Origin of the sequence: Metapseudomonas phytobenefica (assembly GCF_043392685.1) — a bacterium.
Lineage (GTDB): Bacteria > Pseudomonadota > Gammaproteobacteria > Pseudomonadales > Pseudomonadaceae > Metapseudomonas.
This window is the reverse complement of sequence record NZ_JBHZGM010000033.1, coordinates 1-55,785: the sequence shown is the minus strand read 5'-3', so window position 1 is coordinate 55,785 and position 55,785 is coordinate 1. Positions and strand designations below refer to the sequence as shown.

The following is a 55,785-nucleotide window of genomic DNA, read 5'->3' as shown; positions in this document are numbered from 1 at the left end:
GAGGACATGGCGCCCGCTTCGTTGATGCCTTCCTCGAGGATCTGGCCCTTCTTGTCCTCGCGGTAGAACATCACCTGGTCCTTGTCGACCGGCTCGTAGAGCTGGCCCACGGACGAGTAGATGCCCAACTGGCGGAACATGCCTTCCATACCGAAGGTACGGGCTTCGTCCGGGATGATCGGGACGATACGCTGGCCCAGTTCCTTGTCCTTGACCAGTTGCGCGAGGACGCGCACGAAGGCCATGGTGGTGGAGATTTCACGGTCGCCCGAGCCGTCGAGGATGGCCTTGAGGGTGTCCAGCGGCGGGGTCGGGATGCTGAAGCTGTTGACGCGGCGCTGCGGCACGTAGCCACCCAGGGCGGCGCGGCGCTCGTGCAGGTACTTGTACTCGGCGCTGCCTTCCTGCGGACGGAAGAACGGCAGCTTTTCCAGGTCTGCGTCGTTGACCGGAATGTCGAAGCGGTCGCGGAACTGCTTCAGGCTCTCGACGTCGACCTTCTTGGTGTTGTGGGCGGTGTTCTTCGCTTCGCCCGCACCGGTGCCGTAACCCTTGATGGTCTTGGCCAGGATGACGGTGGGCTGGCCCTTGTGGTTGACCGCCTGGTGGTAGGCCGCATAGACCTTGTAGGGGTCGTGGCCGCCACGGTTGAGCTTCCAGATCTCGTCGTCGGACAGGTCCTTGACCATCTCCTTGAGTTCCGGGGTGTTGAAGAAGTGCTCACGGACGTAGGCACCGTCCTTGGCCTTGTAGTTCTGGTATTCGCCGTCGACCACTTCGTCCATGCGACGCTGCAGGGCGCCGTGGGTGTCCTTGGCGAACAGCGGATCCCAGAAGCGGCCCCAGACCACCTTGTTCACGTTCCACTGGGCGCCACGGAAGACGCCTTCCAGTTCCTGGATGATCTTGCCGTTGCCGCGAACCGGGCCGTCGAGGCGCTGCAGGTTGCAGTTGATGACGAAGATCAGGTTGTCCAGCTTCTCGCGGCCGGCCAGGGAAATGGCACCGAGGGATTCCGGCTCGTCGCACTCGCCGTCACCCATGAAGCACCAGACCTTCTGCTTGCCGGCGGGAATGAAGCCGCGGCTTTCCAGGTACTTCATGAAGCGCGCCTGGTAGATCGCCTGGATCGGGCCGAGGCCCATGGACACGGTGGGGAACTGCCAGAAGTCCGGCATCAGCCAGGGGTGCGGATAGGAGGACAGGCCCTTGCCGTCCACTTCCTGGCGGAAGTTGACCATCTGCTCTTCGCTGATGCGGCCTTCCATGAAGGCGCGGGCGTAGATGCCGGGGGAGGCGTGGCCTTGATAGAAGATCAGGTCGCCGCCGTGTTCTTCGGTGGGCGCCTGGAAGAAATAGTTGAAGCCGATGTCGTAGAGAGTTGCCGAGGAAGCGAAGCTGGAGATGTGACCGCCCAGATCCGGGTCGTTCAGGTTGGTGCGCATCACCATCGCCAGCGCGTTCCAGCGAACCATCGAGCGGATGCGGCGTTCCATGAACAGGTCGCCGGGCATACGCGCTTCGTGGGTCACCGGAATGGTGTTGCGGTACGGGGTGGTGGTGGCGTAGGGCAGTTGCGTGCCGCTGCGGGTAGCCAGCTCACCCATGCGGGTCAGCAGGTAGTGCGCGCGGTCTTCGCCTTCTTTGTCGAGTACGGACTCCAGGGAATCCAGCCATTCCTGGGTTTCGACGGGATCGAGGTCTTGCATGGCTTGCTCCAGGGCGGAAAGGCTTCCAGAATCGGATGCCAGTGGTCACGGCCGGCCTTGTGGGGCGGCCGCGGCGAAATTCTTGTTACCGGGGGTAGAACCGGGCTCGTGTAGTTTTACTACAAATCGACGAAGGTTTCAGCACTCTGGATACAATCTTTCGTAGTAAAACTACAGAATTTGCGGTGCGGTCGGCTGAAATCCCCGTTCTAGAGCCTTTCCGGCACCGCTGCGCCAGCTGCAAAACCAGCCTGGGTCCGCAGCCCAAAAAGGATAGACCATGAGCCTGCCGTCGCTGGCCGCCCTGCCGGCCAACCTTCAGCCCAGTGCCGATCGGGCGCTGTCTGCCTTCCGCATTTCCCTCTCCGAACAGCATCAGGACTTCGAAAACTGGCCCGACGAACGGCAGCAGGCCTTCAGTCGAGTCACAGCCGCCAGCGATTTCGTCGCGGAGCAGGCCCAGCGCGATCCGGCGATGCTGCTGGCGCTGGCTGCTTCCGGTGAACTGGAGCGGTCACTGGCGCCCGACGAGTTGCGCGCCCAGATCGCGGAACTGCTGGACGACTGCATAGAAGAAGATGACCTCGGCCATCGCCTGCGCCGCTATCGCAACCGCCAGCAGCTGCGCATCATCTGGCGCGACCTGACCCGGCAGGCCGATCTCGCGGAAACCTGCCGCGACCTGTCCGATCTGGCAGATGCCTGCATCGACCTCGCCTACCACTGGCTCTATAGCCGCCATTGCACCCAGTTCGGCACCCCCATCGGCCGGCGTTCCGGCCAGCCCCAGCATCTGGTGGTGCTGGGCATGGGCAAGCTGGGCGCCCATGAACTGAACCTGTCCTCGGACATCGACCTGATCTTCGGCTACCCCGAAGGGGGCGAGACCGAAGGCGCCAAGCGAGCCCTGGATAACCAGGAATTCTTCACTCGCCTTGGCCAGCGGCTGATCAAGGCGCTGGACGTCATCACGGTGGACGGCTTCGTCTTCCGCGTGGACATGCGCCTGCGTCCTTACGGCTCTTCGGGGCCGCTGGTGTTCAGCTTCAATGCCCTGGAGCAGTACTACCAGGACCAGGGGCGCGACTGGGAACGCTACGCCATGATCAAGGCGCGGGTGGTGGGCGGCGACCAGGCCGCCGGCGCCCAGTTGCTGCAGATGCTGCGTCCCTTCGTCTATCGCCGCTACCTGGACTTCTCTGCCATCGAGGCGCTGCGTTCGATGAAGCAGCTGATCCAGCAGGAAGTGCGGCGCAAGGGCATGACCGAGAACGTCAAGCTCGGCTCCGGCGGCATTCGCGAGGTGGAGTTCATCGCCCAGGCCTTCCAGCTGATTCACGGTGGCCGTGACCTCAGCCTGCAGCAGCGCCCTCTGCTCTCCGTGCTGGATACCCTCGCAGGCCAGGGGTACCTGCCGCCGCCCGTGGTGGCGGAATTGAAGGAGGGCTACGAATTCCTCCGCTACACCGAACACGCCCTGCAGGCCATCGCCGACCGTCAGACCCAGATGCTGCCGGACGACGACCTGGACCGCGCCCGCGTGGCCTTCATCATGGGCTTCGATGACTGGGCGGCCTTCCTCGAACGCCTGATGTACTGGCGCGGACGTGTCGAATGGCACTTCCAGCAGGTGATCGCCGACCCGGATGAAGAAGAAGGCAGCGACGGCGCAGGTAGCAGCGGTGGCGAATGGCTGCCGCTCTGGGAGGAGGCGCTGGATGAGGAGTCCGCCTGCCGCCAGCTCGGAGAAGCCGGCTTCGTCGAGCCGTCGGTTGCCTGGCGCCGCCTCACCGACCTGCGCCATGGCCCCCAGGTGCGCGCCATGCAGCGCCTCGGCCGTGAGCGGCTGGATGCCTTCATTCCGCGGCTGCTGAATCTCACCGTGGAACACCGCAATCCCGACCTGGTGCTGGAAAGGGTCCTGCCCATGGTGGAAAGGGTGGCGCGGCGCTCCGCCTATCTGGTGCTGCTGACCGAGAATCCCGGCGCCCTGCAGCGCCTGATCGAGCTTTGCGCCGCCAGCCCCTGGGTCGCCGAGCAGATCACCCGCTTCCCGCTGCTGCTGGACGAACTGCTCAATGAGGGGCGACTCTATCGTCCGCCGCTGGCGCCGGAGCTGGCGGCCGAGTTGCGCGAGCGCCTGACGCGCATTCCCGAGGACGACCTGGAACAGCAGATGGAGGCCCTGCGCCATTTCAAGCTGGCCCACAGCCTTCGTGTAGCCGCCTCGGAAATCGCCGGCACCTTGCCCCTGATGAAGGTGAGCGACTACCTGACCTGGCTGGCCGAGGCGATCCTCGACCAGGTGCTGGCGCTGTCCTGGCGCCAGACCGTGGCCAAGTACGGTGCGCCCAAGCGCGTCGATGGCAGTCTGTGCAACCCGGATTTCGTCATCGTCGGCTACGGCAAGGTGGGCGGTCTGGAGTTCGGTCACGGCTCCGACCTGGATCTGGTGTTCATCCACGATGGCGACCCCCAGGCCGAAACCGATGGCGCCAAGCCCATCGATGGCGCGCAGTTCTTCACTCGCCTTGGGCAGCGCATCATCCACCTGCTGACCACCCAGACCACCTCCGGTGCCCTGTATGACGTCGACATGCGCTTGCGTCCGTCCGGCGCAGCGGGGCTGCTGGTCAGTTCACTCGGCGCATTCCAGCGTTATCAGGAGAACGAGGCCTGGACCTGGGAGCACCAGGCGCTGGTGCGTGCGCGGGTGCTGGTGGGATCGCCGCGGGTGACCGCAGCCTTCGAACAGGTGCGCCTGGCGGTGCTCGGCCGCGAGCGCGATCTGCCCAAGCTGCGAGCCGAGGTGAGCGAGATGCGCGCCAAGATGCGCGATAACCTCGGCACTCGCGAAACCGCTGCCGGCACTGCTGCCAATGCCTTCGAGGCCGCGGCGGCCTTCGATCTGAAGCAGGATGCGGGCGGTATCGTCGATATCGAATTTATGGTGCAATATGCGGCCCTGGCCTGGTCGCGACAGCACCCCGAGCTGGTGCGTTACACCGATAACATCCGGATTCTGGATGGCCTGGAGCAGGCGAAACTGCTGTCCGGCGACGACGTACGCCTGCTGCAGGAAGCCTATAAAGCCTATCGTTCAGCGGCTCACCGCCAAGCCCTGCAGAAGCAGCCCGGTGTGGTGAGCGGGGATCAGTTCCATGCAGAGCGCCAAGGCGTGATGCGGATCTGGCGCGAGTTGGGCCTGAACTGACCCGACTGGCTGAACCAATCGAATTCTTGAGGAGCTGGCAATATGTCGATGGCCGATCGTGATGGCGTGATCTGGTATGACGGCGAACTGGTGCCGTGGCGCGAAGCAACCACCCACGTCCTGACCCACACCCTGCATTACGGCATGGGCGTGTTCGAAGGCGTGCGCGCCTACAACACCCCGGGCGGCACCGCCATCTTCCGTCTGCAGGCCCACACCGACCGCCTGTTCGACTCGGCTCACATCTTCAATATGGAGATTCCGTTCTCCAAGGATGAGATCAACGAAGCCCAGCGCGCCGCGGTCCGTGAAAACGGTTTGGACAGCGCCTACCTGCGCCCGATGGTGTTCTTCGGCAGCGAAGGCATGGGTCTGCGCGCCTCCGGCCTGAAGGTCCACGTGATCGTCGCCGCCTGGCACTGGGGCGCCTACATGGGCGAAGAGGCCCTGGTGAACGGCATCAAGGTGCGTACCAGCTCCTTCACCCGCCACCACGTCAACATCTCCATGACCCGCGCCAAGGCCAACGGCAACTACATCAACTCGATGCTGGCCCTGCAGGAAGCCATCTCCGGCGGTGCTGACGAAGCCATGCTGCTGGACCCGGAAGGCTACGTGGCCGAGGGCTCGGGCGAGAACATCTTCCTGGTCAAGGACGGCGTGGTCTACACCCCGGAAGTGACCTCCTGCCTGAACGGCATCACCCGTAGCACCGTCCTGACCCTGGCAGGCGAGCTGGGCATCAAGGTGGTGGAAAAGCGCATCACCCGCGACGAGGTGTACATCGCTGACGAGGCCTTCTTCACCGGTACCGCCGCTGAAGTCACCCCGATCCGCGAAGTGGATGGCCGCAAGATCGGCATCGGCCGCCGTGGTCCGGTGACCGAGAAGCTTCAAAAAGCCTACTTCGACCTGGTGACCGGCAAGACTTCCGCTCACGCCGAGTGGCGTACCCTGGTCAAGTAAACCGACTGAGCTGAACGCGGCAAGCCGCAAGCTGCAAGTGGTACCCACTGCTTGGAGCTTGCGGCTTGTCGCTTGAGGCTTGAAGCTGCCCTTTATGAAAATTCTGATCGTAGGACCCTCCTGGGTCGGCGACATGGTGATGGCGCAGACACTCTTCCAGTGCCTGAAGACCCGCCATCCCGACTGCGAGATCGACGTGCTGGCTCCTGAATGGAGCCGGCCCATCCTCGAACGCATGCCCGAAGTGCGCCAGGCGCTGAGTTTCCCCATCGGCCATGGCGTGCTGGACATCGCCAGCCGGCGCAAGATCGGCAAGTCCCTGGTGGGGCGGTACGATCAGGCGATCCTCCTGCCCAACTCGCTGAAGTCGGCGCTGGTGCCCTGGTTTGCCGATATTCCCAAGCGCACCGGCTGGAAGGGAGAGATGCGCTATGGCCTGCTGAACGACATTCGCGTCCTCGACAAACAGCGCTACCCGCTGATGATCGAGCGCTTCATGGCGCTGGCCTTCGAGCCCGATGCGGATCTGCCCAAGCCCTACCCGCGGCCGTCGCTGCGGATCGACCCGGCCAGCCGTGAAACAGCCCTGGTCAAGTTTGGTCTGGGCCTCGACCGCCCCGTGCTGGCGCTCTGCCCCGGGGCGGAGTTCGGCGAGGCCAAGCGCTGGCCCGCTGAGCACTATGCCAAGGTGGCCGAGCTGAAGATACGCGCCGGCTGGCAGGTCTGGCTGTTCGGTTCGAAGAACGACCATCCCGGCGGCGAAGACATCCGCATGCGGCTGATTCCGGGTTTGCGCGAGGAAGCGGTGAACCTGGCCGGCGAGACCAGCCTGGCCGAAGCCATCGACCTGATGTCCTGCGCCGGCGCCGTGGTGTCCAACGACTCCGGGCTGATGCACGTGGCCGCCGCGCTGGGGCGCCCGCTGGTCGCCGTCTACGGCTCGACCTCACCGCAGTTCACCCCGCCGCTGGCCGAGCAGGTTGAAATCGTCCGCCTTGGCCTGGAATGCAGCCCCTGCTTCGAGCGCACCTGCCGCTTCGGCCACTACAACTGCCTGCGCGAGCTCAAGCCGCGCCCGGTGGTCGACGCCCTGGACCGCCTGGCGCCGGACCCGCTCGAACTGGTGGAGAGTCGCTGAGTGCGGGTATTGCTGATCAAGACCTCTTCCCTGGGCGATGTCATTCATACCCTGCCGGCGCTGACCGATGCGGCGCGGGCGATTCCCGACATCCAGTTCGACTGGGTAGTCGAGGAAGGATTCGCCGAGATTCCCGCCTGGCACCCGGCAGTGGCACATGTGATCCCGGTGGCCATCCGCCGCTGGCGCAAGAACCTCTGGCAAACCCTTCGCAGCGGCGAGTGGCGTCGCTTCAAGCGCCGCCTGCGGGAAGGCCGCTACGACCTGGTGATCGACGCCCAGGGCCTGCTGAAAAGCGCCCTGCTGACGCGCTACACCAAAGCGCCGGTGGTCGGCCTGGATCGCGATTCCGCCCGCGAGCCGCTGGCCAGCCGCTTCTACGACCGCCGCTACCCGGTGGCCTGGGGGCAGCACGCCGTCGAGCGCATACGCCAACTGTTCGCCCAGGCCCTGGATTATCCGCTGCCGGAGGGCGTGGGCAACTACGGCCTGAACCGTGCGCAACTGGCCGACGCCCCGAGCGGTGCGCCCTACCTGCTGTTCCTCCATGGCACCACCTGGGAGACCAAGCACTGGCCGGAGCAATACTGGCGCGAACTTGCCGAACGGGCCTGCGACCACGGCTGGCACGTGCGCCTGCCCTGGGGCAATCCGACCGAGAAGGCGCGCGCCGAACGCATCGCCGAAGGCTTGGAAAAGGCCGCGGTACTCCCCAGGTTATCCCTGGCGGGAATGGCCAAGGTGGTAGCCGGTGCGCGTGCCTGTGTGGCGGTGGACACCGGTCTGGGCCATCTGGCGGCTGCGCTGGACGTGCCGACCCTGTCGCTCTACGGCCCGACCAATCCGGGTTTCACCGGGGCCTATGGGCGCTCGCAGATCCATCTGGGCAGCGACTTTCCCTGTGCGCCGTGCCTGAAGAAGACCTGCGCCTACAAGCCGACGGCGGAGGACCTGCGCCTGTTCGACCTGGACCGCGAACGGCCACTGTGCTTCACCCGGCTGAATCCGCAGCGCGTGGCGACCCAGCTGGAAGCCCTGCTGCTGACCGAGGATATTCACTGATGCAACTGGCATTCGTGCTCTACAAGTACTTCCCCTTCGGCGGCCTGCAACGTGATTTCATGCGAATCGCCCTGGAGTGCCAGCGCCGTGGGCATGCCGTTCGTGTCTACACCATGATCTGGGAAGGTGAAGTTCCAGAAGGCTTCGAAGTCCTGATCGCTCCGGTCAAGGCGCTGTTCAACCACAAGCGCAACGAGAAATTCACCGCCTGGGTCGAGGCCGACCTGGCGCGCCGTCCGGTGGACCGTGTGGTCGGCTTCAACAAGATGCCGGGCCTGGATGTCTACTACGCCGCCGATCCCTGCTTCGAGGACAAGGCGCAGACCCTGCGCAACGGCCTCTATCGCCGCTGGGGCCGTTACAAGCACTTCTCCGACTACGAGCGCGCGGTGTTCGCGCCCGAGTCGAAGACTGAAGTGCTGATGATTTCCGAGGTGCAGCAGCCGCTGTTCGTCAGGCATTACGCGACGCCGTCCAGGCGCTTCCACCTGCTGCCGCCGGGCATCGCTGCGGATCGCCGCGCACCGGCCAACGCTGCTGACATCCGCGCCGAGTTCCGCCATGAGTTCAAGCTGGGCGACGACGACCTGCTGCTGGTGCAGATCGGTTCGGGCTTCAAGACCAAGGGCCTGGACCGCAGCCTCAAGGCCGTGGCCGCGCTGCCCCGCGAGCTGAAGAAACGCACCCGGCTGATCGTCATCGGCCAGGACGATCCCAAGCCATTCCTGCTGCAGATGAAGGCCCTGGGCATCTCCGATCAGGTGGACATCCTCAAGGGGCGCAGCGACATCCCGCGCTTCCTGCTGGGCGCCGACCTGCTGATCCATCCCGCCTACAACGAAAACACCGGCACTGTGCTGCTCGAGGCCCTGGTGGCCGGCCTGCCGGTGCTGGTCACCGACGTCTGCGGTTACGCGCATTACATCGCCGAAGCCGACAGCGGCCGCGTGCTGCCCAGTCCCTTCGAGCAGGACGCACTCAACCAGACACTGGCCGGCATGCTCGCCGACGCCGCCGCCCGCGCGCGCTGGAGCGCCAACGGCCTGGCCTTCGCCGACAGCGCCGACCTCTACAGCATGCCGCAGCACGCGGCGGACGTGATCCTCGCGGAGCGCCCATGAAGCTTGTCCTGAAGCCCCCGTTCGAGCGCCTCTGGGCCGGACGCGACGCCTTTGTCGAGGTAGAAGCGCTCAAAGGCGAGGTCTACCGCGAGCTGGAAGGGCGTCGAACCCTGCGCACCGAGGTGGATGGCGAGGGGTATTTCGTCAAGATCCATCGCGGCATCGGCTGGGGCGAGATCGTCAAGAACCTGCTCACCGCCAAGGCGCCGGTGCTGGGCGCCGGCCAGGAGTGGGCGGCGATCCAGCGCCTGCACGAGGCGGGCGTGCCCACCATGACCGCCGTGGCCTTCGGCGAGCGCGGCTGCAATCCGGCCAGCCAGCACTCCTTCATCATCACCGAAGAGCTGGCGCCCACCATCAGCCTCGAGGATTTCTGCGTCGACTGGCCGCGCAATCCGCCGCCGGTGCGGTTGAAGTGGGCGCTGATCGACGAAGTCGCGCGCATGACCGGCACCATGCACCGTGCCGGGGTCAACCACCGTGACTGCTACATCTGCCACTTCCTGCTGCACACGGACCGGCCGGTAACCGCCGATGACTTCAGGCTGTCGCTGATCGACCTGCATCGTGCGCAGACCCGCGCAGCCACGCCCAGGCGCTGGCGCGACAAGGACCTGGCCGGGCTGTATTTCTCGGCGCTGAACATCGGCCTGACCCGGCGCGACAAGCTGCGCTTCCTCAAGGCCTACTTCCGCCAGCCGCTGCGCCAGGTGCTCAAGGAAGAAATCGGCCTGCTGGCCTGGCTCGAGCAGAAGGCCGCGCGCCTGCTCTCGCGCTATGAGCGCAAATACGCCGGGGGAGGGGAGGCGTGAGCCAATGGAAACTGGCTGAGGGGCTGGACGCAGGGGTTGCCGAGCTGTTCGCCGATCTGGACAAGGTCTTCGCCCTGCAAGGCGACTGGATCACCGGCGATCCATTGTCCGAAGTGCTGCGGGTGGAGCACCGTGGGGTGCGCTACTACGTCAAGCGCTACTGGGGGGCGGGCAAGGGCTTGCGCCGCTGGTTCGGCCGGCCACGGGTCAAGGCCGAATGGCAGAACCTCAGGTACTTCGCCAAATGGGGTATTCCTACCGCCCCCGTGGTGGGCTGGGGGCAGGAGCGTAGTGGCGGCGCCTTCCACCGTGGCGCCCTGATCACCCGGGAGCTCAAGGGTACTGTTGACCTGGCGGAAATGGCCAGGAACGGCGATCCGCGCCTGGCCGATCCGCGCTGGGTCGACAATGTCAGCCGGCAATTGGCGAAGGCCACCCGCTGCCTGCACCAGCACCACTTCGCCCACAACGACCTGAAGTGGCGCAACCTGCTGGTGAATGAGGCGGGCGAGCTGTTCCTGATCGACTGCCCGACCGGCGCCTTCTGGTGGGGGCCGTTCCTGCAATACCGGGTCATCAAGGACCTGGCCTGCCTGGACAAGGTTGCCAAGTACCATCTCAGCCGCAGCCAGCGCCTGCGCTTCTACCTGCAATATCGGGATCAAACGCGCCTGCAGGACGGCGACAAGCGTCGGGTGCGGCAGATCCTCAAGTTTTTCGAGGGACGCGAATGAGCGACTTCATCGCGGCGGAGGATCGCGAAATCCTCGCCCGTCATGGACTGGACAGTTTCGACTCGCTCTGGGCATTGCACCTGGAAGCGGTGGACGAACCCAATACCGGCCGCGGCGGCTGGAGCAGCGTGTTCCGCCTGGATCTGGGCGATGCGGCCTACTACCTCAAGCGTCAGAGCAACTTCCTCAGTCGCAGCGTGCTCAGGCCCTTCGGCGAGCCGACCTTCGCTCGCGAGTTCCGCAATATCCGGCGCTACGAGGCGTTGGGGGTTCCGGCTCTGCAGGCCGCGTTCTTCGGCACCCGGCTGGTCGGCGGGGAGCGTCGCGCGATCCTGGTTTCCCGCGCCCTGGACGGCTGGCGCGAGCTGGCTGCCACGTTTGAGCAGTGGGGCGGGATGAGCGCCGGACAACGCTCGGCGATCATCGAGGCGGTAGCAGGACTCGCCCGGCGCCTCCACGCTGCGGGGCAGGTGCACGGTTGCTTCTATCCCAAACACGTCTTCCTGCGGGAAACCCCGTCCGGTTACGAGGCCTGCCTGATCGACCTGGAGAAGACCCGGCCATTGCTGCTGGGGCGCAGGGACCGGGTCAAGGACCTGGAAACCCTGGTGCGTAGGGCCGACGCCTGGGGCGAGGCCGAAGTGCGCGAGCTGCTGGCCGGCTACCTGCAACGTCCGCAGGATTCGGCGCAGGTCAACGACTGGCTGGCGCGTCTGGCCAGCCGCCGCCGCAGCAAGGAAGGTGCGCGATGACCCTGGCCGAACTTGCCCGCGCGGGGCGTACCCCGCAACTTCCCGTTCAGCTCGACGTGGCTGGCGGACTCGAGCTGCAGAGCCTGCTGCGGGTGCTGCCCGGGCAGCGCTACGTCGGCGTGGCCCTGTGGCAGGGGCGTAAGGTGTTGGCCAAGCTGCTGGTCGGCGGCAAGGCCGAGCGGCACTTCCAGCGCGAGCTTGCCGGCACGCGCGCCCTGTATGGGCAGGGCATCGATTCCCCGGCGTTGCTGGGCGAGGGCTATCAGGCGGGGCTGGGCGGCTGGTTGCTGTTCGAGTACCTGGAATCGGCGGAAAGCCTCTGGGATGCCTGGCGCAAGGTCGAATCTGATGCACCGTTGTCCGACGGCCAGCAGGAAGTGCTGGGCGAGGCCCTTGGCGCCATCGCACGCCTGCATCTGGTGGGCCTCGCCCAGGAAGACCTGCACCTGGACAACCTGCTCCGCCACGGCGGCAAGCTGCAGGTAATCGACGGTGGCGGCATCCGCGCCGAAACGCCCGGAAGCCCGCTGCCGCGCGACAAGGTCATGGCCAACCTGGGGGTTTTCTTCGCCCAGTTGCCGGCGGAGCTGGACCCCTTCCTGGAAGAACTGCTGGTGCAATACCTGCTGGTCAATGGCGAGCACGCCCTGCCGCTGGAGGCGCTGGAAAAGGAAATCGCCCGGATGCGGCGCTGGCGCCTTGGCGACTACATGAAGAAGATCACCCGCGATTGCAGCCTGTTCAGCGTGACTGACGGCGCATTCGGCCTGCGCGCGGTCCGTCGCGAAGCTGAAGCAGGCCTGGAGGGATTGCTGCAGGCGCCGGATGCTGCGCTGGAGCAGGGGCGCTCGCTGAAGGAAGGCGCCACCGCGACGGTGGCCGAGGTTACCCACGGTGGCCGCAAGTTGCTGGTCAAGCGTTACAACATCAAGGGGCTGGTGCACTGGCTGACGCGTTTCTGGCGTCCGAGCCGCGCCTGGCACAGTTGGCGCGAAGGCAATCGCCTCGAGTTCCTCGGCATTGCCACGCCGCGTCCGCTGGCCGTGATCGAACGGCGTTTCCTCTGGCTGCGCAGCCGCTCCTACCTGATTACCGAATATCTCTCCGGGCAAGATATAATCGCGCGTTTTCAACCCTATCTGGACGACCCGGATGGGGCTGGTGCACCACCTGAAGCCGAGCTCCAGGCCCTCGATCGCCTGTTCGCCGCGCTGATCCGCGAGCGCATCAGCCATGGCGATTTCAAGGGCTACAACCTGTTCTGGCAGGACGGCCGCTGGACCCTGATCGACCTCGATGCCGTTTGCCAGCATCGCAGCGAACGCAGCTTCGCCCGGGCCTATGCCCGCGACCGCGCGCGTTTCTTGCGGAACTGGCCGGCCGAATCGACGCTGCACCAGCTACTGGATAAACGATTACCGCAGGTGCCGGGCACCTGCCCTGAAAGAGGCTAACCCCGTGGCATTGACGATTCTCGGCCTTTCCGGCGCCCTCAGCCATGATCCTTCCGCCGCGCTCTACATCGACGGCAAGCTGATCGCGGCCGCCGAAGAAGAGCGCTTCGTGCGCGACAAGCACGCGAAGAATCGCATGCCCTACGAGTCGGCCAAGTTCTGCCTGGAACAGGCCGGCATCAAACCGTCCGACGTCGATGTGGTGGCCATTCCCTTCGCCCCCATCAGCCTGTTCGGCAAGGCCCGCTGGCACTACGCCAAGCGTTACTGGTACGCCCCGGACCGCGCCCTCGACGCCATCCTCATGGGCAACCGTCGCTACAAGCGCTATCGCAAGAAGATCGTCTGGTGCCTGGAGCAACTGGGCTTCGACACCAGGAAGGTGAAGATCGAGCCGGTGGAGCACCACCTGGCTCACGCCTCCAGCGCCTACCACTGCTCCGGCTTCAAGGAGAAGACCGCGATCCTCGGTATCGACGGCAAGGGCGAGTACGCCACCACCTTCTTCGGCTGGGGCGAGAACGGCAAGATCCACAAGATCAAGGAGTTCTACGATCCGGACTCCCTTGGCGGCCTCTATGGCGCGATCACCGAGTACCTGGGCTTCGAGATGCTCGATGGCGAGTTCAAGGTCATGGGCATGGCGCCTTATGGCGATGCCGCCAAGTACGACTTCTCGCGTCTGGCCAAGTTCGAGAACGGCGAGCTGATCATCAATACCGATTACGCCAACGTCATCGGTTTCCGCCGCTACAAGGAAAACGGCAAGGGCTACTACTTCTCGCCCAAGCTGATCGAGTGGCTGGGCCCGAAACGCCAGGGCGACATCGCCGACGATCCCTACATCCACTACGCCGCCAGCATGCAGGCCCTGTTCGAGAAGCTGGCGCTGGAGATGATGGACTACTACCTCGGCGACATCATTCGCGAGACCGGCAAGATCGCCTTCGCCGGCGGCTGCGCACTGAACGTCAAGCTGAACCAGAAGATCATCGCCCGCCCGGAAGTGAAGGAGCTGTTCGTCCAGCCCGCGTCCGGCGATGCCGGCACTGCCGTGGGTGCCGCCGCCTACGTGTCGGTGAAGCGTGGCGTGCCGGTGGAGAAGATGGAGCATGTCTACCTCGGCCCGTCCTTCTCCAACGAAGACGTGATCGCGGCCTGCGCCAAGCACCCGCAGAAACCGGTGTTCAAACGCATCGACAACACCCCGCAGCGCATCGCGAAAATCATGGTCGACGGCAACCCCGTGGCCTGGTTCCAGGGCCGCATGGAGTTCGGTCCGCGCGCCCTCGGCGGCCGTTCCATCATCGGCTGCCCGAGCGTGGCCGGCGTGGCCGACCGCATCAACGAGCAGATCAAGTTCCGCGAACGCTGGCGCCCCTTCTGCCCGTCGATGCTGGACACCGTCGCGCCGCAGATGCTCAAGGTCGATCACCCGTCGCCCTTCATGACCTTCACCTTCGAAGTCAACGAAGAGTGGAAGACCCGCGTGGCCGAAGTGGTGCACGAGGACGGCACTTCCCGCGCCCAGGTGCTGGAGCGCCGCCACAATCCGCGCTGGTACGACCTGATGAAGGAGCTGGAAGTCCTCACCGGCAACGGCGTTTCGCTGAACACCTCGCTCAACCGCCGTGGCGAACCGATGATCTGCTCGCCCACCGACGCGCTGAACATGTTCTACGGCTCGGACCTGCAGTACCTGATCATGGAAGACATCCTCGTCGTCAAGGAAGGCAAGGACTGGTATGACAATGTCGGCTAAGCCGCTGCTTAGCGTCATCATTCCTACCTACAACTACGCGGGCGTGCTCCCGCGCGCGGTCGAGTCGGTGCTGTCCCAGGCCACCCCTGAAGTCGAACTTTGGGTCGTGGACGACGGCTCCACCGACGACACCCCGGCGGTCTTCACCGCCCTGCGCCAGCGTCATGGCGCCGCCTTCCAGGGCGTGCGCCAGGCCAATGCCGGTCCATCGGCGGCCCGCAACAATGGTGTGCAACTGGCCCAGGGGCGCTACGTGCTACTGCTGGATGCCGATGACGAGCTGGTTCCCGGCGTACTTCCGGAACTTTGCGAACGTCTGCGGCAACGGCCCGACGTCGGCCTCTGGCTGGCCGGCCATGTGGCGGTGCAGCCCGATGGCCGCGAGCGCGCGCACCCCGCCAGCGCCGTACCCGGCGACGCGCTCCAGCGCCTCAAGGGCTACCTGCTGGACAAGCGGATTGCCCTCAGCCACGGCGCCTGCGTCTTCCTTCGCGAGTTGCTGCTGGAACGGCCTTATCCGGAACACCTGCGCCACAGCGAGGACATTCCGGTCTTCGCCTACTGCCTGACCCAGCGCCAGGTGGTGGTGCTCGATTCCATGCTGGCGCGCATCCACAAGCATCCCGGCAGCCTGCGGCATAACGCCGACGCCGCACGCAAGGTGGGCTTGGCGCTGGTGGATGAAGTCTTCCGCAAACTCCCCGCCAGCCTGCAATCGCTGAAGCCCGCCTATCGCGCCCAGCGCTGCCTGTCGCTGTTCCGCACCTGCCTGCTCGCTGGCGACCAGGACAGCGCCCGTGGCTACTACCGCGAGGCCTTGCGAACCGACTGGCGAGTGCTTTTCAAGCTGTCGTACAGCCGCAAGGCCCTGCGTTTGTGGCTGAACCCCAAGAAGAACCCGGTATGAGCCAGCGCCGTATCAAGGTTCTGCAACTGCAGAACTACTACAACGTCAATGCGTCGGACCTTGCCGAGCAGATCATCCAGGCCCTGCCGACCGACCGCTATGAAGTGACCACCGCCTTCCTGCGCGGACGGCCCGGCTCCGGCGAGCCGGTGAGCAAGGCCGAGCGTTCGATCTACTTCGGCTACAGCAAGTCGGCGGTCAGCGGCCTGCGCCTGCGCGCCCTGTGGTCGCTCTACAAGCATTGCCGGGTCGAAGGCTACGACGCGGTGATCGCTCATCGCTTCAAGCCGGTGAATATGCTGATGCTGCTGAATCGCTGGCTGGGCATCCGCGCCTGCATTGGCGTCGCCCACGGCTTCGGCGAGTACGACCGCTCGTTCCGCTGCTGGGTCGCCCGCCAATTGCTGACGCCGGCCTGGCGCCTGGTCGGGGTCTCCCGCGCCGTGCGGGACTACCTTGTCGGCGCTGGCGCTGGCTTTACCCCGGCCAATACCCGGCAGATCAACAACGCCATCGACATCGCCCGCGCCGAAAGCTTGCAGCATCCGCGCGACAAGTCGCGGGACATGCTCGGCCTGCCGCCGGATGCCTTCGTGTTCGGTGCCATCGGTCGCCTGGTGCCGGTCAAGGGACATATTCACTTGCTGCGGGCCTTCGCGGAAATCAAGGATGAGCGCCCCGATGCGCTGCTGGCCATTATCGGCGAGGGGCGGGCGCGACCCGAGCTGGAAGCGGCGATCGCCGAGCTTGGGCTCGAGGGCCGGGCTCTGTTGCTGGGGGCCAAGGATGATGCGCTGCAATATGTGCGCGCCTTCGACGCTTTCGTCATGCCCTCCCTGAGTGAAGGCCTGCCTCTGGCGCTGCTGGAAGGCATGAGCGGTCACCTTTCCGTCATCGGCTCGGATATCCCCAGCCTCAAGCCGATCCTCGAAGACTGCGGCGGCCGTATCGCACCGGCTGGCCAGCATGCCGTGTTGGCCGGGCACTTGCGCGATGTGTTGGCGCTGTCCGCCGAGGAGCGAGCCGCCGAGGGCGAGCGCGCCTACCAGTACCTCTGCCGCGCCCATTCGATCGATGATTTCCGCCGCCAGTACCGCGAGTTGCTGGTGGAACTGCTGGAAGGTAAACCCAATGAGTGATTCAAAGGATCTGCCGCTGGTCAGCGTGATCATTTCCTCCTACAACCACGCCGACTACGTCGAAGCCGCCATCGAGAGCGTACTGGCCCAGACCTACCCGAATGTCGAGCTTCTGGTGGTGGACGACGGCTCCCGTGACGACAGCGTTGCGCGCATCCGCAAGCTCCAGGAGAAGCACGGCTTCGATTTCCTCGCCCAGGCAAACAAGGGGCTGTCGCGCACCCTCAACGAGACGATCGCCCGCGCGAAAGGCAGTCTGATCGCGCCGTTCGGTTCGGACGACATCATGCGCCCCGAGCGACTCGCGCTGCAGGTCGCCCGTATGCAGGGCAGGCCGGAAGTGGGCATCTGCGCCGGCAATGTCGAGACCATCGACGAGGCCGGTCGTGTGAGGCCCAAGCAGAAGCTGCGCCCGGCGCGCCGGCTCGACTTCGATGACATCTTCCTCGACCGCAAGCCGGGGGCGCCCGCGCCCACCATGTTGTTCCGCCGTGAAGCCATCGAGGCGGTGGGGGGCTACGATCCGGAGATTCGTCTCGAAGACCTGCTGATGAAGCTGAAGATCACCCGCGCCGGCTACGTGATCGACATCATGGACGAGGTGCTGGCCCAGTACCGGACCCACGAGCACAACACTTACAAGAACCTGCGCTTCATGATCGACAACGTGCTGAAGACCTACGCCATCTTCAGCGATCATCCGGCTTACGGTGAGGTTTGCGCGCGCTTCATCAATTCGATGCTGCTCAAGTGCGCCCGTGATGACAAGCCGCTGGCCCGGGAACTGTTCGGCCAGTTGCCCTGGCGTTACTGGAATCTCAAGACCCTGCGCGCCGTCGGCCGCTACCTCCAGCCCGCACGAAAGCCCCGCGACTGATCAGTCGGGCAGGGGCCCCAGCACCTTCGCCGGCACCCCGCCAGCGATCACGTTGGCCGGGATGTCCCGGTTCACCAGCGAACCATTGGCGATGACGCTGTTGTCGCCGATGGTGACGCCCTTCAGCACCGTGACATTGGCGCCGATGAATACGTTGTTGCCGATGTCCACGTCCTTGCCTTCATGCTGGCCCGAGCTGCGCAGATGGGGTTCCAGCCGATGGAAGTCGGAGTCGTAGGCCGAGAAGCCGTGGCCGATGAGGGTGTTGTCGCCGATGCTGATGCTGTTGCGTTCGGCGATCAGCACCGCGTTGTTGTTGATGTGGCAGCCTTGGCCGATGCGGACCCGCGCCCCAGGTTCCCGCGCCTCGATATGGGCGTAGCCGTTGAGGAAGAAGGGGGAAGGCCAGACGCCGATGCTGGACTTGCCGATGAGGATTTCCCCCTGGCCGCAGAAGAGCGCGGGTTGCTTGAGGCGTCCGCGCATCTCCCGAGGAGTGTTTTCCGAGAGCAGGCGGTAGTGGAGGACGCGGATCCGCTGCACGGCCTTGAACAGATAGAGGCTGAGTCCCTTGCGCCAGCCGTGCTTGCGGATCTTCTTCATGGACGCCGGTTCAGGGGCGGGCCTGGTTGACGGCTTCGATCACGCGGTCCACCTGCTCGGGACTCATGCCCGGGTCCATGGGCAGGCTGAGGACCTCTTCGTGGATCCGCTCGGTGATCGGCAGCTCGATATGGTTGAGCTCCGAGTAGGCCTTCTGCTTATGGGGCGCGATCGGGTAGTGGATCATGGTCTGCACGCCGGCCTTGTCCAGCTGCTTCTGCAGCTGGTCGCGCTGTTGGCTGCGGATCACGAACAGGTGCCAGACGTGCTCTTCCTCGCGCTGCCAGTCCGGCAGGCGGATGGCGGCGTTGTCGATCTCGTCCAGGTAGCGGCGGGCGATCCGGCGGCGTTGCGCGGTCTGCTCGTCCAGGTGCTTGAGCTTCACCCGCAGCATGGCTGCCTGGATCTCGTCCAGGCGGCTGTTGAGGCCCTGGTAGAGGTTGCGGTACTTCACGTGGGAGCCGTAATTGCGCAGCGCCTGGAGCGTTTCCGCCAGCTCATCGTCGGAGGTAGTGACGGCGCCGGCGTCGCCGAGGGCGCCGAGGTTCTTGCCGGGATAGAAGCTGAAGCCCGCGGCGTTGCCCCAGTTGCCGGCCTTGCGCCCGTCCAGGCTGGCGCCGTGGCCTTGGGCGGCATCCTCGAGCACCAGCAGGTCGTGCTGTTCGGCGATCTTCATCAGCTCTGGCATATCCGCCAGGCGGCCGTAGAGGTGCACCGGCAGGATCGCGCGGGTGCGTCTGGTGAGCGCGGCGCGCACCGAGCGGGGCGACAGGTTGAAGCTGGTGTCGTCGGGCTCCACCAGTACCGGGACCAGGCCGTTCTCGGTGATCGCCAGCAAGGTCGCGATGTAGGTGTTGGCCGGGACTATGATCTCGTCCCCTTCGCGCAGGCGGTCGAGCTCGATCCAGGCGCGCAGGGTCAGGGTCAGGGCGTCGAGGCCGTTGGCCACGCCGATGCAGTGGCGGGAGCCGCAGTAGGCTGCGTACTCCTGCTCGAAGGCGCGCAGTTCACTGCCGGAGATGTACCAGCCGGAGTCGATGACGCGGGCGCAGGCCTCCAGCAATTCGTCGCGGAGTTCGGCGTTGATGCCCTTAAGGTCGAGGAATGGAATCATGATCGTCCAGGAAGCGCAGGATGCGCGCAGGATTGCCGACAACTACTGCACGGGCGGGGACATCCCTGGTCACCACCGCACCGGCGCCCACCATGGCGTATTCGCCGATGGTCACGCCCGGCAGCACCGTTGCATTGGCGCCGATGGAGGCGCCGCGTTCGAGGCGGATTTGCAGGAAGCGTTCTGGGTAGACCTTCGAGCGCGGCATGGGGTCATTGGCGAATGTGGCATTGGGGCCGATGAACACGTCGTCGGCGACCCGCATGCCATCCCAGAGGAAGACCCCCGATTTGAGGGTGACCCGGTCGCCGATCTCCACATCGTTCTCGATGAGGGTGTGCGCACAGATGTTGCAATTGGCGCCGATGCGGGCGCCCGCCAGGATCACCGCGTACTGCCAGACGCGGGTGCCGTGGCCGATGCTGGTGCTGTGCACCTCCGCCAGTTCATGGACCTGCGGCATTTTCCACCTCGGCGAGGAACTGCTCGTAGTCGCGGATGTAGTCCGCTTCGTCATAGTGCTCGCTGGCCAGCACCATCAGCACGCAGTCGGGGGAGAACTCGAACATTTCGTGCCAGACCATGCGTTCGATGCGCAGCCCCTGGTGCGGCGAGGAGAGGCGCAGGGTTTCCTTGCGTCGGCCGTCGTCCAGCAGGATGCTGCAGCTGCCGTTCAGGCAGATGGCGATCTGCTCCAGTTCGTGGTGGGCGTGGAAACCGCGCCGGAGATCGCCGCTCAGGCCATAGAGGTAATAGACGCGGCGTATTTCGAAAGGCACGTCCAGGCCGCCCTCGACGACTGCCAGTGTTCCTCTGGGGTCGGAAAAGGTGCGGAAGTCGATCAGCTTGATCAGGCTCATGATGTCTTCGACGAATCTTGGGGGGAGTTGCGGCGTTGCACGCCAATGGCGCTTTCCAGGGTTTTCGCGGCAACGGTCCCGGCGCTTTCGGCGTAGCCACGGAGCAGGTCGGCCACGTGGCGGTGCGCCAGCCACTGGGCATCCTGCTGGTAGCGGAGCATGTGGCGTACGTTGCGCTTGCGTTTCCAGCGAGGTAATGGGCGACCGCTTATATGCATATCAGACAGATCGATCAGTCCGAATCGGCCATCCGGTAATTGCAATACATTGCCCAGATGCAGCGAGCGAAAATATACGCCTTTGCTGTGTAAATCGCCCAGAAATCTCCCGAATTTTTCCACCGAACTCGCCCGCTGCTGCTCGGGAACCTGTTGCCAATGGTTGCGCAAGGTTTCGCCGGGTAATGGCTGATAGAGCACACCGCTGAGTTGGCGTTCAGGAATGCTCAGCACCTCGATCACATCAGGGGCCCGTATTTCCAGGCGATTCAGGCGTTCCGCGTTGCGCGCGAAGGTTGTGGCCGGAGGCTGCCAGAGTGCGGACGAAAGCAGTCGCTTGCGCCGATAGAGCTTGAGGAAGTTGCCGTCGGACAGGCGCGCGACTTTCAGTCCAAGACCGTCTTCTTCGATGGTCTGGGCGCCGAGCAGAAGTGCATCGAGCTGCGCCTCGTTCAGAGTCTTCATCGCTTATCCAGGGCTCGTTGACTGATGGACAAGGCGGCGACCAGCGCAAGCGGGATCCAGATCAGGAACCAGCTTTCGTTCGGCCGCGAGAGGAAACTGCTGCCTTCCGTGAGGCCTGCGCCGATGCCGTAGACGAGCATTGCCGATGCGACTGTGAAGCCCTTGTGCTGGCGCTGGCTGAAACAACGCCAGATGCCGAAGCCGTACATCATCAGCCAGAGCAGCAGCCCGACCAGCCCCAGCTCCAGCAATACGGCGAGTTCGACGTTGTGTGGGTCGCTCATGCTTATGCCGAGACCCTTCGCATGGAAAGTGAAGCGGCTGTCAAAGCCATGGCCGAACCAGGGATGTTGCATCGCCTGGCTGAACGCATCGCTCCAGAGTTGTGGACGGAACGATACTCCACGTTTCAACAGCAGCTCCGGGAATGCGAAGAAGCTGGCAGCCATGAGGACCACGCCCGCCGCCATGAGGTAGACCGCCCGGCGCGGCGTCATGATCAGCATCCAGACGCTCACCAGGGCGAGCGCCAGCAAGGGTGTGCGGGAGCCCGTTGCCATCAGTGCGATCAGGAGCGGCACGCAGAGCAGGATCGGAATCCAGTCACGCTGGATGTCCCGGGTCAGCCAGACGGCTATCCAGTAAGCGCAGAACATGCCGAATACGTGAGAGGTCAGCAGCGGGTTGCGCAGCGCCCCGATACCGATCAGGCGCCAGCCCGGCGGAGGCTTCATGAGATAGAAAGCCAGACTGACCAGCGCGGCCACGGTCGCCAGCGCAGCGCCCGCCTTCAGCGCCTTGAGCAGCAATTCCCGGTCTTCCAGGGCGATCAGGGTGCAGCTGGCAAAGAGCATGAAAACGTACAGCGGGCGTTTGGCCAGTCCCCCCGGATCATCTTCGGTTCCCGACCAGGTCAGGCTGAGCAGGAGCCAGGCGGAAAGGGCCAGGAAGGCCAGCAGCATCGGCTCGCGGACCAGATCGCCCAGCCGGCGCGGGTTGTACACCAGCGCCAGCAATGCGGGGAAAGCCATCAGGCCGTAGAAGACCTTGGTGTAGAGACTGCTGTTGGCCAGCCAGAACAGTCCGGTGAGCAAGGCCAGGTAACCCAGCACCAACCAGCGACGTACGACGAATTGGGAAATGGAAGGCGCTGCGAGCCTGGAAAGCATGGGGATGGATTGCACTGTCTGGACCGGTAATACGCTGCAAAAGGCTGGCATCTTAGCATCCGCGGCGAGGGGGCGGCTGCGCTGTGATAAGCTTTGCAACCTTTCGCCAACGTCGACGCGTGAGCGCATGTCCGATCAGCATCCTGAAGTTTCCCGGCCCTCCAGCCTCAAGATCTACTTTCGTCTGCTGGGCTACGTCCGCCCCTATATCTGGATGTTCCTGGTCAGCATCATCGGTTACATCATCTTCGCCTCCACCCAGCCGATGCTGGCGGGCATCCTCAAATATTTCGTGGATGGCCTGAGCAATCCGGACGCCGTGCTGTTCCCGGGCGTTCCCTACCTGCAGGACATGAAATTGCTGCAGGCGGTTCCATTGCTGATCATCCTGATCGCCGCGTGGCAGGGGCTGGGGTCGTATCTGGGCAACTACTTCCTGGCCAAGGTTTCCCTCGGACTGGTGCACGACCTGCGCCTGGCCCTGTTCGACAGTCTGCTCACCCTGCCGAACCGCTATTTCGACAACCACAACTCGGGACATCTGATCTCGCGCATCACCTTCAACGTGACCATGGTCACCGGCGCGGCGACCGATGCCATCAAGGTGGTGATCCGCGAAGGGCTCACCGTGGTCTTCCTGTTCGGCTACCTGCTGTGGATGAACTGGAAGCTGACCCTGGTGATGGTCGCCATCCTGCCGCTGATCGCCCTGATGGTGAGCAGCGCCAGCAAGAAATTCCGCAAACAGAGCAAGAAGATCCAGGTGGCGATGGGCGACGTGACCCATGTGGCCTCCGAAACCATCCAGGGCTATCGCGTGGTACGCAGCTTTGGCGGCGAGCCGTACGAATCCGGCCGCTTCAGGAAAGCCAGCGAAGAAAACACCCGCAAGCAGCTGCGGATGACCAAGACCTCCGCCGTCTACACCCCGATGCTGCAACTGGTGATCTACGCCGGCATGGCAGCCCTGATGTTCCTCGTGCTTTTCCTGCGTGGTGATGCGAGTGCTGGCGATCTGGTGGCGTACATCACTGCCGCCGGCTTGCTGCCGAAACCGATCCGCCAGCTCTCCGAAGTCAGTTCCACCGTGCAGCGCGGCGTCGCCGGTGCAGAAAGCATCTTCGAGCAACTCGACGAAGAGACCGAGGTGGATCGTGGCACCGTGGAGCGTGAGCGGGTCGGTGGCCGCCTGGAAGTCCGCAACCTCAGCTTCCAGTATCCCGGCACCGACAAGCCGGTCCTGCAGGACATCAGCTTCGAGGCTGCCCCCGGCCAGATGGTCGCCCTGGTGGGGCGTTCGGGCAGTGGCAAGTCAACCCTGGCCAACCTCATTCCGCGTTTCTACCACCATGAGCAGGGGCAGATCCTGCTGGATGGCGTCGATATCGAGGAATACCGCCTGCGCAACCTGCGTCGCCATATCGCCCTGGTGACCCAGCAGGTGACCCTGTTCAATGACTCGGTGGCCAACAACATCGCCTACGGCGATCTCGCCGGTGCGCCGCGCGAGGACGTCGAGCGGGCTGCCGAGGCGGCCTACGCCAAGGAGTTCGTCGACAAGCTGCCGCAAGGTTTCGACACCGAGGTCGGCGAAAACGGCGTGCTGCTCTCCGGCGGCCAGCGCCAGCGCCTGGCGATCGCCCGCGCGTTGCTGAAAAATGCGCCGGTGCTGGTGCTGGACGAGGCCACCTCGGCCCTGGATACCGAGTCCGAACGGCACATCCAGGCTGCGCTGGACCGCGTGATGGATGGCCGTACCACACTGGTCATCGCCCACCGCCTTTCCACCATCGAGAAGGCGGACCTGATCCTGGTCATGGATCAGGGGCGCATCGTCGAGCGCGGCAGCCATGCCGAGCTACTGGCCATGAACGGCTACTACGCCCGTCTGCATGCCAATCAGTTCGCCGAGGAGACCCAGCCGGAGGCGAGCTGAGCCGGCGGCAACCAGATAACAGGGAAGGGCCGGGCGGTTGCCTGGCAGGGTAAGGTTTTGCTTAACAGATTCAGGTTTTACCGGGAGCGTGGATGGGAGCCGGTCGATGCCGGCACCTATCGACGCGTGTGGGACCGCTTTGGCGGCAGTGTCATCACCCACCCGCAGGTCGTCGAGCGCTTGTCGGCGCTGGCCGGAATTCCGCTGCGCTACCTCGGATTCCGGGTGGGCGATGAACTCAGGGCCGCGATTCCCACCTGGGGGCGGAGCCTGGCGCTTTCCCGGCGCGAGCTGAAGCGCAGGGGAATGCGCAACCTCTTCGACCTGGGCAATGCCGAAGTCATCCTGCCCGCTGCGCCAGGCTCCGGCATCAGGTTGCGCCATCAAGCAGCCTACCTCTCCGAGCTTAACCGCTCCGCGTTCAGCGGCCTGCGTGCCCAGGGCGAGCAACTGGCCATGGCGCGGGCGCCCGAAGAGCTGTCGAAGAAGTTCCGCTACAACCAGCGCCGAGAGCTTCGCCTCTTCGAGGAGGCCGGCGGCGTGGTGCAACCCGTGGCGGACTTCGCCCCCGCCGAGCTGGCCGCCATCTATAGCGAATTGTTCGAACGGCGCTGGGGCTTCGAGGTGCCGGGCAAGGCCAACCTGACCGAGGTGTTCGGCCTGTTGCGCGAGTTTCTCGGGGGGTGCCTGCTCCTGCTCGATGGTGTCCCCGTCGCCGTTCAGGTGCTGTACAGGGTCGAGTCGCCAGACTGGATCAGTTACGAGTACGTCAATGGCGGCGTCGATCCTCGAGCGCATCACCTCAGTCCGGGAAGCGTCCTGAGCTTCATCAACACCCAGGCAGCCTGGGCAGACGCGCGGGCCGGGGGCAAGGCACTGCGTTACTCCTTCGGGCGGGCGGACCGCGAATACAAGGATCGCTGGTGCAACCGGATCGCTGCATATCGGGTGTAAGTGAATGGAAACACGCAAGCAGCAATTGCTGCGCCGACACCGGCGCAGCAAGCGCATATTCATGGTCGTGGCATTGCTGGTTCTGGCGGCGCTGGACTGGTTCGGCAATTGGAACAGCCTGCCGGTGTTGCTGGTGCTGGCCTGGATCGCCCACGAGGCCTGGTTCGCCGACCACCTCTTCTATTCGCCCAGGCAGGACTATCGCTACGACTTCCCCGGTTCCGTGCCCGGTGTTCCGGGTGTTATCCACAATCGGGCGCTGCAGCTGGAGCCAAGCCAGCTGCCGGCCCGCGCCGACACCCTGGTGCTCGCCATTGAAATCCGCAGCTCCTGGCTGGGGCGCTGGCTGGACCCCCACGTACTGATTGACGATGGCCGATTTGTGGATCGCCAGGACTTCGAGCGTGGCGTGCGGGGCCTGCGTTACCTCAATCTGTCCGGTCTGTTGCCGGCCTTGCGCGAGGGGCGGCTGCGTCTGCGCGGTCGTTTCTGTCATCTGCGGCCCGAGGTGCGGCTGTATGCCTTCGACAACCCGGACTATGCGGCGCGGCGCGTGATGATCGTCGCTCCCCACGCCGATGACGCCGAGCTGGCGGCCTTCGGCTTTTACAGCCGCTGTGCCGAGGTCAGTATCGTCACGCTCACCCAGGGCGAGATCGAGGCGCACAACTACCGTCGGATGGGCCTCGACAAGGCCTCCGCGGCGCGCCTGAAAGGGCGTCTGCGCAGCTGGAGCAGCCTGGCGGTACCCCTGTGGGGCGGCGTGCCGGCCAATCGCTGCGTGCAGCTGGGGTACTACTGCTTGCAGCTGGCGGCGATGGCGGCGGAGCCGGGAAAGGCCTTCGCCTCCCGGGAGTCGGGTGATTGCGATATCCGCAGCGTGCGACGCTTCAATCCGCTGGCACTGCCGGGTGACCGGGACGGGGTGCCGAGCTGGAGCAACCTGGTGGGCGATCTGTCCGCCCTGCTCAAGCACTTCCGCCCTGAAGTGCTGGTGGTGCCGCACCCCGAGCTGGACCCACATCCGGACCACATTCACGCCAGCCGCGCCCTGGGCGAGGCCATCGCGCGCAGCGGCTGGAAGCCCGAGGTGCAGTTGCTCTACGCCAATCACCTCTACGACAACGACCGCTGGCCCATGGGGCCGGCCGGCAACGGCATCGCCCTGCCGCCGCGCCTGGAACCGCTGCCGGCGGATGGCTTGTGGAGCCCGGTGCTGGGGGCCGGCGCGCGCATGGACAAGGCCCAGGCCCTGGCCATGCAGCACGATCTGCAGACACCCCTGCCGCTCAGGAAGCGTCTGCGTCGGGTGATCCAGTGGCTGCTCGCCGGGCGGCGCTGGCCGGAGGTCGGCCAGGATGACTTCTTCCGCAAGGCGGTGCGCCGCCACGAGCTGTTCTGGGTGCGCCCTGCGTCGGATCGGGTGGGTCAGTCCGACTGACCTGCTATGGTATGATCCGCGCCGATTTTGACGTCCGGAGACTCCATGAAGCTGTCCATGCCCCGATTCGATCAGGCCCCCGTTCTGGTGGTGGGCGACGTCATGCTTGACCGCTACTGGCATGGCGGCACTTCGCGCATTTCGCCCGAAGCGCCGGTGCCCGTGGTCAAGGTGGAGCAGATCGAGGACCGTCCCGGTGGCGCCGCCAACGTCGCGCTGAACATCGCCGCCCTCGGGGCGCCGGCCATGCTGGTGGGGATCACCGGCATCGACGAAGCCGCCGACAGCCTGACCGACAGCCTCAACGCCGCGGGCGTGGATGTGCATTTCCAGCGCCTTGCCGAGCAGCCGACCATCGTCAAGCTGCGCGTCATGAGCCGCCACCAGCAATTGCTGCGCATGGACTTCGAAGAAGCCTTCGAGACCAATGCCGAGGCGCTGGCCGCTGAAGTCGAGCGCCTGCTGCCCCAGGCCCGGGTGCTGGTGCTGTCCGACTACGGCAAGGGCGCGCTGAAGAACCACCAGGCGCTGATCCAGGCCGCTCGCCGCCGCGGCGTTCCGGTGTTGGCCGACCCCAAGGGCAAGGATTTCAGCATCTATCGCGGTGCCAGCCTGATCACGCCGAACCTTAGCGAATTCGAAGCCATCGTCGGCCGTTGTGCCGACGAGGCCGATCTGGTCACCAAGGGCGCCGGCCTTATGCAGGAGCTGGAACTGGGCTCCCTGCTGGTTACCCGTGGCGAACACGGCATGACCCTGCTGCGTCCCGGCCATCCCCCGCTGCACCTGCCTGCCCGCGCCCGTGAAGTGTTCGATGTCACCGGCGCCGGCGACACCGTGATTTCCACCCTGGCCGCCGCCCTGGCTGCAGGCGAAGAACTGCCGCAGGCCGTGGCCCTGGCCAACCTCGCCGCCGGCATCGTGGTCGGCAAGCTCGGTACCGCGGCCATCAGCGCCCCGGAACTGCGCCGTGCCGTACAGCGCGAGCAGGGCTCCGAGCGCGGTGTGCTGAGCCTCGACCAGCTGCTGCTGGCCATCGAGGATGCCCGCGCCCATGGCGAGAAGATCGTCTTCACCAACGGCTGCTTCGATATCCTCCATGCTGGCCACGTGACCTACCTGGAACAGGCCCGTGCCCAGGGCGACCGCCTGGTGCTGGCAGTCAATGACGACGCCTCGGTAAGCCGTCTCAAGGGGCCTGGCCGCCCGATCAACAGCGTTGACCGCCGCATGGCCGTCCTGGCGGGCCTCGGTGCCGTGGACTGGGTGGTGAGCTTCGCTGAGGACACTCCGGAGCGCTTGCTGAGCCAGGTCAAACCCGACGTGCTGGTCAAGGGCGGCGACTACGGCATCGACCAGGTGGTCGGCGCCGACATCGTCCGTGCCTATGGCGGTGAAGTGCGGGTGCTGGGGCTGGTGGAGAACAGCTCCACCACTGCCATCGTCAACAAGATCCTGGATAGATCCTGAGCCCGCCCCAATGTTCGAGAAGCTTTATCTCTACCTGCGCAATCTCGCCTACAAGAACCGTTTCAAGATCAAGTCTGGCAACCGCCTGGAGCTCCCCGTCAGCGCCCAGCGGCAGATGAAGAAGATCACGGTCAAGCTTGGTGGGCGAAACAATCGCCTGGTGGTGGGGGAGGGCGTCCAGCTTACCCATTGCGAGATCCGCCTCGATGGCCACGACAACCTGATCGAGATCGGTCCGCGCGTGCGCTTCAGCTCGGGCAAGATCTACCTGCGCAACACCAGCGGCCAGCACATCCGCATCGGCGAAGATACTACGGTGGAAGGCGCCTACCTGCTGGTGGACGAAGCCTCCAGCATCGATATCGGCCGCGACTGCATGCTGTCCACCGATATCCTGATCCGTACCGGCGACAAGCATTCCATCCTCGATGCGCAGACCGGCCAGCGACTGAATCCGTCCCGCGATGTACGCATCGGCGACCGTGTGTGGATCGGCCGCGACGTACAGGTCCTCAAGGGCACCGTGCTGCACTCGGAGTCCGTGGTGGGCGCCTGTTCAGTGGTCAGTCGTGCCTTCGACGAAGGCAACTGCGTGGTGGCCGGAGTACCCGCGCGCGTGGTCAAGCAGGGGATTCGCTGGGACCGCGCGTTGCTCTGATCCCGCACGACTGACGGCGCTACCAGTCGCTCACCTCATCCCCGCTCATAGGTGCCCTTGCCGGCGGCTAGTGCCATCCCGGTTACCTTGTCCTGCCGGGCAGGGTCAGGTAGCCCGGCGCGGGGTCAGAGCGTGGTCGCTGCTGGCAGGTTCCCTGGGTAGCGGCACTGCTCGCCCGACCGCTGGCGCTGTGCGAGTTGCTCCCGGGCGATTGCCGCGAGTTTGTCGTACTGTCCGGCATTCGCCGCACGGTAGCGGTCGCGGGCTTCGCGAATAAGCCCGAGATGCCGGTCCAGACCATCGCTCGAGAGGGCGACGCCGAACTGGCCGTCCTCGCCCCGCAGGCCGCTGAAGAGCTGTTCGAGTACCAGGTCACCCAGGCGCTCGTGGTAGTGGGAGGAATCCAGGTACCAGCGCATTTCCACACGGGCCGCGGTGGGTACGGGCTCTTCGCTGTAGCGGTGGTAGCCGCTGAAATCCACGACCTGGAGCAGGGCCTTGTCCGGGGCCTCGAGGTTGACCGCCTCGGTGGCGGCCACCACGTCACGCTTCCATTGTTCGAAGGCGGGCCAGAGCTGGGTGGCGTCCAGGGTTTCCAGCAGTCGAGCATGGATCGGCGAGATGAAGATCTTCAGCTCCACCCCGGCGTCGCGCGCCATGCGCAGCATGTCCTGGTAGCGCTCAAGGGTGCTGTCGCCGCTGCGCCCGTAGCCGAAGCGATTGTCCCGGCAGGCTGTCCAGGTGCTGTGGGAGAAGCCTTCCTCGAAGCGCACGAAGGCGCCTTCGTAGCCATCCTCCATCAGCTTGAGCAGCTCGCGGGCGTTGCTGCGCTGGCCGTCTGGATGGAACTCATCGTCGATGGGCTTCTGCTTGCGCAGGGTGCGGATGCTCGCGCGGCTCATTGCCGGACTGAACAGAGTCAGGCGCAGTTGCTCGAGGCGACGCTCGGCCAGGCTGATGGGGCCATCCTGCGGGCCGGCGAGCAGCTGCGGATAGCTGTAGCTGCCCGGTTTGCCGGCGCCGAACATGAAGAAGTCGATGCCCAGCACCACACTGCGCGGCCGGGCGGTGCGGATGGCATGAGCGAGGCTGTCGCGCAGCTCGCCGATGCTGGCGCCGCTGAGGGCTCCGTTGAAGCTGGCGCCGGGGTGGGCCGCCGCCCAGCTGGGGTTGCCGGGGCGCAGACCGAGTTCGGCGCGGGACGAGCCCAGCACCAGGCGCTGGGGTTCGGTCCACTCGACCTGGATCGGCTTGGCGATCCGGGTGTAGTCGCTGTAGGTGTTCTTGAACGCGTTGACCCCCTGGATGCGCGCCAGGCCGAACAGGTTCAGTGGGTCGGCGAAGAGCACCAGCAGTGTATTGCCGGCCAGCAGGAGCGCGCTGAGCAACAGCAGTGTACGGGTATAGGAGCGCATCCGGACCTCAGAACTGGAAATAGATGAATTCGCTGACCTGGCTCATGTAGAGCACGCCCATCAGTCCCAGCGAGGCAATGGTCATGGCCCAGCGACGAGTCGGGTTCCAGCGCAGGCGACCCTGGTAGCGCTCGGGGCGCGAGTACTCGTCCAGCGCCGGGCCGATACGGGAGAACACCTGGGCGGTGTTGGGCAGGCAGGTGGCGATCAGCAGCAGGGTGACGACCCAGTTCAGGGTGTCCTTGCCCACTAGGCGGGTGGCGTAGAGGCTCACGTCGACCGACAGGCCCAGGCTGCGGAGTTTTTCGGCGAGGCCCGCGCTATCGGGGTGCAGGCTGATCCCGTTGAACCCTGCCATGCCCTGCAGTACCGCCCAGGCCGCGTCGAAGCTGGTGGCGCGGAAGAACACCCAGGCCACCATCACGCTGAGGAAGGTCAAGAGGTAGGCCAGCGGGGTGAAGCCGATGCGCCACGCGGCGAAGCGTTGCAACGGCGCGGTCAGGCGCTCCCAGGACCGGTGGATGACCAGGTAGGCACCATGCAGGCCGCCCCAGACCACGAAGGTCCAGGCGGCGCCATGCCAGAGGCCTCCCAGCAACATGGTGATCATCAGGTTGAGCAGGCGCCGGGCTTCTCCGCTGCGGTTGCCGCCCAGGGGGATGTACAGGTAGTCCCGCAGGAAGCGCGACAGGGTGATATGCCAGCGCCGCCAGAACTCGGAGATGTTGCGGGCGCGGTAGGGGGAGAAGAAGTTCAGCGGCAGGACCACGCCGAACATCCGGGCCAGGCCGATGGCCATGTCCGAATAGCCGGAGAAGTCGAAATACAGCTGCAGGCTGTAGGCCAGTGAGCCACCCCAGGCTTCCAGCAGGGTCAGGGTGGCGCCATTGGCGGCGGCGTCGAACACCGGGTTGGCGTGGGCCGCCGCGCCGTCGGCCAGCACGGTCTTCTTGAACAGGCCGACCAGGAAGATGCTGAGACCGATACCCAGGTTGCTCGAGACCTTCTGCAGGTTCTCCAGCCTGACGAACTGCGGGATCAGTTCGCGATGGTGAACGATGGGGCCGGCCAGCAATTGAGGGAAAAAGGTCACGAATAGGCAGAAGTGCAGCAGGTTGTACTCGTGGGTCTTGCCCTTGTAGGCATCCACGAGGAAGGCGATCTTCTGGAAGGTGATGAAGGAAATGCCCAGTGGCAGAACGATGTGCAGCAGGTTGAAGTCGCTGCCGCTGAGGCTGTTGAAGGTACCGATGAAGAAGTCGCAGTACTTGAAGTAACCGAGGACGCCGAGGTTGCCGGCGATGCCGAAGACCAGCAGGGGCTTGCGCCATTCCTGCTGACGGCTGATCAGTCGGCCCAGCAGGAAGTTGCTCAGCATCGAGGCGACGAGCAGCGAGATGTACACCGGGTTCCACCAGCCGTAGAAAAACAGGGAGCAGAGCACCAGCCAGGTCAGTGCCGGTTCCAGCAGGCGGCGGTTGATCAGGGTGTAGTAGCCCAGCAGGCAGATGGGCAGGAAAAGGAATACGAAGATGTAGGAGTTGAACAGCATCAGGGCGTCCATGCGAACCGGGGCGCATGGATTCTAATGATTTTTTTACATTTGATGTCAGGTGGCTAGCAGGCCATTCGGCTGTTTTTCCTGCCGTGAGGGGGCAGCCGGTTGATCCAGTCCCGCCAGCGCACGCGCTCCTCGTGTACCAGCCAGCCATCCTGCTCGGCGAAACTCTCCGAAAGCCAGACGCCACGGGTGCTGGCGGCCTTGAACTCGCCGTTGCGCAGGGTCAGCAGTTCGCCGGTGGGCAGGCCCTGATGCAGCGGTAGCAGGTAGATATCGGGCCGGCGCCGTTCCAGGCAGGCCACCAGCTGGCCGTCCTGCAGGACTTCATCCACGTGGAACAGGCTGATCTGGTGGCAATCCTTCGGCAGCTCCAGACGCAGGTCGTAGACCAGTTGCAGGGAAGCGGTGGGCAGGTGCACATAGGCCTCGGGGCGCTCCAGCAGCGTCAGCTTGCCGTTGCTCACCGGGCGTGCGGCGCCGGACAGCGGGCTGAGACGGAAATGGTGGGTTTCGCGATAGCGCAGTTGCCGCTGGTAGGGGGTTGGCAGCCAGGTGTCGCCGAAACGCCCGGCGAGCCAGCCTTCCGGCGTCTCGATCAGGCATTCCTCGGCGACTTCCTGAATGGCGGTGAGCAACGGCAGGTTCAGCTCGTGGGCGGGTACGTAGCCGGAGATCAGCTTGAGCACGGTATCGCCGCGATCCTGCCGGCGCTGGCGCACCAGCAGCCAGTAGTCGCGCCCCTGCAGCGCCAGGGTCAGCCGCACCGACACGCCGAGGTTCGCCAGTTCCACCGCGAAGCGCTGGTTGTCGTTCACCCGGACGGGGCGGCGTCTTTCCAGCATCTGGGTGAAGTTCAGCGGCAGCCCCAGGCTCTGGTAGCTGAGGGCGTCGGCGCTGGCTTCGACATGCAGCGGGAGGGTCTTGAACGCACTGGGATCCTTGCGGGCGAGGATTCGCGGCATGTCGGCTCCTGGACCAGGGGTCGGCTAGTGGCGATGGGCTCCGATTACGGCGGCGGCCGTCGCGACATTATGGGACAGATGCAGCGGATTGATGGTCCCGATTATCGCGCTGGTCACCCCGGGATGACCGAAGATCAGTTCGAAGCTGGCGCGGACCGGGTCCACGCCGGCGTCGAGGCAGGCATGGCCGCTGGCCAGGCCTTTCTTGACCAGGATGCCCTTGTTCCGCTGCACCGCGAAGTCGAGTACCGGCTTCTCGCCCTGTTCGTTGAGGTTGTAGGTGACCATGGCGCAATCCCCCTGTTCCAGGGCCAGGAGACCGCCGTCCACGGTCTTGCCGGAGAGGCCGAAGGCGCGGATCTTGCCGGCCTGCCTGAGCTCGGCAAGGGTCTCGTAGACACCGCTGTCCCGCAGGATGGCCAGGTCGTTGCCATCGGAGTGCACCAGCACCAGGTCGATGAAGTCGGTTTCCAGGCGTTTCAGGCTGCGTTCGACGGAGAAGCGCGTGTGTTCGGGGCTGAAGTCGAAACGGGAGAGGCCGTCCTCGAACTCTTCGCCCACCTTGCTGACGATCACCCAGTCCTGGCGCTGGCCGCGCAGCAGCGGGCCGAGGCGCTCCTCGCTGCGGCCATAGGCTGGCGCGGTGTCGATCAGGTTGATGCCGAGGTCGCGGGCCAGGGCCAGCAGCTGCCGGGCCTCGGCGTCGTCGGGAATGGTGAAGCCGCTGGGGTACTTCACGCCCTGGTCGCGGCCGAGCTTGACGGTTCCCAGGCCCAGTGGGGAAACCATCAGGCCGGTGCTGCCCAAGGGGCGGTGCAGATCGTGCAACTCGTTCATCCCAGCAGTTCCTCCCAGGCCGGTTGCGCCACCGTCGGACGGGGCAGGGCGGGCAGCGGCGGATTGGCCGAAGGGCGCAGACCGTCGCGTTCGAAGGCGGCCAGCACGCGGTCGGCGAAGTCCGGGGCCAGGGCCAGTTTGGTGGGCCAGCCCACCAGCAAGCGGTCCTGCTCGGCGAGGAAGGCATTGTCCGGACGAACCAGGCCGCTCTGGGCCGGCTCGGCGCGGTCCACCCGCAGGGTCGCCCATTGTGCGGCGGAGAGGTCGATCCAGGGCAGCAACTGGCGCAACTCCTGCTCGGCCGCGGCGATCTGCTCGGCCTCGTTGCGGGCCACGCCGTCGGCCTCGGCCAGGTCGCCCCCCAGGTACCACACCCATTGGCCGTCGGCGGCCGGGTGGCTGGTCACGGTGATGCGCGGCTTCGGCCCGCCACCCAGGCAATGGGCGTACAGCGGTTTCAGGCTGGGCGCCTTGACCATCACCATGTGCAGCGGGCGGCGCTGCATGGCCGGCTGGCTGAGGCCCAGGGCTTCGAGCAAGGCCTGGTTGCCGGCGCCGGCGCTCAGCACGATGCGTTGCGCGCGGACTTCACGGCCATCGATGACCAGCCCGACCAGCTGGCCGTCTTCCCGCAGGGGAGCGACTTCGCGGCCCGCGAGCAGGCTGTCGCCGGCCAGTTCCGCCAGGCGGGCGATCAGGCTGGGGACGTCCAGCACCAGTTCGGCCAAGCGGTAGACCTTGCCCTTGAACTTCGGGTGTTGCAGCGCCGGCGGCAAGGCATCGCCCTTGACCTGGTCGACGCGGCCACGCACCGCCTTGCTGGCGAAGAAGCTGGTGAGATTGCCGGCCAGGGTGCCGGGGGACCAGAGATAGTGGGCGTCGGAGAGCAGGCGCACGCCGCGCAGATCCAGTTCGCCGCTGCCGGCCAGGGCCTCGCGCCAGCGCCGCGGCATGTCGGCAATGGCTTCGGAGGCGCCGGTCAGGGCGCCGTGCAGGGCGTACTTGGCGCCGCCGTGGATGATCCCCTGGGACTTCACGCTCTGCCCGCCGCCGAGGCTGTGGTTCTCCACCAGCAGAGTGGCGAAGCCTTGCTGGCGCAGGCGGGCATTGAGCCACAGGCCGGCGATACCGCCGCCCAGGATGAGTACATCAGTGGAAAGGGATTCGGCCATGGGTTGCAGGCGCCTTGAAAAAAACAGGGGCGCAGTATAGCGCCCCTGTCGTGATGCCGGCCTACAGCAGGTGTCGAGAGCCGCGCGAGCTGGAGCTAGCGCAATATCGCCGACGCGCAGCAGGTTCTCATCAGTGCCCGGTGCTGTTGGAAAAGAGCTGGATGACAACCACCCCCGAGACGATCATCCCCATGCCGAGCACGGCGGGGGCATCCAGTTTCTGCTGATAGAGCACCAGCGCGGCGATGCTTACCAGCACGATGCCGAGCCCGGCCCAGATGGCGTAGGCGATGCCCACGGGAATGCTGCGCACCACCAGGGTCAGCATCCAGAAGGCGATGGTGTAGCCGCCGATCACCAGGATCAGTGGCAGGGGCTTGTTGATGCCGTCGATGGCCTTCATCGAGGTGGTGGCGACGACTTCAGCGGCAATGGCGATGGCGAGATAGATATAGCCGGTCATGGTCGACCCTCCTGTGCAATGGCGCGAATTCTAAGTTTCCGGCTGATGGGATAAAGTCATTTCCCATCTGGTTTTGAGATGGGTTGTTAGCCATGCAATGGAATCTGGAACAGATCCGCCTGTTCGTTGCGGTCGCCGAAGGCCAGTCCTTCTCGGCGGTCGCGCGCAGGCTGCGGCGCGCCCAGTCGGCGGTGAGCAGCGGCATCGCCATGCTCGAAGAGGATCTAGGGGTGCAGCTGTTCGACCGCAGCAGCGGCCGTCAGCCGCGCCTGACGGCGGCGGGCATGGCCCTGCTGGAGGAGGCCCGGGAAGTCCTGCGGCAGTGCCAGCGCCTGGATGGCAAGGCCCTGGGGCTGGCGAAAGGCGAAGAGGCGCGCCTGCGCCTGGCCCAGGATGAAGCCATGCCTTATCAGCCGGTGCTGGCCAGCCTGGAGGCCCTGGGCAAGGCTTTTCCGCTGCTGGAGGTGCAGCTGACCACCAGTGCCCAGGGCGAGGTGGCGCGCAAGCTGCTGGAGCGTCGCGCCGACCTGGGGCTGCTGTTCCACCATGAGCAGATGCCCGACGCCCTGGAGCGCCAGCGCCTGGGCACCATCGAGATGGTCACCGTGTGCGGTTCCAGCCATCCCCTGGCCGCCATGGCCTATGCCGATCGCCGCGAGCTGGCGCGTCACCGCCAGGTCCTCATGTCGCCCCAGGACAGTCGCTATCCCGGTGGCGAGCAGATCGGCCCGCAGGTCTGGCGCGCGGACAGCTTCTACGTGATGGCGGAATTGCTGATGCGCGGCCTGGGCTGGGCCTGGCTGCCGCGCCATGTGGCGCAGTATCCGGCCTATCAGGGGCAGCTGGTGGAACTGCGCAGCGACTGGACGCCCCCCTCGCTGGTGGTGGAGCTGGTCTGCCGCCGTGACGAGGCGCTGGGGCCGGCGGCGCTCTGGCTGGCCGATAGCCTTGCCGAGCATTTGCAGGCCATGGGCTGAGCGCTCGCACAATCCGCTGAACGAGCCCTGAGGTATCATCCGCGTCCAAATCGGCCAGGCTCCGCGCCCATGAATCGCACCCTCTATACCCTGCTGTTCCATCTCGGCCTGCCGCTGGTGGCCCTGCGCCTGGCCTGGCGTGCCTGGCGTGCGCCGGCCTATGCGCGCCGCATCGGCGAACGCTTCGCCTTCGGCCTGCCACCGATCAGGCCCGGCGGCATCTGGGTGCACGCCGTCTCGGTGGGGGAAAGCATCGCCGCTGCGCCCATGGTGCGTGCCCTGCTGGAACGTCATCCCGACTTGCCCATCACCATCACCTGCATGACGCCGACCGGCTCGGAGCGCATCCGCGCCCTGTTCGGCGACCGGGTGCAGCATTGCTACCTGCCCTATGACCTGCCCTGGGCGGCCTCGCGTTTCCTCGACCGGGTGCGGCCGAAGCTGGCGGTGATCATGGAAACCGAACTCTGGCCCAACCACATCCACCAGTGCGCCCGCCGTGGCATTCCGGTGGTGCTGGCCAATGCCCGCCTGTCCGAGCGGTCCGCGCGGGGTTATGCGCGTTTCGGCAAGCTCACAGCCCCCATGCTGGCCGAGCTGAGCTGGATCGCGGTGCAGACGGGGGCGGAAGCCGAACGCTTCCGTGCCCTCGGCGCGCGCCCGGAATGCGTGGGCGTGACTGGCTCGATCAAGTACGACCTGCACATCGACCCTGCGCTGGTGCACCGTGCCGCGGAACTGCGCGCGCAGTGGGCCGCCGCGGCGCGGCCAGTGTGGATTGCCGCCAGCACCCACGCTGGCGAGGACGAGATCATGCTCGCCGCCCACAAGAGCCTGCTGGTGCAACGGCCCGACGCCTTGCTGATCCTGGTGCCGCGCCATCCGGAGCGCTTCGGTCCGGTGTTCGAACTCTGTCGGCGCGAGGGGCTGGCGACCGTGCGCCGCTCGACCGGCGCTCCGGTGACCGCAGCCGATGCGGTTCTGGTGGGCGACACCATGGGCGAGCTGCTGTTCCTCTATGCGCTGGCGGACATCGCCTTCGTGGGCGGCAGCCTGGTCCCTAACGGCGGCCACAACCTGCTGGAACCGGCGGCGCTGGGCAAGCCGGTATTGTCGGGGCCGCACCTGTTCAACTTCCTCGAAATCGCCGCACAGCTACGGGACGCCGGGGCGCTGGCCGAGGTGGCGGATGCCGATGAACTGGCCGCGCAGATCGGCGGGCTCTGGGCCGCGCCAGATTGCGCGGCGGCCATGCGTGATGCAGGGCTGGGCGTGCTCAAGGCCAATCAGGGAGCGCTGGAGCGGCTGCTGGATGGGATAGCGCGGCTGCTGTGATCAACGCCCTGTGCGAATTCATTCGCGAATGAATTCGCACACAGAAGAACGCCGGATGGCTAGAACGTCGGCGGGGTGATGACCCAGAGGATCAGCGTGTCCTTCTCGCCGGGGTTGCCGTAGCGGTGCGGTTCCCGGCTGGCGAAGCTGAAGCTGTCGCCTTCCTGCAGGTGAAAATGGCGCTCGCCGACCCAGAGCTCGAATTCGCCACTGAGCACGTAGCCGGCTTCTTCGCCTTCGTGGCTGTAGCTTTCTTCGCTGTAGGTACCTGGCGGGAAGCGCGAGTGGAGCATCTCCAGCTGGCGCAGCGGTTGCGGGCTGAGCAGTTCGTCAGTGATGCCGTTCTCGTAGTGCAGGCTGGTGCGGGCGTTGCGGCGCACGACGTAACCACGGTCGGCTTCGCGGGTGGGAGCCTCGCTGGCGAAGAACCACTGGATGGTCACGCCCAGGCTTTGCGCGATGTTGAACAGCGCGGGGATGGACGGAAAGGCGAGGTTGCGTTCCAGCTGGCTGATGTAGCCGGCGGTGAGCTTGCTTTGCTCGGCCAGTTCGGTGAGGGTCAGGCCCCGGCGTTTGCGCAGCGCGCGGATTCGCGTGCCGAGGAACTGGCTCTCGGCGTTAGCGTTCGGCGATGGCAGGCTGGGGCTCATAGTTCCCTCCATGGGGGCGCAGGATCGCGGCATTGTAGGGCAGCCGCGAGTCCCCGCGACACTCAGATATCCCAGGCGACCTTCAATCCCTCGTAGATGGCTTCTTCCGCCGTGCGCGGTGCCAGGCAGTCGCCAATGCGGCGGAACTCCACCAGACTTTCCAGCGCGCTGCCCAGGTCGTCCACCGGCTGGTGGCCCTGGCAGAGCACCAGGGTGTCCACGTCTTCGAACAGCATCGGCTCGCCACTGGCGGAATGCATCATGTACACCGTGTTGTCGTCGCAGCCGTAGAGGCGGGCGTAAGGCGTGATCTGGATGCCCAGTTTGTGCAGTTCGCCGGCCATCTGGTCGCGCACGTAGAGCGGCAGGTTCTCCCCGCAGTGGGTGCCGTTCACCGCGAGGCGCACCTGGTGGCCGTTGCGCGCCAGGCGCTCGGCGATGCCGGGGGCGATCCAGTCGCCGCGCCAGTCGGTGACCAGCACCGAGCGGCCCGGCTGCACCTCCTCTCGCAGCACCTGCCAGGCATCCACCACCTGCAGCTCGCCGCCGCGCTCGAACGGCGGCCAGTAGGGCCTGGCGCCCGTGGCGAGGATGACCAGATCGGGGCGCTCGCGCTCCACCAGGGCGCGGTCGACGCGGACATTGCGCAGGACCTGTACGCCCGCCAGCTCCATTTCGCGCTGGAGGTTGGTGGCCGCGCCGCCGAACTCCGCGCGACGCGGCAGCAGCTGCGCCAGCAGCACCTGACCGCCGAGCTGGTTGCCGGCCTCATAGAGGGTCACTTCATGGCCACGCCGGGCCGCCACGGCCGCGGCCTTCATGCCGGCCGGGCCACCGCCCACCACCATCACGCGCTTGCGCACGGTCGCCGGGTTGGCTTGCGCATAGATCAGCTCGCGGCCGGTTTCCGGGTGCTGGATGCAGGAAATGGGGTAGCCGCGATGGAAGTGGCCGATGCACGCCTGGTTGCAGGCGATGCAGGCGCGCACGTCGTCGCTGCGGCCGGCGGCGGCCTTGTTGGGCATCTGCGGGTCGCAGATCAGGGCGCGGGTCATGCCGCAGACGTCGGCCTGGCCGCGGGCGAGGATGGCTTCGGCTTCCTGGGGCTGGTTGATCCGCCCGGTGACGAAAAGCGGGATGTCCAGCCGCGCCTTGAAGCTCCCGGCGGTGGGTGCCAGGTAGGCGGCTTCGATGGCCATGGGCGGGACGATATGGATGGCGCCGCCGAGCGAGGCCGAGGTGCCGGCCACCAGGTGCACGTAGTCGAGTTGCCCTTGCAGGGCGAGCGCGGCTGCCAGGGATTCGTCCTCGGTCAGGCCTTCCGGGTCACGCTCGTCGGCGGAGATGCGCATCCCGACGATGAAGTCGTCGGGGCAGTTGGCGCGCACGGCCAGGATCACTTCGCGGATGAAGCGCAGGCGGGCGTCGAGGTCGCCGTTGTAGCCGTCTTCGCGGCGGTTCACCCGCGGGTTGAGGAACTGCGCGGGCAGGTAGCCGTGGCTGGCGACGATCTCCACGCCGTCCAGTCCGGCCGCGCACAGGCGCCGGGCGGCGGCACCGTAGCCGGCGACGATCTCGTCGATCATCCCCTGGTCCAGAGCGCGCGGCATCACGCGGAAGCGCTCGTTGGGCGAGGCCGAGGCGGACCAGGCCACCGTCAACAGCCCATCGCTGGACTCCATGATTTCCCGGCCCGGATGGAACACTTGGGAAAGCACCACCGTGCCTTCGGCGTGGCAGGCCTCGGCCAGGCGCCGGTAACCCTCGATGCAGGCGTCGTCGGTGGCCATCAGTACGTGGGAGGTGTAGCGGGCGCTGTCGTGTACCCCGGCCACCTGCAGCACGATCAGGCCGACGCCGCCCCTGGCGCGGGCGCGGTGATAGGCGATGAGCTGCTCGTTGACCAAGTTGTCGGCGGGCATCGAGGTGTCGTGGCCGCTGGACATGATCCGGTTCTTCAGGCGTTTGCCACGGATTTCCAGGGGTTCGAAGAGGTGCGGGAAGCTTTTGGCGGGCTGGGCGGCGCTGGACATGGGGGCTCCTGAGGACCTGGCGGTCCCGCTTGTTCTTGTTGCGTCATGAAAATTTACCGTAAGTAAAAAATCAATCAATTTTTTTACTTAGGCGGAGAGGCTTCATGACGCCAGCAGGAACTGAAGTAACCTGGCCGGCGGAGGACGACCGAACGGAAAAGAAAAAGTACGGCCGCGATGCCGCAATGCTGCTCAGTCAGGCACCGCCCACGGGGTATGGCTGTCGTTGCAGGAGCGAGCTTGCTCGCGAAGCTTTGTGGGAAATCACCGATTCGCCAGCAAGCTGGCTCCTACAGTATTTCCCCGCCGCAGAAACCGGGAACGCCGCTTACCCGGCGAGGGATAGGCGGCGTTCTCATGTGAGCGGCATCAGGCAGCGATGCCGGGCTTTTCGTTATGGCGGAACTCAGTATTCCGAGTTGCCTTTGAGGCTCGCTTCTGCGGCCTTGGCCAGGTCCGGCGGGAGGAAGTCCTTGTCCGGGTTGTAGTCGGGCTTGAGGAAGCTGGCCAGGGCTTCCAGGTCGGCCGGGCTCAGGGTGCCGGCCGCCTGCTTCAGGCGCAGGTTGTCGAGGATGTAGTCGTAGCGCGCGTTGTTGTAGTCGCGTACCGAGCTGTACAGCTGGCGCTGGGCATCGAGCACGTCGACGATGTTGCGGGTACCGACCTGGTAGCCGATTTCGGTGGCTTCCAGGGCGCTCTGGTTGGAGATGATCGACTGCCTGCGCGCCTTCACCTGCTCCACGTCGGTGTTCACTGCGCGGTGGAAGTTGCGGGTGTTCTGCACCACGGAGCGGCGCAGGCTTTCGCGCTGTTGTTCGGTCTGGTTCAGGCGCTGGTAGGACTCGCGCACCTGGGAGCTGGTCAGGCCGCCGCTGTAGATGGGGATGTTCAGCTGAAGGCCGATGCTGCGCTGCTCCACGTCGCCACCGAAGGGGGCCTGGCCGGGCAGGGTAGAGCCGGAATTGCTGAAGCCCAGGCTGTCGTTGTCGCCCTTCTGGTAGCTGGCCACCGCGTCCAGGGTCGGCGCATGGCCGGCCTTGCGCTGGCGCAGGGTCTCTTCGGCGGCATTGACGGCGTAGTTGGCGGCCTGCAGGTTGAGGTTCTGCTGGGCGGCGGTGTCGACCCAGGCCTTGGCGTCGTTGGGGGTGGGCACCACGACCGGCAGGGTGTGGAGGATGCCCTCGATCGAGGCGTATTCGCGGTTGGTCAGGGTCACCAGGGCCTGGAAGGCGTCTTCCACGTTGCGCTCGGCGATGATCCGGTTGGCGCGGGCGGTGTCGTAGCCGGCCTGGGCTTCCAGCACGTCGGTCTTGTCCGAGAGGCCGACGTCGAAGCGTTCGTTGGCCTGGTCGAGCTGGCGCTTGAATGCCGCTTCTTCGGCCTTGGTCGAGGCCAGGTTGTCCTGGGCGCGCAGCACGGCGAAATAGGTTTCGGCGGTCTGCAGAATCAGGTTCTGCTGGGTCGCGGAGAAGTCCAGGGCGGCCTGCTCGGTGCTGAACTCGGCAGCCTTCAGCTGGAACCAGCGGTCGGCGCGGAAGATCGGCTGGCTCAGGGTCGCCTGGTAGGCGATGCCGCTGCGGGAAAAGGTGTTGGAGGGGGTGTCCAGCTTGGTCCGGGTGTCGCTGGACGTGGCGCCGCCGTTGATTTGCGGCAGCAGGCCGGAACGGGCCTGGGGCACGGCCTCTCGCTGCGCTTCATAGTTGGCGCGAGCGGCGGCGAGGTCGGCGTTGTTGTCGACAGCGTCCTTGTAGACGGTCACGAGGTCCGTCTTGGCTGACAGGGGGGCATCTTCGGCCCAGGCGGTTCCGGCAACGGCGGATGCCACGGCGATGGCCAGCGAGAGTCTGCGCAGCATGATCAATCCTGGATTCTGGTGTGTCGGGCAAGGCTACGGGGCCGCTGGGAGCGGGTCAAGACGCCCCACCGGCGGCCTGAGTGTAGTTCGCGACAAGCTATGTTTCCTGTGCGCAACAATCGATTTTCGTTGCTGCCGCCGCGTCATTTCCCGACGTAGTGGTCACTATATTCTGACCACCGGGTTGGTTTTCTCCGTCGAGCTTGTTTAGACTGCGCGGGTTCTTGTCGGGGTGCCTCGAATCGGAGGCTGAGATCGGAAAGTTCCGGATCCCGTTGAACCTGATCAGGTTAAGGCCTGCGTAGGGAACAAGATGTGCCTCCCCATCCCGCACTCCGGGAGGCTCCTCTCGGCACCGGTTCCGGTGCACTCTGCCTTCAGGTTCGCTCCGACATCATTCCCAGGAGCCAGCCGATGACTGCAAAACAACAACGAAACCTGAGTGAAAGCGCCCAGGTAGATCAGCAATCCGTCCAGCCTTTCCCCCGCTCGCAGAAAGTCTATGTTCAGGGCTCCCGCCCGGACATCCGCGTGCCCATGCGTGAAATCAGCCTGGATGTGACCCCCACCGCCTTCGGCGGCGAGATCAATGCCCCGGTCACCGTCTATGACACCTCCGGCCCCTACACCGACCCGAACGTCAGCATCGACGTGCGCAAGGGCCTGGCCGATGTACGCTCGCCCTGGATCGACGACCGCAACGACACCGAGCGCCTGCCGGGCCTGACCTCCGAGTTCGGCCAGCGCCGCCTGGCCGATGCCGAGCTGGCCGCCATGCGCTTTGCCCACGTGCGCAACCCGCGCCGCGCCAAGGCCGGCCAGAACGTCACCCAGATGCACTACGCGAAGAAGGGCATCATCACGCCCGAGATGGAATTCGTCGCCATCCGTGAAAACATGAAGCTGGCCGAGGCGCGCGAAGCCGGCCTGCTCAAGGAGCAGCACGCCGGCCACAGCTTCGGCGCTGCCATTCCGAAGGAAATCACCCCTGAGTTCGTGCGTCAGGAAGTGGCCCGCGGCCGCGCCATCATCCCGGCCAACATCAACCACGTGGAGCTGGAGCCGATGATCATCGGCCGCAACTTCCTGGTGAAGATCAACGGCAACATCGGCAACTCGGCACTGGGCTCCTCCATCGAGGAAGAAGTCGCCAAGCTCACCTGGGGCATCCGCTGGGGCTCGGACACCGTGATGGACCTGTCCACCGGCAAGCACATCCATGAAACCCGCGAGTGGATCATCCGCAACTCGCCGGTACCGATCGGCACCGTGCCGGTCTACCAGGCCCTGGAAAAGGTCGGCGGCATCGCCGAAGACCTGACCTGGGAACTGTTCCGCGACACCCTGATCGAGCAGGCCGAACAGGGCGTGGACTACTTCACCATCCACGCCGGCGTGCTGCTGCGCTATGTGCCGCTGACCGCCAAGCGCGTCACCGGCATCGTCTCCCGCGGCGGCTCGATCATGGCCAAGTGGTGCCTGGCCCACCACAAGGAGAATTTCCTCTACACCCACTTCGAGGAAATCTGCGAAATCATGAAGGCCTACGACGTCAGCTTCTCGCTGGGCGACGGCCTGCGTCCGGGCTCCATCGCCGACGCCAACGACGCCGCGCAGTTCGGTGAGCTGGAAACCCTCGGCGAACTGACCAAGATCGCCTGGAAGCACGACGTGCAGACCATGATCGAGGGCCCCGGCCACGTGCCGATGCACCTGATCAAGGAGAACATGGACAAGCAGCTGGAATGCTGCGACGAGGCGCCTTTCTATACCCTTGGCCCGCTGACCACCGACATCGCTCCCGGCTACGACCACATCACCTCCGGCATCGGCGCCGCGATGATCGGCTGGTTCGGTTGCGCCATGCTCTGCTACGTGACCCCGAAGGAGCACCTGGGCCTGCCGAACAAGGATGACGTGAAGACCGGCATCATCACCTACAAGATCGCCGCCCACGCCGCCGACCTGGCCAAGGGCCATCCGGGTGCCCAGATCCGCGACAACGCGCTGTCCAAGGCGCGCTTCGAGTTCCGCTGGGAAGACCAGTTCAACCTCGGCCTGGACCCGGACACCGCGCGTGCCTTCCACGACGAGACCCTGCCGAAGGAGTCGGCCAAGGTGGCGCACTTCTGCTCCATGTGCGGGCCGAAGTTCTGCTCTATGAAAATCACCCAGGAAGTGCGCGACTACGCCAAGGAGAACGGCCTGACCGACGAGCAGAAGGCCATCGAGGCCGGTTTCGCCGAGCAGGCCGGGCGTTTCAAGGAAGAGGGGTCCATGATCTACAAGCAGGTCTGACCGCCTGCCGAAAAACCGTGAACAGGCGCTGACCTGTCACGCCCATGCTGGAAGCCGGGCCTTGCGCCCGGCTTTCCGGTTTGTGGAAAACCCATAGCGACAATCCATCCAGGGCATCTGCCACCGTGAACACTCCAACCAGCTATTCGCCGTCCATTCCGGTCGCCGTCGACCAGCGTGTACTCGGCACGCGTGACCTGTTTTCCCTCTGGTTCTCCCTCGGCCTCGGCCTGATGGTGCTGCAGACCGGCGCGTTGCTGGCGCCGGGCCTCGGCACCAGCGATGCGCTGCTGGCTATCCTGCTCGGTACCTGCGTCGGTGTACTGCTGCTGGGTTCGGTGGCGATGATCGGCAGCGATACCGGCCTTGCCGCCATGGCCTCGCTCAAGCTCAGTCTCGGTTCACTTGGTGCGACCGTGCCGGCGTTCCTCAACCTGCTGCAACTGGTGGGGTGGGGCGCCTTTGAAATCATCGTGATGCGTGACGCCGCCAGCCTGCTGGTCGCCCGAGGCCTGGGCGAAGGCAGCCCGTGGGCCTCGCCGGTGCTCTGGACCCTGGTGTTCGGTGCCCTTGCCACCCTGCTGGCGGTGGCCGGCCCGCTCGCCTTCGTGCGCCGCATCCTGCGCCGCTGGGGCATCTGGCTGCTGCTGGGCGCCTGCGTCTGGCTGACCTGGGACCTGCTGAACCGCACCGACTTCACCGCACTGATGGCGCGTGCCGGCGATGGTTCCATGTCGTTCGCCCTGGGTTTCGACATCGCCATCGCCATGCCGCTGTCCTGGCTGCCGTTGATCGCCGACTACTCGCGCTTCGGCCGTAATGGCGGCGGCGTGTTTATCGGTTCGGCACTGGGCTTCTTCATCGGTTGCCTGTGGCTGATGGGCCTTGGCGTGGCCTACACCCTGGCATTCGCCGAGGGCAGCGACGCCAATGCCCTGTTGCTGGCCCTGGCTGGTGCCGGGATGGGGATCCCGCTGCTGCTGATCCTGCTGGACGAGTCGGAAAAGGCTTTTGCCGACATCCACTCGGCGGCGGTGTCCAGCGGCATCCTGCTACCACTGAAGGTGGAACAGCTGACGCTGGCCATCGGCGTGCTCTGCACCCTGATCGCCTGGTTCGCGCCGCTGGCCGAATACCAGAACTTCCTGCTGCTGATCGGCTCGGTGTTCGCGCCGCTGTTCGGCGTGGTGCTGGTGGATCACTTCATCCTGCGGCGCCGCCGCACGGAACTCGCGCCGCGCGTGGCGCTGCGCTGGGATACGCTGCTGGCCTGGGGCTGCGGCGTGGCGATCTACCACCTGCTGGCCAATCGCTGGCCAGAACTGGGGGCGACTCTGCCGGCCCTGCTGGCGGCCGGCGTATTGCAGCTCCTTCTGGGACGCTTCAGCCGCGTCCGGGGAAGTACTGGGGCTTCAATATTCCGTTGAGTTGCGGATAGGGGATGCGGAGTTCCGGGTGCCCGCTGGAGTAGGGCGCGATGCTGTACACGTCGTACTTCAGCAGCACGGCGCCGTAGCCCAGGCCCACGTTGGCGGTGCGCTCGAAGGGCCAGGTCTTGATGAAGTCGGGGTCCTGGTCGAACTTGTTGGCCACCAGCCAGCGGCGATGGGCCTGTTCGGCGACTTTCCAGAAGGCCTCTTCCTGGCCGGGAAGCAGCATGTCGCCAAGGCTCAGCGGCTTTTCCAGCTTGCGGTCGTAGTTGATGAAGCCGCGCCCCGGCATGCCGTGGGCGCCGCCGGTGAAGAGGTAGCTGGACAGTTCCACCAGCACCAGGTTGTCGTGCTGCTCCAGCACCTTGGCCTGCAGGTAGCTGCTCCAGCCCGGTTCGGCGCTGGCGAGGAAATCCTTCTCGTAGGACTCCAGCGACGCCGGCAGCGGCGAACCGGGGGCGTCCTGCGTCATGCGCAGCAGGCGCTCGTTGATCAGCGCACTGAGCTGCGGTTCGTCAGTGAAGCTGATGGTGTCGATGTTCACCAGGGGACAGGTTTCGCCCTGGCAACCGGGTTTCAGGTGTTCCCAGGCGTGGCGCTGCGGTTCCAGCTTGGCACTGCCGCCGGGCAGCATCTGGCAGGCGCTGAGGAGGGTGCCGAGGCAGGCGGCGGCGAGGAGTCTGGCAAGGTGCATCGGCTTCATCTTCGGGGACGGATTCCGGAAAAAGTGCAGGCTTCGACTGCCGCCGGGGCCATGAGTTCGCGCTCTGCGGGCAGCCTTTCGCCGCGCATCTTCCCAGCCCGCGGCCCATCTGCAAAGAGGCTGCACCCCTCGCGACCAAGGCGTAGGATGCGCGGATCGAAGCCTTCCGCAACAGTGAGATCCCCATGAGCGAAACCTTCAAGCCGGGCCCGGACGCCGTTGAAATCGTCGAGCGAGAAACCTGTTTCCAGGGTTTCTATCGCCTGGACCGCCTGCGCCTGCGCCATCGGCTGTTCTCCGGTGACATGGGGCCGATCATCCAGCGGGAGCTCTTCGTCCGTCATGATGCCGTCTGCGTGCTTCCCTATGATCCGCAGCGGGATGCGGTGGTTCTGATCGAACAGTTCCGCGTGGGCGCCTATGGCAAGAGCGAGAGCCCCTGGTTGCTGGAGCTGGTGGCCGGGCTGATCGACAAGGACGAGGAGCCGGAGGATGTCGCCCGTCGGGAAGCCGTCGAAGAGGCCGATCTCCAGTTGACTTCGCTGTGGCCGATCACCACTTACTATCCATCTCCAGGGGGCTCCAACGAGCGTGTACACCTGTACCTCGGGCGTTGCGACAGCAGCAATGCGGGAGGCGTACACGGGCTGGCGGAGGAGGGCGAAGACATCCGCGTGCATGTGTTGCCGCTGGAAGATGCCCTGGCCCTCATGGGGGAAGGGCGGCTGGACAATGCCGCGACCATGCTGGCCCTGCAGTGGCTGGCGCTGAACTGTACCGAAGTCAGGGGGTTGTGGACGTGAATCTGTTGCGCGATCGCTACCGGGTCGACCTCATCGGGCTGCAGGCAGCCTGCGAGGCGAACTACGCGCGCCTGATGCGTCTGCTCCCGCAGATGCGCGAGGTGCGCGGTTCCCGTCGCGTCGCGATGAGCCAGGGCGAGCACCTGCTCGGCGTGCTGGCCCTGGAAGTGGTCGAAGCCTGCCCCTATACCACCACGCTGCAGGTGCGCCAGGAGCACGGCCTGCCCTGGCTGCCGTCGCCGCAACTGGAGGTGCGCGTCTACCATGACGCGCGCATGGCCGAGGTGGTCGGTGCCGAGAATGCGCGGCGCTTGCGCAGCGTATATGCCTATCCGAATGCCGCCATGCACCAGCCCGACGAGAAGAGCCAGCTCAATCTCTTCCTCGGCGAGTGGCTGAGCCATTGCCTGGCCTGTGGCCACGAGCTAGAGCCGGTCGTCCTCTAGTTCCGTTCGCAACGACCTGCGACGGGGTGGCGCGGCGCAATCGGCAATCCTTAACTGTGAACCATTCCCGCTTCGCGGGTTTACCCGTTGCGCGCGCAGCAACCATAATCGGAACACCTCGCCCAAGGAGAAGGCCTTGCCCAATCCAGTCCTCCCCGCCGCTGACGAGTCAGTGCTGCTGGTGCAGCTATCCGACAGCCACCTGTTCGCCGAAACAGACGGCAAGCTGTTGGGCATGGAAACCCGCGACAGCCTGCGCCGGGTGATCGACCAGGTGCTGCAGGAACAGTCGGGCATCGATCTGGTGCTGGCTACCGGCGACCTTTCTCAGGACGGTTCGGCCGAATCCTACGAATCTTTCCGCGAGCTGGTGGCGAACATCCCCGCGCCCGCCCGCTGGCTTCCCGGCAACCATGACGAAGTCCTGGTGATGCGCGATGTCTGCGCCGGCACTTCGGCCCTGGAACCCATTGTCGACTTCCCCCACTGGCGGGTGGTGCTGCTGGACTCCACCATCGCCGGTGCGGTGCCCGGCCATTTCCCCGCCGAGCAGCTTGCGCTGCTCGAACACGCCCTCGAAGGTGCTGGCGAGCGCCATGTGCTGGTCAGCTTCCACCATCATCCCGTGCCCATCGGCTGTGCCTGGATGGAACCGATCGGCGTACGCAATGCCGAAAGCCTGTTCGCCGTGCTGGAGCGTTATCCGCAGGTGCGGGTGCTGCTCTGGGGCCACGTCCACCAGGAGTTCGACCAGTTCCGCAACGACGTGCGCCTGCTGGCATCGCCGTCCACCTGCGTGCAGTTCGCGCCGGGCAGCGAGGATTTCTGCGTGGGCAACGAAGCACCGGGCTACCGCTGGTTGCGTCTGGGGCGCGACGGCAGCGTTGAAACCGGGGTTTCACGGGTGACTGGAATCGCCTTCGAAGTGGATTACAGCGTCAAGGGTTATTGACCTTCGCGCCGCGGCACGGCAAGAAGTACAACTTTCCCTCGATCTGCCAGGAAGCCGCGTGTCCAGCTTGCAACCCAGCCTTCTCTATATCCACGGTTTCAACAGCTCGCCGTCTTCACACAAGGCGCGCCAGCTTGGCGTGCTCATGCAGCGCCTGGGGCTGGCCGATCGCCTGCGGGTTCCCGCCCTGCACCATCATCCGCGCCTGGCCATCGGCCAGCTCGAGGACGCCATCGCCGAGCTGGGGCGCCCGGTGCTGGTCGGCAGCTCCCTGGGCGGCTACTATGCGACCCACCTGGCCGAGCGCCACGGTCTTTCGGCCGTGCTGATCAACCCCGCGGTAGCCCCGCACCGGTTGTTCGAGGGGCGGCTCGGCCCACAGAAGAACTACTTCAGCGACGAAACCTGGGAACTGACGGCGGAGCATGTGATGGCGCTGGCCGAGCTGGAAGTGCCGCCACCTCGGGACCCGGCCCGCTACCAGGTATGGTTGCAGACGGCCGACGAAACCCTCGACTACCGCCAGGCGGAGCGTTACTACCGCGCTTGCGCCCTGCGCATCGAGGCCGGTGGCGACCACGGTTTCCAGAACTTCCCCGCCCATCTGCCCGCCTTGCTGGCCTTTGCCGGCTTTCCCGCGCAGCTGTGGCGTGACATCGACTTTTCCGACCTCTGACTGAAAGGGAATCCATGGCTACTTACAACGCGGATGCCATCGAAGTCCTCTCCGGCCTCGACCCGGTGCGCAAGCGCCCGGGCATGTACACCGACACCACCCGCCCCAACCACCTGGCCCAGGAGGTCATCGACAACAGCGTGGACGAGGCCCTGGCCGGCCACGCCCGCAGCGTGCAGGTGATCCTCCATGAGGACAATTCCCTGCAGGTGATCGACGACGGCCGTGGCATGCCGGTGGACATCCACCCCGAAGAAGGCGTGCCCGGCGTCGAGCTGATCCTCACCAAGCTGCATGCCGGCGGCAAGTTCTCCAACAAGAACTACCAGTTCTCCGGCGGCCTCCACGGCGTGGGCATCTCGGTGGTGAACGCCCTGTCCACCCGCGTCGAAGTGCGGGTCAAGCGCGACGGCAGCGAATACAGGATGACCTTCGCCGACGGCTACAAGGCCAGCGAGCTGGAAGTCATCGGCAGCGTCGGCAAGCGCAATACCGGCACCAGCGTGCATTTCTGGCCGGACGCCAAGTATTTCGACTCCCACAAATTCTCCGTCAGCCGCCTCAAGCACGTGCTCAAGGCCAAGGCCGTGCTCTGCCCGGGGCTGTCCGTCACCTTCGAGGACAAGGCCAGCGGCGAGCGCGTCGAGTGGCACTTCGAGGATGGTCTGCGCTCCTACCTGGTGGACGCCGTCAGCGAGTTCGAGCGCCTGCCGAACGAGCCCTTCTGCGGCAGCCTGGCCGGTAACCAGGAAGCGGTGGACTGGGCGCTGCTCTGGCTGCCCGAGGGGGGCGACAGCGTCCAGGAAAGCTACGTCAACCTGATTCCCACCGCCCAGGGCGGCACCCATGTGAACGGCCTGCGCCAGGGCCTGCTGGACGCCATGCGTGAGTTCTGCGAGTTCCGCAACCTGCTGCCGCGTGGCGTCAAGCTGGCGCCGGAGGATGTCTGGGAACGCATCGCCTTCGTCCTCTCGATGAAGCTGCAGGAACCGCAGTTCTCGGGGCAGACCAAGGAGCGCCTGTCCTCCCGCGAGGCGGCCGCCTTCGTGTCCGGCGTGGTGAAGGATGCCTTCAGCCTCTGGCTCAATGCCAACCCGGACCTGGGCATGCAGCTGGCCGAACTGGCCATCAGCAACGCCGGCCGCCGTCTCAAGGCGGGCAAGAAGGTCGAGCGCAAGAAAATCACCCAGGGCCCGGCACTGCCCGGCAAGCTGGCCGATTGCGCAGGGCAGGACCCGATGCGCGCGGAGCTGTTCCTGGTGGAGGGTGATTCCGCCGGCGGTTCTGCCAAGCAGGCGCGTGACAAGGAATTCCAGGCGATCATGCCGTTGCGCGGCAAGATTCTGAACACCTGGGAAGTGGACGGCGCCGAAGTGCTGGCCTCCCAGGAAGTGCATGACATCGCCGTCGCCATCGGCGTCGACCCCGGTGCAGAGGACCTCTCCCAGCTGCGCTACGGCAAGATCTGCATCCTCGCCGACGCCGACTCCGACGGCCTGCACATCGCCACCCTGCTGTGCGCGCTGTTCGTCCGCCACTTCCGCTCGCTGGTGGAAGCCGGGCATGTCTACGTCGCCATGCCGCCGCTGTATCGTATCGACCTGGGCAAGGAAATCTTCTACGCCCTGGACGAAGCCGAGCGTGACGGCATCCTCGACCGCCTGGTGGCCGAGAAGAAGCGTGGCAAGCCCCAGGTCACCCGATTCAAGGGCCTGGGCGAAATGAACCCGCCACAGCTGCGCGAAACGACGATGGATCCGAACACCCGCCGTCTGGTTCAGCTGACATTGGAAGAAGCCGACGGCACGGTGGAAATCATGGACATGCTGCTGGCGAAGAAGCGCGCCAGCGACCGCAAGTCCTGGCTGGAATCCAAGGGCAACCTGGCCGAGGTCATGGTGTGAGGGGAGCGCTTATTCTCCTCGCTGCCCTGTTCTGTGCGCCGCTCTGGGCCGCCGACGACCCCGAGCAGCTGCGTCTGGCCGCGGAATACCCGGTGGACGGGATGCGGCAGGGCAATCTCTCCGGTTTGGCGCGCTGTGGGGAAGACCTCCTGGCGGTGTCCGACCGCGTGGACCACCAGCTGTATCGGCTCAAGCCCATCGGCGGCGTGCTCCAGGCGGAGGCCGAGGTGTTCCACGCGCCGCCGCCACCGCCCAGCAGCCTGCCCTGGGGCATCCGTGCGCGCTCCTGGATCATCAGCATGTTGCGGGGCAACGACCTGGATTTCGAAAGCATAAGCTGTGATGAAGCCGGAAACCGCTATCTGGTCAGCGAGGCCAATGCAGCGGTGCTGCAGCTACCGGTGGCCGGCGAGCCCAACTGGCTGCTGCTACCGGACAACCTGATCCGCCAGGCGCGCGCCAGCGGCATGCTGCTGCACTTCAACGCCTTGCTGGAGGGCATCGCCGTCGACCCCAAGGGCGAGCGCCTGTGGCTCGCCGCCGAGCGTGAGCGCCGCGGCTTGATGGTGGTGCACAAGCAGCAATCCACCTGGCGCTGTGCCGGCGGCTGCGTGATCTTCAGTGAAGCCGGCACCCAAACGCCGCCAGCCCCCATCGGCAGCGAGCAGCAGATGCCACGCGACTTCTCCGACCTCGCCTTCTTCGAGGAAAAGCTCTTCACCCTGGAGCGCCTGGCGCACCAGATCTGCCGGCGAAAACCGAGCAGTGGCGAAGTGGAGCGCTGCTGGTCCTTCGCCGAGGAAGCCCTGGCCGATACCCGTCGCTATGGCGTGCCTTTCGGCGTGGCCGAAGCCTTGTGGATAGACGCCGAAGGGGCCTGGGTCGGCCTCGACAACGGTGGCAAGGCCCGCGCCGATGGCGATCGGCGTCCTATCGTCTGGCGCTTCTCTGCGCCGAAAGGCGGCTGGAGCGCGCAATGACCACGCAGACGCCGGGCAAACGCGCGGGAAGAGTCATGCTGGTGCTCGCCTGGGGCATCGGCCTGATCCTGGCCACGCGTTACTTCGGCGTCTGGGAAGACCGCCAGCACAACCCCAATCGCGCGCCCGAGTCGCTGCACGGCGACGGTTACGTCGAAGTGCGTCTGGCCAGCAGCCGCCAGGGGCATTACCGGCTGGACGGCCGCATCGACGGCCAGGCCGTGACCTTCCTGCTCGACACCGGCGCCACCCAGGTGGCGGTGCCGGCGCGGGTCGCCGAGCGCCTTGGCCTGGCGCCCGGCGCCGCGGTCACCCTGAGTACCGCCAACGGCCGCGTCACCGGCCACCGCACCCAGCTGCAGGACCTGCGCCTGGGTGACATACGCCTGACCCAGGTGCCGGCGATCATCGTGCCGGGCATGGACGGCGAAGAGGTGCTGCTCGGCATGAGCGCCCTGAAACAACTCGAATTCACCCAGCGCGACGGCACCCTGGTGCTGCGCCAAGTCACTTCTCCGTGAGGCACGCATGAGCGAATCCCTCGATCTGAGCCTGGAAGGCGTTGAGCGCCGCTCCCTGGCCGATTTCACCGAACAGGCCTACCTCAACTACTCCATGTACGTGATCATGGACCGTGCCCTGCCGCATATCGGCGACGGCCTGAAGCCCGTACAGCGCCGTATCGTCTACGCCATGAGCGAACTGGGCCTGGACGCCGACGCCAAGCACAAGAAGTCGGCGCGTACCGTCGGCGACGTGCTCGGCAAGTTCCATCCCCACGGCGACTCCGCCTGCTACGAGGCCATGGTGCTGATGGCCCAGCCCTTCAGCTACCGCTACACGCTGGTGGATGGCCAGGGCAACTGGGGTGCGCCGGACGATCCCAAATCCTTCGCCGCCATGCGTTACACCGAGGCGCGCCTGTCACGTTACTCGGAAGTCCTGCTCTCCGAACTGGGCCAGGGCACCGTGGATTGGGTGCCGAACTTCGACGGCACCCTGAACGAGCCGGCGACCCTGCCGGCGCGTCTGCCGAACCTGTTGCTCAACGGCACCACCGGCATCGCCGTAGGCATGGCCACCGACGTTCCGCCGCACAACCTGCGGGAAGTGGCCGCCGCCTGCGTGCGCCTGCTGGACGAGCCGAGCGCCACGGTGGAGCAGCTTTGCGAACATATCCTCGGCCCGGACTTCCCCACCGAGGCGGAAGTGATCACCCCGCGCGCCGAACTGGTGAAGATCTACGAAACCGGCCGTGGCTCGGTGCGCATGCGCGCCGTGTACCGCGTGGAAGACGGCGACATCGTGGTCACCGCGCTGCCGCACCAGGTGTCCGGCTCCAAGGTGCTGGAACAGATCGCCGGCCAGATGCAGGCCAAGAAGCTGCCGATGGTGGCGGACCTGCGCGATGAATCGGACCACGAGCACCCCACCCGCATCGTCATCATTCCGCGCTCCAATCGCGTGGATGCCGACGAACTGATGCAGCACCTGTTCGCCACCACGGACCTCGAGTCCAGCTACCGGGTCAACACCAACGTCATCGGTCTGGACGGCAAGCCCCAGGTCAAGGACCTGCGCACCCTGCTCAGCGAGTGGCTGACCTACCGCATCGGCACCGTGCGCCGTCGCCTGCAGTTCCGTCTGGACAAGGTGGAGAAGCGCCTGCACCTGTTGGATGGTTTGCTGATCGCCTTCCTCAATCTGGATGAGGTGATCCACATCATCCGTACCGAGGACCAGCCCAGGCAGGTGCTGATGGAGCGCTTCGCTCTCACCGAGATCCAGGCCGACTACATCCTCGATACCCGCCTGCGCCAGCTGGCGCGCCTGGAAGAGATGAAGATCCGGGGCGAACAGGAGGAACTGCTGAAAGAGCAGAAGAAACTGCAGGCCCTGCTGGGTAGCGACGCCAAGCTGAAGAAGCTGGTGCGCGAGGAGCTGATCAAGGACGCCGAAACCTACGGCGACGACCGCCGTTCTCCCATTGTCACCCGCGCCGAGGCCCGCGCCCTGTCGGAAACCGAGCTGATGCCCACCGAGCCGGTTACCGTGGTGTTGTCCGAGAAGGGCTGGGTGCGTTGTGCCAAGGGCCACGATATCGATGCCACCGGCCTGTCCTACAAGGCCGGCGACGGCTTCAAGGCGGCGGCGCCGGGCCGTTCGAATCAATACGCGGTATTCATCGACTCCACCGGCCGCAGCTATTCGCTGGCGGCCCACTCGCTGCCTTCGGCCCGTGGCCAGGGCGAGCCGCTTACCGGCCGGCTGACACCGCCGCCCGGGGCCAGTTTCGAATGCGTGCTGCTGCCCGAGGATGACGCCACCTATGTCATCGCCTCGGACGCCGGCTATGGCTTCGTGGTCAAGGGCGCCGACATGCAGGCCAAGAACAAGGCCGGCAAGACGCTGCTCAGCCTACCGACCGGCGCCAGGGTGGTGCCGCCACGCCTGGTGCAGAGCGTCGAGGACGACTGGTTGGCGGCGGTGACTACCGAAGGCCGCCTGCTGCTGTTCAAGGTCGCCGACCTGCCGCAGCTGGCCAAGGGCAAGGGTAACAAGATCATCGGTATCCCCGGCGATCGCGTTGCCAGCCGCGAGGAGTACCTCACCGATCTGGCAGTGCTGCCGGTGGGTGCAACCCTCGTCCTGCAGGCTGGCAAACGCACCCTGTCGCTCAGGGCGGATGACCTGGAGCATTACAAGGGCGAGCGCGGACGCCGTGGAAACAAGCTGCCACGCGGTTTCCAGCGAGTTGACGCGCTGCAGGTGGAATCGCTTGCCTGAGGCTGGCGATGGCGAATTGACGTGGGGCTATGGAGTCCTGCGTCACATTGACGGATGATATGTCCCCTTGCCGTCCCCTGATGATGGCAAGGACGAATGAATTCGACTGCAGGCTGCCCACAAGGCGGCCGTGGGTGAGATTAATGAGCGTGCGTTTTCCCCTGGCTTTGATGCTGGCGAGCCTCCTGGGCCTGGCCGGTTGTGTACATAGCCCCCCGATTCCCATGTTTCAGCTGGATGCGGGCACCCCGGAGGTGCCGTCAAAGAAGGCTGGGATGCAAGTACTGCTCGGCCCGGTGACCGTGGCCGACTACCTTCAACGTGAAACCCTCCTGCAACGCCAGGCCGACGGCAGCCTGACCGCAGCCCCGGACGGCCGCTGGGCCGGCAGCCTGGCGGCGGATATCGACCAGGTTCTCCTGCGCCAGCTGTCCTGGCGCCTGGACAGCCAGCGCCTGGTGCTGGCCCCGGGCAACCCCGGCTTCACTCCGGAAGTACAGGTGCTGCTGACCATCAGCCGCCTCGACTCCGGCCCCCAGCGCCCGGCCGTGCTGGAGGCGCAATGGCGCCTGCTGGACCGTGCCGGCCAGCTGCGGGACAGCCGCCTGGTGCGCCTTGAGGAACCCCACGCCGGAACTGCCGCCGACCAGGTGCGGGCTCAGAGCAAGCTGCTGCAGCAACTGGCCGAACAACTGGCCGATGCCGTGAAGCCCCTGGAAGGTCAGCCGGTTGCCGTCGAGGCGCCGCGCAAGCCGGCAGCGGCCAACCCGCCGCCCAAGGCCAAGGCGCCGCAGCCGCCGAAGATCCCCATGGCGGCGCCGGTACGAACCGACGTGGAAGTCTTCCGCTTCTGATCGCTGGATAATGAAAAAGCCCGCTTGATGCGTAATGCTGTTCACATAAGCATTTGAGCTGTTGCCGTGGCTCCCCGAGAATCCGATGCCAGACCTCTGGCATCGGATTTTTTATGTCCTTTCAACAGCAGTTGCTCGACCTGGGCGAGTTGTTCAA

48 protein-coding genes and 1 riboswitch are annotated in these 55,785 nt (G+C 65.5%); of the genes, 31 read left to right on the top strand and 17 right to left on the bottom strand.

Translation table 11 applies throughout. From position 1 onward, the window contains the following. Window positions 1–1,709: pyruvate dehydrogenase (acetyl-transferring), homodimeric type (gene aceE / locus ACFW0B_RS21595; RefSeq protein WP_449151020.1), on the bottom strand; the 1,709-nt coding region annotated here is incomplete at its 3' end. Window positions 1,710–1,989: 280 nt separating this feature from the next. Here aceE and glnE point away from each other — a divergent pair. The 13 genes from glnE (at window position 1,990) to ACFW0B_RS21530 (ending at window position 17,647) form a co-directional block, all read left to right on the top strand. Continuing rightward, window positions 1,990–4,923, top strand: coding sequence for a bifunctional [glutamate--ammonia ligase]-adenylyl-L-tyrosine phosphorylase/[glutamate--ammonia-ligase] adenylyltransferase (gene glnE, locus ACFW0B_RS21590; RefSeq protein WP_449151019.1), 2,934 nt, complete (start codon window positions 1,990–1,992; stop codon window positions 4,921–4,923). A gap of 42 nt (window positions 4,924–4,965) precedes the next feature. Continuing rightward, the gene (locus ACFW0B_RS21585; RefSeq protein WP_449151018.1) at window positions 4,966–5,889 is read left to right on the top strand and encodes a branched-chain amino acid transaminase; all 924 of its coding nucleotides are present in this window, start codon (window positions 4,966–4,968) and stop codon (window positions 5,887–5,889) included. A 94-nt stretch (window positions 5,890–5,983) separates the two neighbouring features. Next, a complete protein-coding gene (gene waaF, locus ACFW0B_RS21580) occupies window positions 5,984–7,027 on the top strand; it encodes a lipopolysaccharide heptosyltransferase II (protein WP_449151017.1) in 1,044 nt (347 codons plus the stop codon). Beyond that, window positions 7,028–8,089: a lipopolysaccharide heptosyltransferase I gene (gene waaC, locus ACFW0B_RS21575; protein WP_449151016.1), complete on the top strand. Its 1,062-nt coding sequence runs from the start codon at window positions 7,028–7,030 to the stop codon at window positions 8,087–8,089. It begins immediately after the preceding gene. Then, window positions 8,089–9,210 (top strand): glycosyltransferase family 4 protein, encoded by a 1,122-nt coding sequence (locus ACFW0B_RS21570; protein WP_449151015.1) that lies wholly within the window; start codon window positions 8,089–8,091, stop codon window positions 9,208–9,210. The genes waaC and ACFW0B_RS21570 overlap by 1 nt, the downstream gene beginning before the upstream one ends. Then, window positions 9,207–10,022 (top strand): lipopolysaccharide core heptose(I) kinase RfaP, encoded by an 816-nt coding sequence (gene rfaP, locus ACFW0B_RS21565; RefSeq protein ID WP_449151014.1) that lies wholly within the window; start codon window positions 9,207–9,209, stop codon window positions 10,020–10,022. The genes ACFW0B_RS21570 and rfaP overlap by 4 nt, the downstream gene beginning before the upstream one ends. Beyond that, window positions 10,019–10,756: a lipopolysaccharide kinase InaA family protein gene (locus ACFW0B_RS21560; RefSeq protein ID WP_449151013.1), complete on the top strand. Its 738-nt coding sequence runs from the start codon at window positions 10,019–10,021 to the stop codon at window positions 10,754–10,756. Before rfaP ends, ACFW0B_RS21560 begins: the two co-directional genes overlap by 4 nt. Next, complete coding sequence (locus ACFW0B_RS21555) at window positions 10,753–11,508, top strand: lipopolysaccharide kinase InaA family protein (protein WP_449151012.1); 756 nt, start codon at window positions 10,753–10,755, stop codon at window positions 11,506–11,508. Before ACFW0B_RS21560 ends, ACFW0B_RS21555 begins: the two co-directional genes overlap by 4 nt. After that, window positions 11,505–12,962 carry a lipopolysaccharide kinase InaA family protein gene (locus tag ACFW0B_RS21550; protein ID WP_449151011.1) on the top strand — a complete coding sequence of 486 codons (1,458 nt, stop codon included), beginning with the start codon at window positions 11,505–11,507 and terminating at the stop codon, window positions 12,960–12,962. The genes ACFW0B_RS21555 and ACFW0B_RS21550 overlap by 4 nt, the downstream gene beginning before the upstream one ends. Window positions 12,963–12,966: 4 nt before the next feature. Then, complete coding sequence (locus ACFW0B_RS21545; protein ID WP_449151010.1) at window positions 12,967–14,724, top strand: carbamoyltransferase family protein; 1,758 nt, start codon at window positions 12,967–12,969, stop codon at window positions 14,722–14,724. Continuing rightward, on the top strand, window positions 14,714–15,631 hold the full coding sequence (locus ACFW0B_RS21540; RefSeq protein ID WP_449151009.1) for a glycosyltransferase family 2 protein: 918 nt from the start codon (window positions 14,714–14,716) through the stop codon (window positions 15,629–15,631). The genes ACFW0B_RS21545 and ACFW0B_RS21540 overlap by 11 nt, the downstream gene beginning before the upstream one ends. After that, window positions 15,628–16,770 (top strand): glycosyltransferase, encoded by a 1,143-nt coding sequence (locus ACFW0B_RS21535; protein WP_449151008.1) that lies wholly within the window; start codon window positions 15,628–15,630, stop codon window positions 16,768–16,770. Before ACFW0B_RS21540 ends, ACFW0B_RS21535 begins: the two co-directional genes overlap by 4 nt. Next, the gene (locus tag ACFW0B_RS21530) at window positions 16,763–17,647 is read left to right on the top strand and encodes a glycosyltransferase (protein ID WP_449151007.1); all 885 of its coding nucleotides are present in this window, start codon (window positions 16,763–16,765) and stop codon (window positions 17,645–17,647) included. Before ACFW0B_RS21535 ends, ACFW0B_RS21530 begins: the two co-directional genes overlap by 8 nt. Here ACFW0B_RS21530 and ACFW0B_RS21525 read toward each other — a convergent pair whose 3' ends face one another. From ACFW0B_RS21525 to ACFW0B_RS21500, 6 genes are read right to left on the bottom strand one after another with little or no spacing between them, the layout of a single operon-like run. After that, entirely contained in the window at window positions 17,648–18,250 is a 603-nt protein-coding gene (locus tag ACFW0B_RS21525) for an acyltransferase (protein WP_449151006.1), read from the bottom strand. It lies immediately after the preceding gene. Between the two features lie 10 nt (window positions 18,251–18,260). Then, window positions 18,261–19,364, bottom strand: a complete 1,104-nt coding sequence (locus tag ACFW0B_RS21520; protein ID WP_449151005.1) for a DegT/DnrJ/EryC1/StrS family aminotransferase — start codon at window positions 19,362–19,364, stop codon at window positions 18,261–18,263. Further along, window positions 19,342–19,827, bottom strand: coding sequence for an acyltransferase (locus tag ACFW0B_RS21515; RefSeq protein ID WP_449151004.1), 486 nt, complete (start codon window positions 19,825–19,827; stop codon window positions 19,342–19,344). Before ACFW0B_RS21515 ends, ACFW0B_RS21520 begins: the two co-directional genes overlap by 23 nt. Continuing rightward, window positions 19,811–20,224 carry a sugar 3,4-ketoisomerase gene (locus ACFW0B_RS21510; protein WP_449151002.1) on the bottom strand — a complete coding sequence of 138 codons (414 nt, stop codon included), beginning with the start codon at window positions 20,222–20,224 and terminating at the stop codon, window positions 19,811–19,813. Before ACFW0B_RS21510 ends, ACFW0B_RS21515 begins: the two co-directional genes overlap by 17 nt. Beyond that, window positions 20,221–20,907 carry a lipopolysaccharide kinase InaA family protein gene (locus ACFW0B_RS21505; protein WP_449151001.1) on the bottom strand — a complete coding sequence of 229 codons (687 nt, stop codon included), beginning with the start codon at window positions 20,905–20,907 and terminating at the stop codon, window positions 20,221–20,223. Before ACFW0B_RS21505 ends, ACFW0B_RS21510 begins: the two co-directional genes overlap by 4 nt. Beyond that, window positions 20,904–22,205 carry an O-antigen ligase family protein gene (locus ACFW0B_RS21500; protein ID WP_449151000.1) on the bottom strand — a complete coding sequence of 434 codons (1,302 nt, stop codon included), beginning with the start codon at window positions 22,203–22,205 and terminating at the stop codon, window positions 20,904–20,906. The genes ACFW0B_RS21505 and ACFW0B_RS21500 overlap by 4 nt, the downstream gene beginning before the upstream one ends. Between ACFW0B_RS21500 and msbA the strand changes: the two genes are divergently transcribed. From msbA to ACFW0B_RS21475, 5 genes are read left to right on the top strand one after another with little or no spacing between them, the layout of a single operon-like run. After that, window positions 22,204–24,012 (top strand): lipid A export permease/ATP-binding protein MsbA, encoded by a 1,809-nt coding sequence (msbA, locus tag ACFW0B_RS21495; RefSeq protein WP_449150998.1) that lies wholly within the window; start codon window positions 22,204–22,206, stop codon window positions 24,010–24,012. The two genes, ACFW0B_RS21500 and msbA, sit on opposite strands and share 2 nt — an antisense overlap. 57 nt (window positions 24,013–24,069) lie before the next feature. Further along, complete coding sequence (locus ACFW0B_RS21490) at window positions 24,070–24,966, top strand: GNAT family N-acetyltransferase (protein ID WP_449150997.1); 897 nt, start codon at window positions 24,070–24,072, stop codon at window positions 24,964–24,966. 4 nt (window positions 24,967–24,970) lie between these two features. After that, a complete protein-coding gene (locus ACFW0B_RS21485; protein WP_449150996.1) occupies window positions 24,971–26,407 on the top strand; it encodes a PIG-L deacetylase family protein in 1,437 nt (478 codons plus the stop codon). A gap of 45 nt (window positions 26,408–26,452) precedes the next feature. Beyond that, on the top strand, window positions 26,453–27,877 hold the full coding sequence (gene hldE / locus ACFW0B_RS21480) for a bifunctional D-glycero-beta-D-manno-heptose-7-phosphate kinase/D-glycero-beta-D-manno-heptose 1-phosphate adenylyltransferase HldE (protein ID WP_449150995.1): 1,425 nt from the start codon (window positions 26,453–26,455) through the stop codon (window positions 27,875–27,877). Window positions 27,878–27,887: 10 nt separating this feature from the next. After that, complete coding sequence (locus ACFW0B_RS21475) at window positions 27,888–28,535, top strand: acyltransferase (RefSeq protein WP_449150994.1); 648 nt, start codon at window positions 27,888–27,890, stop codon at window positions 28,533–28,535. A 125-nt stretch (window positions 28,536–28,660) separates the two neighbouring features. Here ACFW0B_RS21475 and ACFW0B_RS21470 read toward each other — a convergent pair whose 3' ends face one another. From ACFW0B_RS21470 to ACFW0B_RS21445, 6 genes are all read right to left on the bottom strand, one after another. Continuing rightward, on the bottom strand, window positions 28,661–29,950 hold the full coding sequence (locus ACFW0B_RS21470; RefSeq protein WP_449150993.1) for a hypothetical protein: 1,290 nt from the start codon (window positions 29,948–29,950) through the stop codon (window positions 28,661–28,663). A 7-nt stretch (window positions 29,951–29,957) separates the two neighbouring features. Next, entirely contained in the window at window positions 29,958–31,502 is a 1,545-nt protein-coding gene (locus ACFW0B_RS21465) for an MBOAT family O-acyltransferase (RefSeq protein WP_449150992.1), read from the bottom strand. 65 nt (window positions 31,503–31,567) lie between these two features. Continuing rightward, on the bottom strand, window positions 31,568–32,473 hold the full coding sequence (locus tag ACFW0B_RS21460; RefSeq protein WP_449150991.1) for a metal ABC transporter ATPase: 906 nt from the start codon (window positions 32,471–32,473) through the stop codon (window positions 31,568–31,570). A gap of 24 nt (window positions 32,474–32,497) precedes the next feature. After that, window positions 32,498–33,310, bottom strand: a complete 813-nt coding sequence (locus ACFW0B_RS21455) for an aldo/keto reductase (protein WP_449150990.1) — start codon at window positions 33,308–33,310, stop codon at window positions 32,498–32,500. Then, a complete protein-coding gene (locus ACFW0B_RS21450) occupies window positions 33,307–34,482 on the bottom strand; it encodes an NAD(P)/FAD-dependent oxidoreductase (protein WP_449150989.1) in 1,176 nt (391 codons plus the stop codon). The genes ACFW0B_RS21455 and ACFW0B_RS21450 overlap by 4 nt, the downstream gene beginning before the upstream one ends. Window positions 34,483–34,612: 130 nt before the next feature. Beyond that, a complete protein-coding gene (locus ACFW0B_RS21445) occupies window positions 34,613–34,945 on the bottom strand; it encodes a DMT family transporter (RefSeq protein WP_449150988.1) in 333 nt (110 codons plus the stop codon). Window positions 34,946–35,037: 92 nt separating this feature from the next. Here ACFW0B_RS21445 and ACFW0B_RS21440 point away from each other — a divergent pair, with 92 nt between their 5' ends. Next, entirely contained in the window at window positions 35,038–35,922 is an 885-nt protein-coding gene (locus tag ACFW0B_RS21440; protein ID WP_449150987.1) for a LysR family transcriptional regulator, read from the top strand. A gap of 69 nt (window positions 35,923–35,991) precedes the next feature. Next, a complete protein-coding gene (waaA, locus tag ACFW0B_RS21435; protein ID WP_449150986.1) occupies window positions 35,992–37,257 on the top strand; it encodes a lipid IV(A) 3-deoxy-D-manno-octulosonic acid transferase in 1,266 nt (421 codons plus the stop codon). Window positions 37,258–37,316: 59 nt separating this feature from the next. Here waaA and ACFW0B_RS21430 read toward each other — a convergent pair whose 3' ends face one another. The 3 genes from ACFW0B_RS21430 to ACFW0B_RS21420 all read right to left on the bottom strand — a co-directional run bounded on the left by ACFW0B_RS21430 (window position 37,317) and on the right by ACFW0B_RS21420 (window position 41,795). Next, complete coding sequence (locus ACFW0B_RS21430; RefSeq protein ID WP_449150985.1) at window positions 37,317–37,940, bottom strand: cupin domain-containing protein; 624 nt, start codon at window positions 37,938–37,940, stop codon at window positions 37,317–37,319. 29 nt (window positions 37,941–37,969) lie between these two features. Continuing rightward, window positions 37,970–39,940, bottom strand: coding sequence for an oxidoreductase (locus ACFW0B_RS21425; RefSeq protein WP_449150984.1), 1,971 nt, complete (start codon window positions 39,938–39,940; stop codon window positions 37,970–37,972). Between the two features lie 406 nt (window positions 39,941–40,346). Continuing rightward, the gene (locus ACFW0B_RS21420; protein ID WP_449150983.1) at window positions 40,347–41,795 is read right to left on the bottom strand and encodes a TolC family outer membrane protein; all 1,449 of its coding nucleotides are present in this window, start codon (window positions 41,793–41,795) and stop codon (window positions 40,347–40,349) included. Between the two features lie 218 nt (window positions 41,796–42,013). Continuing rightward, window positions 42,014–42,120, top strand: a riboswitch (TPP riboswitch). An 89-nt stretch (window positions 42,121–42,209) separates the two neighbouring features. Between ACFW0B_RS21420 and thiC the strand changes: the two genes are divergently transcribed. Beyond that, the gene (gene thiC, locus ACFW0B_RS21415) at window positions 42,210–44,093 is read left to right on the top strand and encodes a phosphomethylpyrimidine synthase ThiC (protein WP_449150982.1); all 1,884 of its coding nucleotides are present in this window, start codon (window positions 42,210–42,212) and stop codon (window positions 44,091–44,093) included. A gap of 125 nt (window positions 44,094–44,218) precedes the next feature. After that, entirely contained in the window at window positions 44,219–45,520 is a 1,302-nt protein-coding gene (cytX, locus tag ACFW0B_RS21410) for a putative hydroxymethylpyrimidine transporter CytX (protein ID WP_449150981.1), read from the top strand. Here cytX and ACFW0B_RS21405 read toward each other — a convergent pair. Next, on the bottom strand, window positions 45,477–46,217 hold the full coding sequence (locus tag ACFW0B_RS21405; RefSeq protein WP_449150980.1) for a DUF3298 and DUF4163 domain-containing protein: 741 nt from the start codon (window positions 46,215–46,217) through the stop codon (window positions 45,477–45,479). The two genes, cytX and ACFW0B_RS21405, sit on opposite strands and share 44 nt — an antisense overlap. A gap of 194 nt (window positions 46,218–46,411) precedes the next feature. On the opposite strand from ACFW0B_RS21405, the gene ACFW0B_RS21400 reads away from it, so the two are divergent. From ACFW0B_RS21400 to ACFW0B_RS21360, 9 genes are all read left to right on the top strand, one after another. Next, a complete protein-coding gene (locus ACFW0B_RS21400) occupies window positions 46,412–47,029 on the top strand; it encodes an NUDIX domain-containing protein (protein ID WP_449150979.1) in 618 nt (205 codons plus the stop codon). Beyond that, a complete protein-coding gene (locus ACFW0B_RS21395) occupies window positions 47,020–47,475 on the top strand; it encodes a DUF1249 domain-containing protein (RefSeq protein ID WP_449150978.1) in 456 nt (151 codons plus the stop codon). Before ACFW0B_RS21400 ends, ACFW0B_RS21395 begins: the two co-directional genes overlap by 10 nt. A gap of 136 nt (window positions 47,476–47,611) precedes the next feature. Next, entirely contained in the window at window positions 47,612–48,427 is an 816-nt protein-coding gene (cpdA, locus tag ACFW0B_RS21390) for a 3',5'-cyclic-AMP phosphodiesterase (RefSeq protein WP_449150977.1), read from the top strand. 58 nt (window positions 48,428–48,485) lie between these two features. Then, entirely contained in the window at window positions 48,486–49,103 is a 618-nt protein-coding gene (locus tag ACFW0B_RS21385) for a YqiA/YcfP family alpha/beta fold hydrolase (RefSeq protein ID WP_449150976.1), read from the top strand. A gap of 14 nt (window positions 49,104–49,117) precedes the next feature. Beyond that, the gene (parE, locus tag ACFW0B_RS21380; protein WP_449150975.1) at window positions 49,118–51,007 is read left to right on the top strand and encodes a DNA topoisomerase IV subunit B; all 1,890 of its coding nucleotides are present in this window, start codon (window positions 49,118–49,120) and stop codon (window positions 51,005–51,007) included. Next, entirely contained in the window at window positions 51,004–51,987 is a 984-nt protein-coding gene (locus tag ACFW0B_RS21375) for an esterase-like activity of phytase family protein (RefSeq protein ID WP_449150974.1), read from the top strand. The genes parE and ACFW0B_RS21375 overlap by 4 nt, the downstream gene beginning before the upstream one ends. Then, the gene (locus ACFW0B_RS21370) at window positions 51,984–52,508 is read left to right on the top strand and encodes a retropepsin-like aspartic protease family protein (RefSeq protein ID WP_449150973.1); all 525 of its coding nucleotides are present in this window, start codon (window positions 51,984–51,986) and stop codon (window positions 52,506–52,508) included. The genes ACFW0B_RS21375 and ACFW0B_RS21370 overlap by 4 nt, the downstream gene beginning before the upstream one ends. A gap of 7 nt (window positions 52,509–52,515) precedes the next feature. After that, a complete protein-coding gene (gene parC, locus ACFW0B_RS21365) occupies window positions 52,516–54,774 on the top strand; it encodes a DNA topoisomerase IV subunit A (protein WP_449150972.1) in 2,259 nt (752 codons plus the stop codon). 143 nt (window positions 54,775–54,917) lie between these two features. Next, window positions 54,918–55,628: a PqiC family protein gene (locus ACFW0B_RS21360; protein WP_449150971.1), complete on the top strand. Its 711-nt coding sequence runs from the start codon at window positions 54,918–54,920 to the stop codon at window positions 55,626–55,628. Window positions 55,629–55,785: the final 157 nt, after the last annotated feature.

Coding starts and splice junctions, on each gene's coding strand:
- glnE (WP_449151019.1), top strand. CDS start 1,990: ATGAGCCTGCCGTCGCTGGCCGCCCTGCCGGCCAACCTTCAGCCCAGT.
- ACFW0B_RS21585 (WP_449151018.1), top strand. CDS start 4,966: ATGTCGATGGCCGATCGTGATGGCGTGATCTGGTATGACGGCGAACTG.
- waaF (WP_449151017.1), top strand. CDS start 5,984: ATGAAAATTCTGATCGTAGGACCCTCCTGGGTCGGCGACATGGTGATG.
- ACFW0B_RS21570 (WP_449151015.1), top strand. CDS start 8,089: ATGCAACTGGCATTCGTGCTCTACAAGTACTTCCCCTTCGGCGGCCTG.
- rfaP (WP_449151014.1), top strand. CDS start 9,207: ATGAAGCTTGTCCTGAAGCCCCCGTTCGAGCGCCTCTGGGCCGGACGC.
- ACFW0B_RS21555 (WP_449151012.1), top strand. CDS start 10,753: ATGAGCGACTTCATCGCGGCGGAGGATCGCGAAATCCTCGCCCGTCAT.
- ACFW0B_RS21550 (WP_449151011.1), top strand. CDS start 11,505: ATGACCCTGGCCGAACTTGCCCGCGCGGGGCGTACCCCGCAACTTCCC.
- ACFW0B_RS21540 (WP_449151009.1), top strand. CDS start 14,714: ATGTCGGCTAAGCCGCTGCTTAGCGTCATCATTCCTACCTACAACTAC.
- ACFW0B_RS21535 (WP_449151008.1), top strand. CDS start 15,628: ATGAGCCAGCGCCGTATCAAGGTTCTGCAACTGCAGAACTACTACAAC.
- ACFW0B_RS21530 (WP_449151007.1), top strand. CDS start 16,763: ATGAGTGATTCAAAGGATCTGCCGCTGGTCAGCGTGATCATTTCCTCC.
- ACFW0B_RS21525 (WP_449151006.1), bottom strand. CDS start 18,250: ATGAAGAAGATCCGCAAGCACGGCTGGCGCAAGGGACTCAGCCTCTAT.
- ACFW0B_RS21520 (WP_449151005.1), bottom strand. CDS start 19,364: ATGATTCCATTCCTCGACCTTAAGGGCATCAACGCCGAACTCCGCGAC.
- ACFW0B_RS21515 (WP_449151004.1), bottom strand. CDS start 19,827: ATGCCGCAGGTCCATGAACTGGCGGAGGTGCACAGCACCAGCATCGGC.
- ACFW0B_RS21510 (WP_449151002.1), bottom strand. CDS start 20,224: ATGAGCCTGATCAAGCTGATCGACTTCCGCACCTTTTCCGACCCCAGA.
- ACFW0B_RS21505 (WP_449151001.1), bottom strand. CDS start 20,907: ATGAAGACTCTGAACGAGGCGCAGCTCGATGCACTTCTGCTCGGCGCC.
- msbA (WP_449150998.1), top strand. CDS start 22,204: ATGTCCGATCAGCATCCTGAAGTTTCCCGGCCCTCCAGCCTCAAGATC.
- ACFW0B_RS21500 (WP_449151000.1), bottom strand. CDS start 22,205: ATGCGCTCACGCGTCGACGTTGGCGAAAGGTTGCAAAGCTTATCACAG.
- ACFW0B_RS21485 (WP_449150996.1), top strand. CDS start 24,971: ATGGAAACACGCAAGCAGCAATTGCTGCGCCGACACCGGCGCAGCAAG.
- hldE (WP_449150995.1), top strand. CDS start 26,453: ATGAAGCTGTCCATGCCCCGATTCGATCAGGCCCCCGTTCTGGTGGTG.
- ACFW0B_RS21475 (WP_449150994.1), top strand. CDS start 27,888: ATGTTCGAGAAGCTTTATCTCTACCTGCGCAATCTCGCCTACAAGAAC.
- ACFW0B_RS21470 (WP_449150993.1), bottom strand. CDS start 29,950: ATGCGCTCCTATACCCGTACACTGCTGTTGCTCAGCGCGCTCCTGCTG.
- ACFW0B_RS21465 (WP_449150992.1), bottom strand. CDS start 31,502: ATGCTGTTCAACTCCTACATCTTCGTATTCCTTTTCCTGCCCATCTGC.
- ACFW0B_RS21460 (WP_449150991.1), bottom strand. CDS start 32,473: ATGCCGCGAATCCTCGCCCGCAAGGATCCCAGTGCGTTCAAGACCCTC.
- ACFW0B_RS21455 (WP_449150990.1), bottom strand. CDS start 33,310: ATGAACGAGTTGCACGATCTGCACCGCCCCTTGGGCAGCACCGGCCTG.
- ACFW0B_RS21450 (WP_449150989.1), bottom strand. CDS start 34,482: ATGGCCGAATCCCTTTCCACTGATGTACTCATCCTGGGCGGCGGTATC.
- ACFW0B_RS21445 (WP_449150988.1), bottom strand. CDS start 34,945: ATGACCGGCTATATCTATCTCGCCATCGCCATTGCCGCTGAAGTCGTC.
- ACFW0B_RS21440 (WP_449150987.1), top strand. CDS start 35,038: ATGCAATGGAATCTGGAACAGATCCGCCTGTTCGTTGCGGTCGCCGAA.
- waaA (WP_449150986.1), top strand. CDS start 35,992: ATGAATCGCACCCTCTATACCCTGCTGTTCCATCTCGGCCTGCCGCTG.
- ACFW0B_RS21430 (WP_449150985.1), bottom strand. CDS start 37,940: ATGCCGCGATCCTGCGCCCCCATGGAGGGAACTATGAGCCCCAGCCTG.
- ACFW0B_RS21425 (WP_449150984.1), bottom strand. CDS start 39,940: ATGTCCAGCGCCGCCCAGCCCGCCAAAAGCTTCCCGCACCTCTTCGAA.
- ACFW0B_RS21420 (WP_449150983.1), bottom strand. CDS start 41,795: ATGCTGCGCAGACTCTCGCTGGCCATCGCCGTGGCATCCGCCGTTGCC.
- thiC (WP_449150982.1), top strand. CDS start 42,210: ATGACTGCAAAACAACAACGAAACCTGAGTGAAAGCGCCCAGGTAGAT.
- ACFW0B_RS21405 (WP_449150980.1), bottom strand. CDS start 46,217: ATGCACCTTGCCAGACTCCTCGCCGCCGCCTGCCTCGGCACCCTCCTC.
- ACFW0B_RS21400 (WP_449150979.1), top strand. CDS start 46,412: ATGAGCGAAACCTTCAAGCCGGGCCCGGACGCCGTTGAAATCGTCGAG.
- parE (WP_449150975.1), top strand. CDS start 49,118: ATGGCTACTTACAACGCGGATGCCATCGAAGTCCTCTCCGGCCTCGAC.
- ACFW0B_RS21370 (WP_449150973.1), top strand. CDS start 51,984: ATGACCACGCAGACGCCGGGCAAACGCGCGGGAAGAGTCATGCTGGTG.
- parC (WP_449150972.1), top strand. CDS start 52,516: ATGAGCGAATCCCTCGATCTGAGCCTGGAAGGCGTTGAGCGCCGCTCC.
- ACFW0B_RS21360 (WP_449150971.1), top strand. CDS start 54,918: ATGAGCGTGCGTTTTCCCCTGGCTTTGATGCTGGCGAGCCTCCTGGGC.